Origin of the sequence: Parabacteroides sp. PF5-9 (genome assembly GCF_029893105.1) — a bacterium.
In the GTDB taxonomy this organism is placed as follows: domain Bacteria; phylum Bacteroidota; class Bacteroidia; order Bacteroidales; family Tannerellaceae; genus JARXWG01.
Genome location: NZ_JARXWG010000021.1, coordinates 1 through 57,671, shown reverse-complemented (window position 1 = coordinate 57,671; position 57,671 = coordinate 1). Strand labels below are relative to the sequence as shown.

The window sequence follows — 57,671 nt, the reverse complement described above, 5'->3', positions numbered from 1 at the left end:
AAAACAATCCCTACGGAAATATTCAATTTACGATCGACCTCGATACCCATCGCCCACCCAACGGACAGTTTTCCGGAAATATCCGTGGAGACATTGAAGAGGTTGATTTCAGAGATTATAAATACAAAAACATCCTATTATCCGGCAATTTCAAACACAATGGATTTGACGGATTTATCCACATCAACGATCCCAATGGAGAATTATCTGCCGAAGGAATGTTTCAACACCAAGGACAACACTCGGTTTTTAATTTTACAGCAAATGCCCAAAACATCCGCTTAGACAGCCTGAATCTTTCCAGTCAATACGAAAATCCATTACTGTCATTCTCAATAAATGCCGATTTCACCGGAAATAACATCGACAATATTGCCGGAAGTTTACAAGTAGACAGCTTTTCATTCAAAACCACTCCTCATGATTTTTTTCTAAAAAAACTGGAAATAGCAGCAAAAGGCCATCTGGAAGATCGTCAGCTAACAATTAAATCCGATCTATTCAATGGAGAAGTAACCGGCACTTATTCCTTTACAACGATAATCCCCAGTCTGATGAATACATTCCGGGAATACGTTCCTGCCGTTATCAATACCTCTTACCAAGAACAAGCAGCTAAAGAAAATAACTTTTCACTACTCCTTACCTTTGAGAATACAGAAAATCTCTCAAACACATTTAAACTCCCCTTCTCTATTATCAACCAGGGAAGAATTACCGGACATTATAACAATCGATACAACAAATTCAGATTAGAGGCCTGGTTTCCTAAGTTCAATATAGGAAACGCTATGTTTGAATCCGGCCATCTGGTTTCTGACAACCCCAATGAAGAGGTCGCTTTACAATTAAATGCCACCAATTATAATCCGAAAGGGTTGCGCAACTATCTGAAATTGAAATTCGACGCAAAAAACAACCGGATGAATAGCCGAATAGAATGGGCCAATAATAAAGAACAGTTATTCAAAGCCGATCTGATTACTTCAACCTATTTTGCCGAAGAAAAAGATGAAAAAGGAAATAGTTTCCTACGTACTGAAATCTCTATCGATCAAAGTCCGCTCATTATCAAAGACTCTTTATGGAATATGGGACCTGCCGCTATTACGGTTCAAAACAACCGGATCGACATTGATAATTTCACGATAGGTAACGAAAGGCAATACGCCCATTTTGATGGAGTTATATCCAAAAATCCGTTAGATACACTTCAACTGGATTTAAACAAAATCGAACTCAGTTATATTTTCGAGACACTCAATATTCCGGTATTGCAATTTGGAGGTGAAGCGACTGGAACATTCTATATCAACGACCTATACAGCAGCCGGATGCTGAACACCGATCTTGAAGTTCAAAACTTCTCCTTCAACCAAGTCCATCTGGGACGCCTGAATCTTTTCAGCGAGTGGGATGACGCACAACGAGGAATTTTAATGTTGGGATCCATCTATAAGAACGACAGTACATGGACCGATGTCAGCGGATACATCTTCCCTGTCAAGCCAAATGAAGGACTGTCACTACATTTCGATGCCAATGATGTCGACATTGCCTTTCTGCATCCTTTTTTAGAGAAAGTTGCCACAAACATTCAAGGACATGGCTTCGGACAAGTTCATCTATATGGTCCTTTTAAAGAATTAACGGTAGAAGGCAACGCCTATGTCAAAGAAGGTGGACTGGGCATCGATTTTCTCAACACCTACTATACCTTTTCAGATTCTGTTTTTATGGACAGCAAAGCGATCCATGTTCAAAATGCGACCGTATATGACAAATTCAATAATAGCGCCAAAGTCAATTTGACTTTCAATCACCAATATTTCAAAGATTATAATTTCACAGCAAACGTTCAAGCGAATAATTTCCTGGTCTACGACAAAGCGGAGAAAGATAATCCGATGATATACGGAACAGTATTCGGCAGTGGCGCTGTCGATATCAACGGAAATAAAGACCTTGTCAATTTTGACATCAATATGCAAAGCGCTCCCCGTACTTCCGTGAATTTTAATTTTATGACCAATTCGGCTTCCGACGAATACAATTTCATCACTTTCATCGATAAAAAAACGATTCCCAACCTACATACTATAGACACAGATTCTATACCTATTTCGACTATTACTCCGGAAGAAGGGACAGAAATGCGCATGAACTTTCTCCTTGACATTACCCCCGAAGCCAACGTTGAACTGATCATGGATCCAACAGCTGGCGATCGCATTAAAGGAAACGGAAGCGGAAGCGTGCAAGTACAATATGGTACAAAATCGGATCTGAGAATCTTTGGTGGTGTTCAAATTGTCGATGGAAACTACAATTTTAGTCTTCAACAACTCATCCATAAGAATTTCAAAATCAGAGAAGGCAGCACCATCGATTTCCAAGGAGATCCGTACAATGCCAATATGAATATCAATGCGACGTATAATTTGACAGCAAACCTTGGCGATTTAGACGAGGCACTTCTTTTGGAAACCGCACGTGCCAGCGTGCCGGTCAACTGCGTACTTATGCTTGACGGCAGATTAAGAAGCCCCGATATCAGCTTTGACATCGAATTTCCAGGTTCAACCGATGAACTTCAACGGCAAGTAAGAAGTCTTATCGATACTGATGAAATGATGATGCGACAGATTGTCTATTTATTAGTCTTAAATAAGTTCTACACACCGGATTATACCAAAGGATACGGCTCAAATGAATTCAACGCGGTAGCCTCTTCGGCTATATCTTCCCAACTCTCCAGTATCCTGAACAGTTTTACGGATAAAGTACAGATCGGCACCAATATCAGAGCCGGACAAGAAGGTTTTAATGAAAATACGGAAGTCGAAATGCTTCTTTCCAGTCAACTATTAGACAACCGGTTGATCATCAACGGCAATTTAGGATACAAAAACAGTACGATTGAGAATAACAACGTATTCATCGGAGAATTCGACCTTGAATACAAACTAACTCCATCCGGCGAAATCCGATTAAAGGCCTACAATCATGCCAATGACATGAATCGTTACCTGAAACAGTCCCTCACAACTCAGGGAGTAGGTATTATGTTTAAAAAGGAGTTTACCCACCCCTCGGAACTATTCCGCAGAAAAAAGAGAAACTTCTCCCCTATCCTTGAACAGCCGACTCTTATTATGCCTACTGATTCGACAACATCTACAGGTATTACAAAAGAATTGTAGTTGTTTTTTTAAAACCTCAAGGTCTTTTTTTTGTTACACCTACATCCATTTTCTGTTAGAGGTACCTCTAAATTATTTTAGAGGTAGGTGTAAATCGATTTAGAGGTACGTCTAAATTCGTTTAGAGGTACCTCTAACAGAAAAACGTTCTACAGTTTGAGAAAAAACGATCAGAAAGTAATATAAAAATCAGCCAGTAACGGTAAATGATCACTATATCCCTTTTCATATTTAAATCCATAATAGGTTCGCTTGGGACGGAGTCCATGCCAGGTTTTGTCTTTTACCAATAAAAAATCAGGAGCAAACAACCTTACCGTTTCAGCATCTAAACACATCGCAGAAGAGTGATCCAACAACTCCTTATTGACAATTATATGATCGAGTTGATTCCATTCTCCCTGGTATTTATGACTTCCCGGAAATCGGAATTGATCAGAATCTGCAAAAAGATTATATAATTGAAGTTGATCTTTGGGGGATAAATTTTCTTTTTCTTGTTTGGAGAAGGAGGAATAAGGTAATGCTGTCAAGATATTTCGTAGGCTTTTATCACCAGGCGTATCATTAAAATCACCCATGATCAAAAATTGTGGTTTTTTACGAACGTTGTATAAAGAATCACATAACAATCTCAAGGTTCTTGCGGCTTCAAGACGTCTATTCTCACTCTCCTTCTCTCCTCCGTAGCGGGAAGGAAAATGACACACAAAAACATCCAAGGTATCTCCGGAAATAATTTCGCCATATACATGAAGAATATCACGTGTTGAACGTATTGTGCCGGAGGCAAACCGCACCGGATGTGAATGGTGTGCGATATATCCGAATTTATCCCGCTGATACAACAATGCGACGTTTATTCCCCGCTGATCGGAGGTTGATGTCAAACAATACCGATACTGCTGCAAACGTAATGAGGTCTGATTCACCAACCGGTCAAGTACCGAATCATTCTCTATTTCACACAGACCGACAATAGCAGGAGTATCCCATTCGCCGGCAGCAGAAATAACTTTTGCTATTTGTTGCAATTTATGGATATACCTCCCATTTGTCCAATAACGACTTCCTTTGGGTAAAAACTCATCATCTATTGTCTTTGGGTTATCTTTTGTATCCAGCAAATTTTCAACATTATAACTCATCACCCGAAAGTGTTGTTGTGAATTTGCATAAAACAGATTCATACACAGCAATACGCAGAAAGGCCAAAAAGATTTTTTCATAGTCGGGTTCTTATTTTTGGGTTTGGAGTATCGTATCTCCCCTACTCCTCTTCTTCCTCAGCTGCCACAAACTCATATGCGCCAATCGTGGGGCCATCCGGGCTATCTATCCGGCTCACGCCATAGCGATCTTCAGGGTATTGTCGGGATATGAGCAAGTCGGCTTTTCCCACACCCACTGTTGTTGCCGAATCCAGACGAAAATCAAACTGATACTTATTTTTCTCTCCACCCAGCATGCGATACGCAGGACTCTTCGAGACAAATAATACATTTGAAAAAGCCGCACCGGGATTCTCCTCGCTTTTTGTTTTAATCACACAATGATTAAATTGATATTCAAAAGCGATATTTTCTTCTGGAGACAATAGTATTTCACCAGTCAAAGGTTTGCTGCCCGCATCTCTGTTGCCATCAATAATACAATTATCAAATGTGACATTTAATGGTGCTGTTTGTTTTTCCGGCAATGCATTCGACAGAACCAACACCTGTGGTAAGGAGTCATTACGGCTCTTATAGGTCATATAATTTGCCAGTGTACAATGGATAAAATGGTACTTTCCACCCATCAATGCAGAGATCGTTCCTGTCGCATTACTCAGTTCGCTATTGATGAGTTCGATCTGACAGTTAATGGCAGTCAACAGATTTCCATCCATATTGGTAATCTGCGAATTCGTGATCTTCAACTTAGGGCGATCGGGCGATGATGGTAAAAAAGTCATACCGCTTTGCCCGTTTCGGATATATACATAATCCATTGTATTATTATAACTCTCCGACGCAAAGAAGATACCTCCCCATTGCCCCGGGGCACGATCATACGGCAGTATGTCATTTAAAATAAAATCTAAACGATCACCCCTGAAAGTCACCGGTTTATCTTGACTACCATTAACTTTTAGCGTTCCATGAACCACCAGATTTGCTCGATCATGCATATAAAAAGTGGCTCCTTCTTCGATATTTACTGTGACTCCGGGATTAACCACCAGGCTATCATAAACCAGATACGGTCGATCGGCGGTAAGGGTCGTATCTTTTGTAATCGTTTTACCCCCTTTATATAAATATACATCCTGTCCAAAAGCCTCCAATACTACGCGTTGCCGATTTCCATTCAAAGTGAACATCACTGAATCGATCACCTGCAGTGGCTGGTATTTTTCATTCGGATCGACAGTTACTTCAACAAAGACATACATACTGTCTTTAGCCAATATGCCTACGTCACTGAAGCTATCCCCTCTTCTTCCATCGACGTTGATACGAAATCCCGATGATCCGGCACCAGCCAGCATAATCGACTCAACATTAACCGGTTCGCTATTGGGGTTATAAATCATAAATTGCCGTGTGGCAGAACCGATCGTCGTAAAGACCGTATCAAATGTGAGTGTATCAACAGAAAAAGCCAAACGATGGCTTGGATTTGTAGAGTAGTTGTCATCCAGTTCATTACATGCTGAAAAAAAAGCTGTAACAAATAAGAAAGCGACCAATAAGCGTATGGTTAATTTATTCATTTCTCCAGCGATTATATGAAAATAAAAAAAGAGGAGAAGTTTATACCATCAACTATCTCCTCTTTTATAACGTATTAAAATGTATTTTATTTTGCCGGAATGCTTTTCAATGTTTCAATCAAATGTCTCCACCATAAATCAACCGTATCTATCTGAATACGTTCACTGGGTGAGTGCACATCCCGAAGTGTCGGACCAAAAGAGATCATATCTAAATGAGGATGTTTTTCAAGGAATAATCCACATTCAAGACCGGCATGTATCGCCATGATCTTCGGTTCTTTATTGAACAAACGTTTGTAAGCGTCGGCTGCCACTTTCAGTATTTTAGAATCCGGATTCGGACTCCATCCCGGATATCCGTCGCCATGAGATACGTCTGCTCCTGCAAGCAAAAACACAGAAGCGACCGTATTTGCTATCGCGATTTTACTCGATTCGATAGAACTTCGCTGGCTCGTTCCGACGACAATCGCATTGCCCTCTTTCATCTTTACCGAAGCCAGATTAGTCGATGTTTCCACCAAACCTTCCAGGTCATGACTCATTGCAATAACACCATGCAGACAAGCATGCATGGCATAAATAAGCTTTTCTGTCGTTATTTCATCAACCTGTTGTGCCGGTTTATCTGCCGATTCCATAGTTATACGCACATTCGGATCAGCATGTTTCAGCTCATTTTCGACATCTGCAGTAAATGTATTTAATAACACACGTACCGCCTCTTTATCCGATGATTTAATTCCTATCACCGCATAAGCTTCACGGGCTATTGCGTTGCGAAGATTTCCTCCGTCAATTTCACAAAGCGCAAACGCATAGTTCTTTTTCAATAAGAAAAGGAAACGAACCAGAATCTTATTCGCATTTCCCAGTCCTTTATGAATTTCACCGCCGGAATGTCCTCCATTCAAGCCTTTAATATCAATCCGGAAATAGAGCATATCCGATGGAACAGCTTCTGGTTTATAATGAAATACCGCCTGAGTGTCTTTCCCTCCGGCACAGCCGATAAACAACTCTCCCTCATCCTCACTATCCAGATTCAATAAGATATCGCCTGTCATAAACCCTTCCTGCAAAGCTTTTGCTCCTGTCAGACCGGTCTCTTCATCAACTGTAAACAGACATTCGATCGGCCCGTGTTCTATATCATTGGATGCCAATAAAGCTAATTCCGCAGCCATTCCAATTCCATTATCTGCGCCAAGGGTGGTGCCATTTGCACGCAACCAATCGCCATCGACGACTGTTTCTATCGGATCGTTATCAAAATCAAATTTCTTATCACTATTTTTTTCGCAAACCATATCCATATGCGATTGCAAGATGACAGTCGGGCGATCTTCCATACCGGGAGTAGCCGGTTTTGTCATTAAAATATTGCCTACTTCATCCTTTTTGATTGCAATATGGTGCTTTTGGGCAAATGCCTCCAGATACTGAATAATTTTACCTTCCTTCTTTGAAGGGCGAGGCACTTGTGTTACTTCATGGAAATAATTCCATACCATTTTAGGTTTTAAGTCTGTTATCTTCATCATGTTATACTATATTATATGTAAGATCTATTCACTTTCTATTTTTAGAAATACGCTCAAATAATCAAAAAAATGTAGAATTAAATACTCAAAAGGTATTTTATAATCACTTAAACTCTTATATTTGCGTCCACAAATATAGAGAAAATGCTTACAACGTTATTGATAACAGTCATAATTCTTGTTATTTGTATTGCACTATTGTCTGTAAAAATTCTTTTTAAGAAGGGAGGAGAATTTCCGAACACGCATGTAGGAGGGAACAAAACGCTTAGAAAAAAAGGGATACATTGTGCTAAAACACAAGACAAGGAAGCGGCAAAGCAGAGAAATCTATATGATAGAATGAAAGAAACAAAAAAATAATACAAAGATTTAATTTAAACTTTATGAAGAACATTAACTACGTGATTAATGGAGTACTTGCCATAGCTATCTTGGTACTGTTTATTATGCAATTTTCAGGAAAAAAGGAGTCGAACGTCACACGCACATTTGCCTCTGACGGGGAGACATCCAGTCTGCCGATCGCATATGTTAATGTCGATTCTTTATTACTCAATTACAATTATTCGAAAGATCTGTATGAGATCCAGTTGAAAAAACAGGAAAATGCCAGAGCTAACATCGGACAACAAGCGCGTTCTCTGCAAACCGAGATGCAAGATTTTCAACGCAAACTGGAGAATAATGCATTCCTTACCCGCGAACGTGCCGAACAGGAACAGCAACGCTTATTGAAAAAACAGCAGGAGTTGCAGGATCTTGACGAACGTACAGCAGCCGAACTATTAGCCGAATCTCAGAAAATGGACGAACAACTGCGTGATAGTGTCGTTTCGCTGTTGAAAGTCTATAATAAAGATAAAGGATACAAAGTCATTTTCAGTAACAGTGGTGTTGATAATATTCTCCTTGCCGACGAAGTATACGACATTACTGCTGAAATTATAGAATACTTTAACAAAAACTATTCGCCATCGCGATAAAACGGATTTTTTTAGAAATCTCAACAAAATAGACCTTGAATCATTCTGATTCAGGGTCTATTTGTTTACCTTTCTCCCAACACAGCAAACGCTATAGATCGTTCATTTAGACCCTTTAAACTGTAGTTGTAAACATCAAATTTGACAAAGAGAAGTACTACAGCTTTTTTTTTACTATTTTAAAGCAGTTAATCCCCTTATTTTTTGTATGTTGATTTTTTTTAAATATATTTGCATGATATTTTATGTAAAAAGTCAAATAAAAACAGCTATAATTGTAGGGATTTGACGTTTTTTAGGAAACTCTATTAACTTATATTCTATTTTAAGAGAAGCATAATCGTTTTAATATAGACAATAAAGATTTATTTAGTAAAACAAAATGAAGAAATTACTCCTTTTATGTATCGCTTTGGGATTTGTATTCTCCTTATCCGCTCAGCGCGTAGCAGTAAAGAATAATGTTCTTTACGACTTAACCTTGACTCCAAACCTTGGTCTCGAATTTGGAGTAGGTTCAAAAAGCACTTTAAGCTTAGCCGCAGGTTACAACCCGTTTGAATTCGGAGATTACAAAAGATTCAAGCATTGGATGGTTCAACCAGAGTATCGTTACTGGTTCTGTGAAGCTTTTAACGGGACATACTTGGGTCTTCATGCCCACGGAGGTGAATTCAATGTGGCAGATTTAAAACTCCCCTTTGGATTTTTATCCCAATTAGAAGATCAGAGATACCAAGGATATTTTATCGGTGCGGGTATAAGTATTGGTCGTCAATGGATTATTAATGATCGGTGGAATTTTGAAGCGTCATTAGGTCTGGGATATGCTCACTTGGAATACGACAAGTACCCTTGCGCCGAGTGTGGAGAGAAAACACCGGGATCTTATGATTATTTCGGTCCGACCAAAACATCGATTTCATTTATCTACTTTTTCCGTTAACAAATTAACTCACAATGGTTATGAAAAAGATCAATATATATATTATAGCCCTACTGTCAATGTTGGCTTTCGGAACATTGTCAGCTCAAAATGCATATGAGGGGGACTTGCTTTTCGAAAACATAAAAGCTGCACGCCAAGACAACCAACTATTAATGGATGTTACGATCAATATCAGTGGCATCGAGTTGGGCAAACAACATATGATCGAACTAACACCAATGCTTCGGTCAAGTAATCAAACACGCAATCTGATATTCGAACCGATAATGATTGTAGGAACCACCCGCCATAAAGCGATACAACGTTCGATCAATTTAGGCAACTACAGATTCCCTGTAGAGCCTCAGCAATACATCATTAAATTTAAAGATGAGACCCAGCGCGCCTCCGTTAAATTACGTGTACCTTATGAAGAATGGATGCGTGACTCGGAGTTGATTTTTGCAGAAGTAGTGAGCGGTTGTGCTGATTGTGACTTAGGAAAAGCGGAACACATAGCAGCAGCTATTGCATTTGGCGTTCCTGCTCCGGTTAAAGCCGAATACGAACTATTATATGTAACTCCGGATGTTGAGCCGGTCAAAAATCGTGACGAAACACATTCTGCTCACCTCAATTACATGGTTGCCAAATACGACTTGATTCGTAATTTCCAAAATAATGCAGCTGTACTGGAAGAGGTTGACCGGATTATCCGCGATGTCAGAAACAATTCAGACTTGAATGTACAATCATTTACTGTAACAGGATATGCTTCACCTGAAGGAAATTACAACAGCAATATGATGTTGTCACAAAACAGAGCATACTCCTTTGTAAACTACTTATCAAGAACACATGGCATCAGTCAAAACATGATTCGCGTAGACTGGCGTGGTGAAGACTGGGAAGGTCTACGTAGAGCAGTAGAAAACTCATATATTCAAGACAGGGATGCCATTTTACGTATTATCGATTACACCGGGAACCCGGAAACACGTAAACGTCAGTTAAAAGCATTATCCGGAGGAACAACTTATCGTTATCTGTTGAATTCATTATATCCTCCTTTGAGACGTAATGATTATACGATTGCGTATACTGTACGATCATTTGATCTTGAAGAAGCAAAGAAAATGATCCGGACAAGACCTCATTATTTGAGTCTGAACGAGATGTTCCTGGTAGCCAACACATATCCGAAAGGCAGTCGTGAATTTAAAGAAATATTCGATATTGCAGTGAAAGTATTCCCGGATGACCCGGTTGCTAATATCAACGCAGCGGCTCAGGATATAGAGTACGAAGCATACGACTCGGCTATCAACCGCTTGCAGGGTATTAATCAGCCTGAAGCATGGAATAACCTGGGAGTTGCTTATGCACGCAAAGGTGATTATGCTCGCGCACAAGAGTACTTGCAATTGGCAGCCGATAGCGGTAACCGTATAGCGATGGCCAACTTGAATCAACTCAAAGCCTCACAACCAAGAAGATAACAAGTAAAACGCAACGTTATATACACAACAACAAAAAGAGACGTTTCTTTGTAGAAACGTCTCTTTTTTATATCCTGTTCTAAGCTTTTTATCCACAATGGAAATACCTGTTGACCAAATTCATCATCTCCTCCGGGTTTGATTGCAGATCATTTCTCAAGGACTCATCCTGATAACTACTCAATTGCCGGATGATATCATCTATCATTTTAACTCCAAACACATCATACTGTTCATAGACCGATCGTTGCTGTTCCAGACTGGCAGCTGATTTCACACAACAATCTGGCAATTGCGCCAGCGACTTCAGCTGTTCACTATTTTCCGAACGATGAATATTCACATTCACATACGTTTTCTGAGCCATTCCAAGCGCATCATCCATCTCAAAACCATGACGACAAGCGACAGCCAAACCAGCTATTAGTTGATAAATATTGGCAGAACCATCCGGCGAACGCATCTCAACGGTTTGTTTCTGCTGGGTGTCATAACTACTTTTTTGCTCTAACGGATTGGCCAATGCGCTCATATCTTGCTGACTCGTCCAACCCAACGGCACTCTGACCAATACCGAACGGTTTCGATCCCCCCAACAAACATTCGTCGGAGCCTCCTGATGCGGAACTAAACGGAAATACGATGTCGGATTCGTATTCCCAAACGCGGTAATAGAAGGAGCCAACAACATCATGCCGGCAATTGCTTTTCGTGCCACATCAGACAATTGTCCATTCGTCAGCATCTGGTTTTTACCATCCTTCATAATCCGCATATGGATATGCATACCCGACCCCGCCTTTCCGGCTGTTATTTTAGGAGCAAAAGTAATCGTATACCCATATTGACAGGCCAGATTACGGATCACCCATTTAGCCACCATCAATTGATCTGCTGCATCAATCGCATCTGTTGGTAAAAATTCTATTTCATTCTGTTCATAAATCAGTCCGTTTAATGTAAAATTCCCCACCTCAGAGTGGCCATATTTGATCAAACCACCTGCCTGAGCAATATATTTCATGCACTGTGTACGAAACTGATTGAATTTGGCAAAAGGACTTGATTCATGGTAGCCACGCTGATCCGTCGCAGGAAATAAACTATCGTCAGGCGCAATCACATAATATTCCAATTCCCCCATCGCTTCAAACCTCATGCCGGTCACATCCGTAAATGCCTTACAAGCCTTATATAAGGTATACTCTGGCGCACTCTCCAATGGCTCACCATCTTTATTAAAAAAAGAACACAACATAGTCAATGTCGGTATTTCTGCAAACGGATCTCTGAAAGCTGTACGAAAACGAGGAACAACATACAGATCACTACTTCCAGCCTCAACAAATGAAAACAAACTCGATCCATCCACCCGTTCTCCACAGGTCAGTATCTCTTCAAGATAAGCACCATTATTTATGACAAAATTCAATGTCTTCAACCGACCATCTCCGGCCGGATACATGAAGTTGACCATTTGAATCTGTTCTTCGTTGATATAACGAATAATATCTTCTTTCGTAAACTGATTAGCGGGCTTTTGCAGATACTTCACTAATAGATTTGCACTCAGCCTTAAGTTTAGATCCTTCATACTGTTTCCTGTGTTTGTGTTTGTTATTGATTCTTTATGCTTTCGAATCAAAGATAAAAAGAATTCCGGAAGATAGATTCATTCGACAATTGTCAAACGATCGTTCTATAACTATCAAATGATCATTCGACAGTTGTAAAAAATTCATTTGATAATTGTCAAACGAATTTCCCTCTTCAATGTCGCATATAACCGATAATGATCGATTTCACCGAAGATAATGCAAAAAAATGGTTCGTAAATAAAGGTTTGTCACCGGCTCTTATTCCGCCACGAAGGAGATAATGCCGAAAAATATTTTTTCCCTTTCAAATAAAAAAGAAAAATAATCCCATCATCAAGGGTTTCTGGGATAACGTGAAGAGTTGTTTTTGATAAATTTTCGTCACGGACAGCCTTATACGCACTTTTCAAACGACAGTAATCGCGACGCGCCAAGTAGACCGCTTTGGCATTAGCAAGATGTCCGGTCAATAAAAATTTGATCGCAGCTAAATAATCCAAACAAAAACGCATACGCATAACCGACCGAAGGGTTTTCTCCTGATGGTTTTTATAGATCATCAACAGATTATTTCTGAAATTCAAATACGTTTTCCGGGGACTCTCCACCTTTAAAGTCGCGCCACCGACATGATAGACAACCGAATTCGGTGTACAAACCAGACGATATCCTCTACTACGCAGTCTCCAACACATATCGACCTCTTCCTGATGAGCAAAAAACGTCGCGTCTAATCCTCCTTCTTTTAAATAGATCGCTGTTCGGATAAACAAACAGGCACCCGATGCCCACAAAATATCTATCGAGGCATCATACTGTCCACAATCTTTTTCCACCTCATGCAAAATTCTTCCCCGACAGAACGGATACCCGTACTTATCAATAAACCCTCCGGCTGCTCCGGCATATTCAAAATAGGCTCGATTGCGTTCGGCTAATATCTTGGGTTGCACACAAGCGATTGAATGATCTGCGTCCATGGCTTGTAATGGTGCTTCCAGCCACCCTTCTGTGACTTCAATATCACTATTTAATAAAACAGTATATCTTGTATCGACCTGTTTGATCGCTAAATTATATCCTTCGGCAAAACCATAATTTTTATCCAGTTGTATAATTTTTACTGTAGGGAAAAATTCCTTCAACATAGCAACAGAATCATCCGTTGATCCATTATCTGCTACAATTATATCCGCTAAATCTTCCGGTGAATACTGGATCACCGAAGGTAAAAAACGCTTCATCAATTCAGCACCATTCCAATTCAAAATAACGATGGATAGGCGCTTTTTTGAAAATTCATCGTTCGATAATTTTGTCATTTTTCTGTTCGCTGTTCGTTGTTTAGTGTTGTTCTGCTGCGTGCTTCCAACGCTTATGCGTCCATAGCCAATAAGCCGGATCTCGTAAGATAGAACGTTCCATCCGCCGTGCATATTGTTCGGTGATCCAAAATTCCGGAGTATCCTTGGCATTTGCTGTGATCAATTCCAGATCTACGGTATAATGTCCTCGTTTCACTTTCTGCACATCCAAAAAGAAAACAGGAAGATTCATTTTTTTTGCTATCCGCTCCGGACCAGTAAGCATGGGAGTCTCTTGATTTAAAAAGGTAGTCCAATAATGCAGATTCGCTTTACTGGGTGTTTGATCTGCAATAAAAACAACGATACTTCCTATTTTTTCCCGGACTAAATGAACAATATCGCGAAAAGTGTCATTTTTTTTGATTCCATAAGAGCCAAAACGTGTACGGAGAAAAATAAACAATTTATCAAAGGCTTTATTCGTAAGAGGACGGTATATTTGATACAAACGGAGTTTATTAAACCATTCGGATGAGGCCGTGAACCATTCCCAGTTGCCATAATGCCCCATCATAAAAAGGAAACAGGTATGTCCCTCTTTTTTCAACTCCTCAGTCAGTTCTGCATTTCTGAGAATCGCTCGCTCCAACAGATCTTCCTTGGAGATATTAGCCAGCTTGATCGTTTCAACAATATAATCTGAAAAATGGTGATAAAAATCCCGCTCCAGTTGCCGCAACTCTTTTTTTGTTTTTTCAGGAAAAGAGGCTTTCATGTTCCGGCGAACGACTCGCAAACGGTATCCAACGATCTTATAAACAAACAGATATAAAATATCCGAAAACACATATAACACCCGCATCGGCAAAAGCGCATGTAATTTCACCCACATGTACAGAAATGCATATAACAACTTATTCAACATAACTCATCCTATATTTGATCAACCTTTAATGCCGTATGATCCTCATTCCAGTTTCCTAAACGGATTTGTCGCACGACATTATTTAAATTCGAATCGTAAGGTATTTCCACCTTGATGTAATTTTCAGAGAAACCATGCATCTGCTGGTCTTTACGCGTATGTTCAAAAAGGACTTTGACCGTTTTGCCGATATGAGCCGTATAAAAAGAGTTTAATTTTTGTTCCGACAGATCCAACAACAGCTGGCTCCGTTTTTGTTTGGTCTTTGAATCGACAATATGATCGATTTTCAAAGCTTGTGTGCCTGCCCTTTCAGAATAGCTGAAAACATGAAGCTGGCTGATATCAAGACTTTGAATAAACGCGTATGTTTCATCAAACAATTCATCCGTCTCTCCACGCGTTCCGACAATCACATCTATCCCAATAAACGCATGAGGAATCGTTTGTTTAATCTTTTCGATCTTATAACGGAATAATTCCGTATCATAACGTCTCTTCATCAACCTTAAAACCGCATCACTACCACTCTGAAGCGGTATATGAAAATGAGGAGCAAACTTTTGGCTTGTTGACACAAAATCAATCACCTCATCGGTAATCAGATTGGGTTCGATGGACGAAATACGATAACGCGCAATTCCTTCAACTCGATCCAAAGCACGAATCAGATCGATAAACTGTTCATCCGTACTTTTCCCAAAATCCCCGATATTTACCCCGGTCAATACAATCTCTTTGCCCCCTTTTTCGGCGACTTCTTCGGCCTGTTTGACCAGGTCTGCAACACACCCATTACGGCTCCTGCCACGGGCAAAAGGTATCGTGCAATAGGAACAATAATAATCACATCCATCTTGTACCTTCAGAAAATGACGCGTGCGATCGTCTGCCGAACAGGACGGTGCAAATGCCTTTATCTCTTTTGATACTGAGGTAATTACAGCCCCTTTTCCTATTTCTCTCTTTTCCAGATTATCCAGATAGTGAAGTATATCTAATTTCTGCTCGGCACCCAATACCAGATCTACGCCCTCTATATCTGCGATCTCTTCCGGTTTTAGTTGCGCATAACAACCTGTAACGACAATAAAAGCACCCGGATGTTGTTTGCTGATCCGTCGGATAGCCTGACGGCATTTTTTGTCGGCCAACTCTGTGACCGAGCAGGTATTTATTACACAAATATCCGCTTTTTCTCCTGAGCGTACTCTGCGAATGCCCCGATTGGCAAGCATTTTTCCGATGGTTGACGTTTCTGCAAAGTTCAATTTACATCCCAACGTAAAATATGCCGCCGTTTTATTTTCAAAAACAGAATGATCAATCATAAATTTCTAATTCGCCACAAAGTTAACTAAAAGCATCCAAGTTCATTTTGTTTTAGTTGTATATCTGCCTGATTGTCTCTATTTTTGCACAATAATCACCATTTTGTGCTATGATTCAAGAAAATTTCATCAAATTATACGAGAACAGTTTCAAGGAAAATTGGGAACTGCCGGCTTTAACAGACTATAGTAAAAGTACAACCTTTTCTTTTGCTGATGTAGCAAAAGAAATTGCCCGTATACATATTATCTTTAGTGAATGCCAGGTACGGCAGGGAGATAAAATCGCTTTAGTAGGCAAAGACTGCTCCCGCTGGTGCATTGTTTATATGGCGGCTGTCACTTACGGTGCGATTATTGTACCGATCTTGCAAGACTTTAATCCGAATGATATCCATCATATTATCAACCATTCCGAATCGGCATTCCTTTTCGTTAGCGATCGCATATGGGATTCGCTTGAAGAAGATAAGATTGAGGATGTACGTGGAGTCTTTTCGCTATCCGATTTTCGTTGTCTGCACCAACGCGACGGAGAGAGTATTCAGAAACTTCTGTTGAAGCTCAACGATAAAATGAGTGAAAAATATCCAAACGGCTTTTCGAAAGAGGATATCAAATACGCCGATTTGGACAACGATAAAGTGGTTTTATTAAACTACACCTCCGGCACCACCGGGTTTAGCAAAGGGGTCATGTTGACCGGAAATAATCTGGCAGGGAATGTCACTTATGCCAGAACGTTAGATGTCTTATTCCGTGGCGAACGCGAATTATGCTTCCTCCCCCTTGCTCATGCCTACAGTTGTGCGTTCAACTTTCTCGTTCCTATGGCTTTCGGTGCTCATGTCTTTTTCCTGGGAAAAACACCTTCTCCCAAAATATTACTGAAAGCCTTTGAAGAGATCAAGCCGAATTTGATTATTACCGTTCCATTGATTCTGGAAAAGATTTATAAAAAAATGATCCTCCCGCAGCTTAACAAGCGAACAATGAAACTGGCTTTGAATATCCCTCTACTGGATCAGCAAATCTATGCTAAAATCAGAAAAACACTGATTGACGCCATGGGAGGACGTTTTCGTGAAGTGATTGTCGGCGGAGCAGCGATGAATCAGGAAGTCACCGACTTTCTCTATAAAATAAAATTCCCCTTTACAATCGGATACGGCATGACCGAATGTGCTCCATTGATCAGCTACGACAATAATAAAGAGTTTATTCCAGGCTCTTGTGGTCAGATTCTAAAAGGTATCATGCAGGTACGCATCGATTCGAAAGACCCCTATAATGAGGTTGGAGAAATTCAGGTCGCCGGCGAAAATGTCATGAAAGGGTATTACAAAAATGAAGAAGCCACAAAGAATGTTTTTACCGAAGACGGTTGGCTTCGTACCGGCGATTTGGGAACGATTGATGAAAACAACCGTATCTATATCAGAGGCCGTAGTAAAACAATGATACTCGGCTCCAGTGGACAAAATATTTATCCCGAAGAGATCGAATCCAAACTCAACAATCTGCCTTTCATCATGGAAAGTTTGATTATTGAAAAGAGCGGCAAACTCGTAGGATTGGTTTATCCCGACTACGAAGCAGTTGATAGTACAGGTGTTTCACATTCAGAACTGGCGGTCATCATGGAACAAAACAGGAAAGAGTTAAACAGTTTACTGGCACCTTATGAAGCTGTCTCTTCCATTCAACTATACCCGAATGAGTTTGAGAAAACACCTAAAAAGAGCATCAAACGATACCTTTACAATAATTATTAAAGGCAATCAGTAGTTAAAATAACTACCTTTGTAAACGAATTCACTCACTAAGCAAATTAAGAACTTATGGCTATCTACTTAAACGATGTATCCCGAACCTTTGGAGAATATCTGCTTATTCCCGGTTTAACCACCAAACAATGTGTCCCCTCGAATGTGTCACTCAAGTCCCCACTCACTAAATTTGCCAAAGGGGAAAAATCGCCCATCGAGTTGAATATCCCCATTGTTTCTGCCATTATGCAATCTGTCTCAGGCCCCGAATTAGCCATTGAATTGGCACGAAACGGCGGCCTTTCGTTTATCTTCGGATCACAGTCGATCAAAAATCAGGTTGAAATGGTTCGTCGTGTGAAAAAGTTCAAAGCAGGATTTGTTGTCAGCGATTCCAACCTCACTCCTGAACATACATTAGCAGATGTCATCGACCTGGTTCGTAACACCGGACATTCGACCATCGGAGTCACCGACGACGGTACGCCAAACGGGAAGTTGCTCGGTATGGTAACCAGTCGCGACTATCGTGCAGAAAAAGACGATCCGAGTACGAGAGTGAAAAACTTCATGACCCCTTTTGACGATTTAATCGTCGGCTATTTGGGAGCATCACTAAAAGAAGCCAATCAAATCATCTGGGATAACAAATTAAACACACTGCCCATTATTGATGAAGAACAAAGACTACAATATTTTGTCTTTCGTAAAGATCACAACAATCACCGCGACAATCCGGATGAGTTGTCAGGCCCCGACAAGAAGCTGTTGGTTGGAGCCGGCATCAACACACGAGACTATCAGGAGCGTGTACCTGCCTTGGTTGAAGCAGGGGTAGATGTCTTGTGTATCGATTCTTCCGATGGATATTCCGAATGGCAATATGAAACGTTGCAATGGATCAAAAAAACATATAACAATAAGGTCTTAGTCGGAGCCGGAAATGTGGTTGACAAGGACGGTTTCAACTATCTGGTAGAAGCCGGAGCCGATTTTATTAAAGTAGGGATCGGAGGAGGTTCGATTTGTATTACAAGGGAACAAAAAGGGATCGGACGCGGACAAGCGACAGCCCTCATCGATGTAGCTAAAGCACGTGATGAGTATTTCAACACGAAGGGTGTTTATATCCCAATCTGTAGTGACGGTGGGTTAGTTCATGATTATCATATGGTATTGGCTTTAGCTATGGGTGCCGATTTCTTGATGATGGGACGCTACTTTGCCCGTTTTGACGAATCACCGACTAAGAAAATGAAAATAGGAAATAATTTTGTCAAAGAATATTGGGGAGAAGGATCCAACCGGGCTAAAAACTGGCAACGTTACGATATGGGTGGCAATGAATCCTTGAAATTTGAAGAAGGGGTGGACAGCTACGTTCCTTATGCCGGTAAAATGAAAGACAACCTGGATATTACGTTGGGAAAAATCAAAGCAACTATGTGTAGCTGCGGCAGTATAACCATAGAAGAGTTACAACAACAAGCTAAAATCACGCTTGTCTCCTCTACAAGTATTGTAGAAGGAGGAGCACACGATGTTATTCTGAAAGAGCAGACTTAATCCATTCTTCTGCTTTTGCCAAAGCTTCCGGCTGGTCGATATCGATCAGCTGAAGTTCTTCTGGCTGATAGGCTTGAATAGTTGTTTTGGCACAAACCGCCAGGTAGAAGTTAATCACAGAGAACTTTCCCGTCCACTCATCCATCCATTCGAAGATCTTTGGGCTCACCACATGAATTCCTCCGAAAGCATACTCTTCATACTGTTTCGGATCAAAATCAGGGTAATGCGATTTGATTTCGCCTGTCTCATGATTCCGCCAGCCGCACAGATGATTCTCTTTATTGAAAAGCAAATGACGGGATGTCTTTCGCTTGCTAACTAATAACGTAGCCAACGGATTAGTCTCTTTATGTTTGGTATAAATATCCTGAAAATTTACATTGGAAAAAATATCCACATTATGGATCAAAAAAGGTTCATCGCCCTGAAAAAAACGTGCAGCGTTTTTTATACCTCCTCCTGTATCCAGCAGATAATCACGTTCGTCAGAGATATCAATTCGAACACCAAAATGATTGTTCGCTTCGAGAAAGCTTATGATCTGTTCACCCAGATGGTGCACATTAATCACAATCCGGTCAAAACCGGCTGTTTTTAATTTGAGAATCACATGCTCCAACATAGGTTTCCCTCCTACCTCAATTAAGGCCGTTGGTTTAATACTACTCATGGATGCTCTGGCTTCTGCTGCCAAAATCAAAGCTTTCATCGTATGTTTCTTCAAAAAAAATTTATACGCTTAATCGTTATATAGAATAATTATGCTCATCCTATTAGCCATTAGTCTTAGTCAGAAGAAGTATGAGATCACAATTAAATAAATCCCATTCCGCTTGTATTTTAACTGTACATCGGCAACTAATCGCGGGGTAAAGTTACGCCTTTTTGACGAAATACCACACATCTTTCATAATCAATCAGAGTAAACCTATGGATTTCACGGTTTTCCTTAAGAAAGAGGAGCCTTTGATTATTAAGACTTGCATCTTATTGGCATATTAGAACAATTTACTACTTTTGAGATGAAAAACATATTGAAATGGAAAAAGTAATTAACATTTTATCCTCTATCCATCTTGACTCTATTGATTGTACCAAATCGATGAGAGAGTTAATCAAGCATAAAAAAGACGAAATATCCATCAAAGAAAAGGTTATTGATCAAAATACTATCGATCGATTACAACCTTTGATTCATGATCATTCGCAAGAAAGTGATCTCAGGTTTGTCATTTTTTATACCATCTTGACCTATCACCGGATAAACGTTTCTCCAACAAAATACAATGAATTTGTTGATATTTATAAAAATTACTTTAATACCGAAGAGTATCCGCTTATGTGGATCGTTTATGCCCATTATTACAATAATATTAATATACATCAAAAAGCCATTGAAAATGCCGAGCAGGCATTACGCGTCATTCCTAATCATCAAGGAGTTAAACAGACTTATGCTGATTTTATTGCAATCGCATTAGAACATGAAGAAGATATTCCCGATTCAATCATAGATAAGGCGCTAAACCAAATCGAAGAAGAAATTAAAGCGAACAATAATTATGCAAAATACTATTGTACAAAAGGGCGCCTGTTATACCATCAGAATCCAACTAAAGAGAGTTTCTGCGAGGCACGTGAATTAATACTGAAAGCTATTGATATTGAAGACCCTAGCCGACCTGATTTCGAAATCAGAAAAACGCAATACTATTACTACCTAATGGAAATAAAAACAAAGGAAAGTTCAAGAGTGCAAATTCAAGAATTTAAAACAACATTAGATAGTGAAATGGCAAAAACAAAAGAGCTTTTAGATAGCGAAATGAAAAAGACAAAAGAACTCTTAGCGAATGAAATATCGAATACAAAAGATCTTTTAGATGCTCAAAGGTCTAAATATCTTGAAATTCTGGCTTTTTTTGCTTCTATGGTAGCGATTGTGATCTCTACGGTTATTAATGCACAACAACCCAACAAAACGTTCAATGAATCTTCTTCGCTATTGTTAATTTTAGCGGGTGTACTGATCATGTCATATGGTGGACTGAGAGTTTTGTTTTCATACAATAAAGAAGAGGGCATTGAATCAAAAACTTATCTCGTACTGTTCCTCTCCATATTATTAATAATAGCCGGTTTTTTCATCGGAAATTTCGTCCAAGCCAAACCGTTGTTTTTTTCATCTTTCTTTTTCGGATAAACCGATTGTATGCAGATCCATTTTCTCCTTTATCTCATAAAAAAAAGAACAACATTCGTGGTGACTTTTTAGACACACCTATGTCTGTTTTCTGTTAGAGGTACGTCTAAAACAATTTAGAGGTACGTCTAAATCCGTTTAGAGGTACGTCTAAAATCATTTAGAGGTACCTCTAACAAAAAAATAGTTTTAATCATTCAGATTTATCATCGAATAGCATAAAATAAGTCGTCACCATCGCTACGTTTTGTAGTGTCTATACGTTCTCTGATTGCATATGTGGCGACTGCGTTAGAGCCATTTCCTAATTCTTCTTTGCATCTCCCAAATTGACAAAACCGCCCATCACTCCCCTATTTTAAGCGGATTTCAACCGGTCGGATTAAAATTCACATAAAATACAGTCAATTACTTGTTTTATTCCTTATTTTTGTGCCACTTAAAAAATATCAACTTAATGTAACGGCAAATTTGGAACATGAGAAAGTGGCGCATTGAAGACTCTGAAGAATTGTATAATATCCCTGGTTGGGGTATCAACTATTTCTCTGTAAGTGAAAAAGGGAATGTGGTGGTCACTCCCAAAAAAGGGTATGCAGGAGTAGATCTGAAAGAATTGATCGACGAATTACAGATCAAAGATATTTCTACGCCTATATTGGTACGTTTCCCGGATATCCTGGATAACCGGATCGAACAGATTTCCAAATGCTTTAAGATTGCAGCCGAAGAGTATGATTACCAGGCACAGAATTTTATCATCTATCCGATCAAAGTCAATCAGATGCGACCGGTGGTAGAAGAGATTATCAGCCATGGAAAAAAATTCAATATCGGACTGGAAGCCGGATCAAAACCGGAACTTCATGCCGTCATCGCCATGTATCCCGATTCGGAATCGTTGATTATCTGCAACGGATATAAGGATGAAGATTATATCGAACTGGCCTTATTGGCTCAGAAAATGGGTAAACGGATCTTTCTGGTGGTTGAAAAACTCAACGAGTTGAAGCTGATTACCAAAATTGCCAAGCGATTGAATGTGCGCCCCAATATCGGTATTCGCATCAAACTATCCAGTTCGGGTAGTGGCAAATGGGAAGATTCGGGAGGAGACGGCAGCAAATTCGGATTGAATTCGAGTGAGTTATTGGAAGCGCTGGAGTTTATCGAAAAAAATAAGATGGAAGATTGCTTCCGTTTGATCCATTTTCATATCGGAAGTCAGGTGACCAAAATTCGCCGTGTCAAAAATGCCCTGAGAGAGGCTTCGCAGTTTTACGTCCAACTGCGAACAATGGGATTCAATGTCGAGTTTGTCGACATTGGTGGTGGACTGGGTGTTGATTATGACGGCACACATTCATCTAACAGTGAAAGCAGTATCAATTATACCATACAGGAATATGTCAATGACTCTATTTCTACATTGGTGGATGCCAGTAATAAAAATGAGATTCCTCATCCCAATATTATTACCGAATCGGGACGTTCGCTGACGGCTCATCATTCGGTCTTGATTTTTGAGGTATTGGAAGCGACCACCTTACCGGAATGGAATCCGGAAGATACGGTTTCAGAAGAAGATCATGAGTTGGTGCGCGACCTTTACCAGATATTACAAACCCTCAACCAGCCTCGTATATTGGAGTCGTGGCACGATGCGCAACAAATTCGTGAAGAGGGATTAGATCTGTTTGGCCTTGGTATGTTGGATCTACGAACCCGTGGCCAGATTGAACGGCTATATTGGACAATTGCCCGTGAGATACATGCCGCAGCCAGTCAGACACGCCATGCGCCCGAAGAATTAAAGCAGTTATCCAAAATATTGCCCGACAAATATTTCTGTAATTTTTCACTGTTTCAGTCACTGCCTGACTCTTGGGCTATTGATCAGGTTTTTCCGATTATGCCGATTCATCGCTTGGATGAACGTCCGTCGCGTACAGCAACCCTTCAGGATGTGACTTGTGATTCGGATGGAAAGATCGTCAATTTTATTTCGACTAAAAATTACTCGTATTATCTCCCTGTTCATCCTTTTAAAACGAAAGAGTCTTATTACATCGGAGTCTTTTTAGTCGGAGCGTATCAGGAGATATTAGGTGATTTGCATAATCTGTTTGGCGACACGAATGCGGTACATGTCAGCGTGGATGAAAAGGGATATACGATCGATCAGATTATCGACGGAGAAACAGTAGCCGAAGTTTTGGATTATGTACAATACAACCCCAAGAAGATGGTACGAACTCTTGAAACATGGGTGACCGCTTCGGTAAAAGCCGGAAAAATTACGGTAGAAGAAGGCAAAGAATTTCTATCGAATTACCGTTCCGGATTATACGGGTATTGTTATCTGGAATAGGGTTTATTTACCTGGTTTTGTTTGGGGTAGTTCGACAAAAAATGTCGAACCTACTCTTTCTTCTGAAACAGCCCAGATTTTTCCTTTCATTGCAGTGACTAACCCTTTGGATATTGCCAATCCCAGTCCGACTCCTTTTTGACCGTTTTTCAATTGAATAAAACGTTCAAAGATATGATCTAACTGATCTTTCGGCATGCCTTCTCCCGTATCTTGAACATGAAAGATGATACGGTCGCCTTTCAATTGATAGCCCACATTAATCTGACCGCTGGAAGTATGTTTAATCGCATTGGATAGTAAATTGATCAAAATCTGTGTCAGACGGTTGCGATCAACATCAATCATGATAGGCTTACACGGATCCATAATGAGTTTAACTTTTTCAGACATCCGCATCAACATCACATTATAAACATCTTTAACCAGATCGGATGCTTCATATTGTCCGTAGATCAGTGACAACGTATTGGATTCGATTTTGGAGAAATCCAATATATCTGAAATTAACCGTTGTAACAGTTCATTATTATTCTGAATGATTTCAGCATATTCTTTCCGCAATTCCCGTTCTTCTTCTTCGATCAAGACCTGTGAAAAACCGACTATCGCATTCAATGGTGTACGAATTTCATGATTCATATTGGCCAGAAATGTCGATTTTAACTGATCAGCTTCTTCCGCTTTCTCTTTGGCCTGCTTCAACGCTTTTTTATGCCTGTTGATCATTTGTATGGCATAGACCAATCCGATGATCACCAACAACAACACTCCCGTACAAACCGCTAATATCACCATATGACCACGGGATTCCATGTATTCTTCTTCCGTTTGCTGTTTATCCCATTCCAGCTTTTCCATCTCATACTCTGTACGTAAGACAGCTAATCTGTTTTGAAAATCCGACTGCGTGACGGAATCGGTTAATTGAAGTATTTCTTTTTGTACTTGTACGGCCTCATCATAACGCTGCTGATTGTAATAGATGTCGACCCGCTTCTCCAAATAATAGATCAGAATAGAGAACATTTTCCTTTGACGGAGAGGCACCTCAACACGATCCATATATTCGAGCGCCTTTTGTGTATCACCCGTCACCTCATAATAATCAAAATACAACTGATCCAATGAGGTTTTCCTATCCTCTTTCATATTGTATTTCACCAGAAGTATTTCCAGATTCTTAATATGTTCTAACGCTTCCGCTGCTTTATCTTCACTTAAAAGAATAGCGGCATAGGTCCACTCTACCGAGAAGTCATGAAGCTGCATCGTTAGATCAAAAATTTCACCTTCTTTCAGTTCCTTTTTATAGCGATCGATTAACGCTTCAGCCTGTTTCAGGTAAACAACTCTTTTTTCGGTATTGTCTACATGATTAAAGAGTTGAACAAATATACCGACACGCTCGACAATAGGTGCATTTCTTGCTTCCCTGCTTTTCAGAACATTCAGATAAAGTTTTTCTCCATCCTCAACCATATTGTTTAAAAGATAGAAATAAGCCATATTCATATCAGCAGCCTCTTCGCCTTTCACACTACCGACCTTACGGCTAAACTGTTTAAAGCCATTAATGCTTGTTTCTATATTCTCATGTATCCCTCCCCAGGCTAAATAGAAATTATAGGTACTCCAAAGACTAATGAGCGGCTCATATTGATGCGAACGTTCCGCCACAATCTCCAACCGCTCTTTATAGTATAACAAGCTATCGGGTTCATCCGGGTAAAAAGATCGCCCTAACGCTTCCAAAGCTTTCCCTAGATGCAGATCATTTTGTTGGTCAATGGCTTCCTTTTCATAGATCCGCAAGTAATCCTGGTAAAATACTTCATGGGAATTACGTTCACACAAATCTTCTAAATAAACCAACCGGTCATTGCCCGATAAGGTATTCAAATGAGACAATAAACGATCGTTTGACAACCGGTTTTCTGCAGTTATCTTTTCTACCCCAAATACTGTCATAACAAAAGAGAACAGCCAGATAGTCAAATATTTGAAAAGAACATTCTTCTTGTTTAATTGGATAGGCTCACACACTTTTTTACTCCCTTTCCTTATTCTATGCATTTCTTCATTATTACAAATGTAATACTTTTACACCAATTTGCGTATTTTTTTAGAAGGAATCGCGTACCTATCCAATATCTATTTGAACTTTATGTATTATTTAATCCCTTTTAGAATTAAGAAACTGTCTAAAAACATTAAATTTGCATCTATAAACTTTATAGCTATAAACGTATTATGTTAGAAGATGTTATCGGAGGAAATACGATTGAGAACTGGGGAATCTCCATTCTGATTGTTTTAGGAACGATTCTTATCAGCAAATTGGTTTCGCTCTTCAATCAAAAAATTATCTATACAATTACCCGTAAAACACAAAGTAAACTGGATGATATCATATACGATTCACTCTCCTCCCCGATCCTCTTCGGTATAATGTTGTTAGGTATATGGATTGCGCTACAACGCCTGGTATATCCTGAACATATAAAAAATGCCATTGACGGAGCTTATCGGATATTGGTCGTACTCAATGTGACTTGGGTCTTTGTCCGTTTATGCAATCATTTGATTGACAATTATTGGACCAATCCTTCTGATCACTCATCCAAAGCCAAAAAACAAACGGCTAAAATGATTCCTGTCCTTAAACGTACAATCGTGGGTATCATATGGGTTATCGGAATTATTACAGCATTGAGCAATGTAGGTGTCAATATCAGCGCTTTATTAGGGACACTCGGTATCGGCAGTATTGCCTTTGCCCTGGCTGCGCAAGACACGATCAAAAGTATTTTCGGCGCGTTTACGATTCTAACCGACAGACCGTTTAATATTGGAGATACTGTCAGGATCGATCAATTTGAAGGCACAATTATAGATGTCGGGATCCGCAGTACCAAAATGCGAGATTACGATAAAAGGATTATCACCTTTCCAAACTATAAAATCATGGATGCTTCCATTGTCAATATCTCAGCCGAACCGATGAGAAGGGTGGTTACAAAATTAGGTCTGACCTATGACACCCCCCCTGAGAAAATGAATAAAGCATTGGAACTATTAAAAGAGATACCCAACCGTGTCGAATTTGTTTCACAGAAAGATCTGGTGGCCAACTTTAGCGAATTTGCCGACTCCGCCTTAATGATCACATTTGTTTACTTCATTGAGAAAAAGGGAAATATCCGGAAAGTGACTTCGAATGTCAATATGGAGATTCTGACCTCTTTCAATCAGGCCGGACTCAACTTCGCTTTTCCTTCACAAACCATCTATTTGGAAAAAGAGAAATGACTCTCAGTTCTTCGTTTGTTGTCGAAAACGCAGATAGAATAAAATCCCGGCCGTAGTCAAACCGAATGGGAAAGCCAGCCAGACTCCGAATGATCCCCAGTTCATGACAAAGCCAAAGAAATAACCCAAAGGCAATGAGACCACGAAGTAGGCCACAAAGGCAATGAACATCATAGGCCTGACATCCGAAATCCCCCGTAAAGCATTGGCATAGGCGATTTGTAATCCGTCACCAAATTGATAGATTATAAAGGGGAGAATCAAACTTGCAACCATGATCGTCACCTCTTCACTATCGGTAAACCATCCACCAATCTGATTCCTTAACAAATAAAGCAACACAGAAACAAAGACCGCCATTACCATAATCAAATGAAAACCGGCAGAAGCCGATCGACGCACATTCTGTATATCCCCTTTCCCCCGGTAATTACTAACCATCACCGCCACAGCAGCACCCATTCCATAATAGATCATAAAGCCGAGTTGTGAAACGGCCATCATTATCTGATGACTGGCTAATGCAATGGTTCCAATCCATCCGATCATAATCGTACTCAGACTGAATGAAGCTGTCTCCATACCCATCTGCAACCCTATCGGCCAACCCAGATTATTCAGTTTTTTAAAATCAGGCTTATTCAAACAACTCTTCTTGAATCCTTCCACATAAACGCTGTAACGTTTGGCCTTGAAAAACACAAGGATAAAAACCAACAACATGAGGATCCGGGAGAAAAGCGTACTCATCCCCGCTCCTATCAATCCCATTTCAGGAAAACCAAGTTTCCCATAGATCAATACATAATTTCCGACAATATTAACCAGGTTACCTCCTAATAAGATCCACATAGGCGTCCGAGTATCGGTAATTCCATCAGCAAATTGCTTAAACCCATTAAACAATAAGATAAAAATCAGCGAGACGAGTAATATAATGAAATAGGGCTTAATCAAAGGGATCAGTTCTACCGGCTGATCCAACCGTTCGATATTGAAATAGAATACCGTCATAATCAGCGTCAACAACAGTCCCACGATGGTATTCGCCAGCAAACTATTCTTCAACAGTCGACCAATCCCCTGTGATTCGCCATGACCGAAAAGGTTTCCCACCACAGGAGTCAATCCATAAGAAAAGCCGGTGCTGAAAATAATCGCCAGATTAAACATATTGTTTACAAAAGAGGCCGCACCAAGTTCGTTGGTACTGTGATGTCCGATCATCAACGTATCGGCAAATGCCAGTATGATCATCCCTACCTGTCCGATTATAATAGGAACACCTAAATAAATCAAGGTCTTATAATGTTCGCGATAGATCTGATAAAAATTCTTCATTCGATTTTGCATTTAGCTTGCAAAAGTAACTGTTTTATACCAGATGGGAACAGTCGACAATTAAATCAATTTGTTTTCAATAGCCATTTTCACCAGGATCATTGAGTTTTTTGCGCCAAGTTTCAGAATCAGATTTTTCCGATATGTCTTGATCGTCTCTATACTTAAATACAGTTTTTCAGCCATCTCCTGATTGGTATGACCATCCACAATCAGTCGCAGCAACTCCTGTTCGCGGGAAGTCAACCAGATTTGCTGTTCGTTTTTTTTACGGATAAGGATATCGATCTCGTCGCAAAGGAATATCTCTCCGTTCATCACCGCCTCTATGCCTGCCGTGACCTCTTCTGAAAGGGCATTTTTCAGGATATAACCCGAAGCGCCATTCTCCATGACACGTTTGGCGATAGAATACTCATTGTGAGAAGTGAGGATCAATACTTTCATCTCCGGATATCGGCGAATAACCTCTTCACAAAAATCGACTCCACTCCCGTCAGGCAGACTAATATCAAGTAACAGTACATCGACCGATGTTGACTGTAAAGCTTTGCGACACTCACTAAGTGTATAGGATACACCTACAACCGTAGCTATACCCGACTCATTAATGGAAGCAGCCAGTCCTTCCACTAACATTTTGTGATCATCTGTGATGTGTACGTTTATCATACAACTTACGTTCCATGTCCATCTCATCCTTTTTCAGAGACGAAACAGACACCCCTTTTTCAGTACCCCAAAAGTAAGGATCTTCCTTGGATTATCACTACCCCACAAATGGGAGTTCTATTTTTCGATAATAAAGAAGTATTCTATTGATCTGAGATGAGCGAGTAATCGACAACTATTTCCTACCTTTACCGGCAGATATAAAACAAAGTGAATATGTCGTACACCGGAGTTGTTTTTGATTTTAACGGAACGCTTTTCTGGGATACTCCTTTGCACAATGAAGCCTGGAATATCTTTCTTAAAAAAAGAGGTTTACACCTCTCTGATCATGATTTTTTTACCACTATTCATGGTAAAAACAACAAAGATATTTTCACCCAACTCTTTCACCGGGATTTCTCTGCACCGGAGTTGAAAAAACTGATCGATGAGAAAGAAGATCTTTATCGCCAATTATGCTTGAAAACAGAGATCAAACTGGCTCCGGGTGTAATCGATTTTCTGAATTTTCTGCAAACAAACAAAACTCCTTTTACGATCGCTACAGCTTCAGATAAAGAAAATCTTGACTTCTATTTTCAACATCTTGGACTTTCCAAATGGTTCGACTACGATAAAGTGGTTTATAATAATGGAAAAATCAAAAGCAAACCCGATCCTGAGATCTACCAGATAGCGATGTCGGTTATCGGCATTGCACCCGAAAAAACAGTGGTATTCGAAGATGCAGTAAATGGTCTACTGGCGGCTCAACATGCACAGGCCGGATGTATCATCGCCGTAAATTCGAACAACGACGATTATTCGCTATTTCCCAACTATCAAGCGATTCATTCCTTTGATGAAGTGGATCGTCATCAATTCCTTCACGATTGAAAAGCTGTAAATCTCATAAATTTTTCAACTAAAAATATAACGCCTCCACCCTTTCTTTCCCGATCTTTGTGGTCTATTTATAACTGTCCGGATTATGGCCTCAATAAATCAAACTAAAAAAACATTTCCAGTATTGGAAATGAGTTGTGCTGCCTGTGCTGCAAGGGTAGAAAAAATACTGAATGACCAAACAGGAGTAGTGCAAGCTGTGGTTAATTTCCCAGCAGCAAATGTTGCCGTCGAATATGATCCGGCAAAAACTTCTCCAGCTATACTTCAAGACGCCGTACAACAAGGCGGCTATGGATTGATCATTGAAGAAAATGAAGATACATCGGACGAAATAGAAGAAGCGCATACACAAAAAATAGAGAAACTGAAACGACAAACTATTCTGGCCGGTACGCTTTCATTACCGATTGTCATTATCGGCATGTTCTTTATGGAGATGCCCTACGCCAATGAAATCATGTGGATATTGTCTACCCCTGTTCTATTCTGGCTCGGTAAAGATTTCTTTATCAACGCATGGAAACAGTTAAAACATCGCTCGGCGACCATGGACACATTGGTCGCACTCAGCACGGGCATAGCCTATCTATTCAGTCTTTTCAATCTCTTCTTTCCCGAGTTTTGGTTAAAACGCGGTATACATCCACATGTTTATTTTGAAGCTGCAAGTGTGATCATCGCATTTATCCTTTTAGGGCGCTTTCTGGAAGAACGAGCCAAAGGCAGTACATCGTCGGCCATCAAAAAATTAATGGGGTTGCAGCCAAAAACTGTCATACGGATAGACCAAAGTGGCAAACAACAAGAAATAACCATCCAACAAGTCGCAATGGGTGATACACTGCTTGTCAAACCGGGAGAGAAAATAGCAGTAGACGGGAGAGTAACAACAGGTCACTCCTATGTAGACGAAAGTATGCTTAGCGGAGAACCCATTCCTGTCCTGAAAGAAAAAGAAAGTCCTGTTTTTGCCGGAACAATCAATCAAAAAGGCAGTTTTCAGTTTAAAGCTGAAAAAATAGGATCGGAGACCGTATTGGCACATATCATCCGGATGGTACAAGAGGCACAAGGGAGTAAAGCTCCTGTCCAAAAGCTTGTCGATAAAATCGCCGCTATATTCGTTCCGGTTATTATGTGCATTGCTGTATGCGCATTTGTGTTGTGGTTGTTATTCGACCCGGTAAACGGATTGACATATGGCTTATTAGCAATGGTAACCGTATTGATTATCGCCTGTCCCTGTGCGCTTGGACTGGCCACCCCTACGGCCATTACGGTTGGTATCGGAAAGGGAGCCGAAAAAGGAATATTGATCAAAGATTCGCAAAGCCTCGAAATAGCCAGAAAACTGCATACGATTGTTTTGGATAAAACCGGAACAATCACGGAAGGAAAACCGATCGTAACTGATATCCATTGGTTGAATGAGACTATTGAACAAGAAGCCATTTTATATAGCCTGGAGAAATTATCAGAACATCCTTTGGCCGATGCCGTTGTACACCATTTTGAACCGATGGACAATAGAGCAATCACTCATTTTGAAAGCATTACCGGCAAAGGCATTAAAGGAAATGTAGAAGGTATCACCTATTATGTTGGAAACCGGACATTATTAATCGAAAACCAGATCACTATCGATCAAACACTTGACACCTTAGCGAAAGCACTTGGCGAAGCATCTAAAACCGTTATTTGGTTTTCAAACCAATATGAGGCCTTAGCTGTAATTGGCATTACAGATCAAATCAAAATAAATTCGCCACAAGCGATCCGTCAATTGCAGGAGATGGGAATCGACGTCTTTATGCTGACCGGCGACAATGAGGCTACTGCCCGAGAAATAGCCTCCGCTGCCGGAATTACTCATTACAAAGCAGAAATTCTGCCGCAAGAAAAAGCAACATTTATTAAACAACTGCAAGATGAAGGAAAAACAGTCGGTATGGTTGGAGACGGTATCAACGACAGTGCTGCATTGGCACAAGCCAATCTTAGTTTTGCGATGGGAAAAGGAAGTGATATTGCTATGGATGTGGCTAAGGTGACCATTATCTCCTCCGATCTGATGAAAATACCTGAAGCGATCAACCTATCACGACTCACTGTCCGAACAATCCGTCAGAATCTGTTCTGGGCATTCATCTACAATCTTATCGGAGTACCTATTGCTGCCGGTATACTATATCCTATAACCGGTTTTCTGCTCAATCCGATGATAGCCGGAGCAGCAATGGCATTGAGTAGTGTCAGTGTAGTATCTAACAGTTTGCGCCTTAAAACAAAAAGACTCCATTGACTTTTGAGTATGTCCCCATTGGCTTTTTAGAATACCTTCATTGACTTTTCTGTTAGAGGTACGTCTAAAATAATTTAGAGGTAGGTGTAAATCGATTTAGAGGTACGTCTAAATTCGTTTAGACGTACCTCTAACAAAAAACAGACCTAGGTCTATCACAAAAACGCAGCTAATTATTCAGAAAAAACATTTGCGTATTTTTCAAAAAACAACCTATTGATCGAAAATTTTCACATCACACACCTCTTGCTTTCTCTCATAAAACAGGTTATTTTTTCAACAGATCACGAATCTCTGTCAATAATTTGATATCAGCCGACGGTTCGGCCGGTGCAGCCGGAGCCTCTTCCTTCTTCCGTTTCAAGGAGTTTATTCCTTTAACCATCAGAAAGATAGCAAATGCCACGATAATAAAATCAAACGTTACCTGGAGGAAATTACCATAATTAAGCGCAACTTCCGGAGTGATCACTTCACCCGCTTCAACCGCCGCTTGCTTTAACACAATTTTTAGATCCGTAAAATTAACTCCTCCAACCAACAAGCCGATTCCCGGCATAATAATATCGCCCACCAGCGAAGAGACTATTTTTCCAAAAGCGCCACCGATAATGATACCTACTGCCATGTCGACGACATTTCCACGCATGGCAAACTCTTTAAATTCGTTTAAAAATTTACTCATTTTAATTTTTTCTTGATTAATACATCTTAAGAGATTAAACTGCTAATGCACATTTTTAGTTGCGCGAACATACAGACTTTTTTTGAAATTATAACATTTCAGCTAAACTTTTGTTATTTAACTTATCCGATGCGCGTTACACGAAATACTCCGTTGAGGTGCTTTATTTTTATCAATAATTCTTTCAGAGAAAATAGTCTCATTAAAAAAATATTATTTAATTTGCAATGTAGAAGCAGGATTTCCGAAAAACGAGACCTCCTGCTTGATGTGAAATTCGACAAGAGTATACTAATTTATAAGCTAACGACTGGCGGGTGAGTATTTTAGCCGTAAAAAATGAAGAAATGAAAAGAACCTTATATATTCTTATTGGGTGGTTGTGTATATTACCTTTCGGGGTGGTAGGTCAGAACTATAATCAGGCAGAAAGTTTTGTATTTTCTTTTCACGAAGGAAGTGACTTAATGACCGAAGGTTATGGAGATAATGACAATGAGCTGCAACGGTTGGATGATAAGATTCCCGCTTTTAAAAACAGTATAATTCGCGACCAATTCCATTTCTTGATCATTTCGCATGTCGACCCGTCTGACTATGCCAACCCGCAAGTAACGAATGAAGCGTCTATGCGTGGAGGTCGCCTTCGTGCTTATATCAATCTCTCATTCGACATTCCTTATGAACATTTTGCATTCTATATCGATCGTAGTGGTAATTTCAGAGATCAGGTACATGTCTATTTAGTACGATCTCCGCTTCCATGGTTTGCCAACCTGGATATTTCATACAACGACCCGCGTTATCCCGATGCTGTTGATGAAGCGATCAAACGTTACGGGGTAGTACCTTATGCCGATCTTCACAGTCGAACAAAAGAGGGAGACACGGAACGACAAACGTATACCATTACCGATGCTTTATTTGACAAAAGTGAGTTGGAAGATTATCGGTTGTCATTAGTTGAATTTTCGACAACACAACAACATCAATCCGCCACTACTTCTCAGACAACAGCACAACAGGAACAAACCGCAAAGGGTAAAAATGGTAAGAAAACGACAAGTTCTACCCCAAAAACAACGACAAAATCAACCAAGAGTGCATCTGTAGGCTCTAACCCACAGGCACAGCCATATAATTTAGCTGTAAAAACCAACTTAATACCTTGGTTCACAGTTGCCCCGTCTATTAATTTCGGGGATGATGGTACCCAACTTTATACCGGCGCCATTATGCCTAACATCGAATTGGAGTACTATTTTATGAACCGCTACTCTGTGGCGCTTTCCGCAATGTATGGTGATTTTTCGTATGGCGGCAATTCATCCAGTAAATGGGCTGTATCCGGTATATCAATAGAACCCCGGTATTGGTTGTTCAGTAACAATGATTTCCGTTCATTATATGTGGGTGCATTCGGTCAATACGGAGATTTTGATATTCGAGGGGATAAAGTCGACTTAACACTCGAAGATGATCCTACATTATTATATGGACGTACCGGGAAAGTTATGACCGCAGGGGCTTCCGTTGGTTATATCTACCCGATCTGGAAAGGTTTTTATGTGGAAGGTTCGCTTCAAGCCGGCTTCCGATCGATTAGTAATGGTATATTCTATAGACGTGACTGGAGTGAAGAGTTCAATCAATACCTGAACTATCAGGAAAGAACATTTAAATCGACCGGATTTATGGTTGGATTGAAATTGAACCTTGTCTATCGTTTTGGATTCCAATAATTGTCATTTATAAAAAAACAGAAAAGACAGTACGCTCTATTCAGAGGATACTGTCTTTTTTTTATGATCTTTCCACGCCAAAAAAGACAAAATGTAAATTATTTAGGGTTAAATCTCCTATTTTTAGGACAAATAAACTATATTTGCCTCCATACACAAATCTAAGCAAGACAAAATGATATGATCAATCAAGAATTAGTAAATCCGCAAAGTATAGTTGTTGTTGGAGGATCTAACAATGTACACAAACCGGGAGGCCGACTCATACGCAATCTCTTAGACGGTAAATATACCGGTAGTTTGTACGCCGTAAACGCTAAAGAAACAGATGTTCAAGGTGTAAAATCATATCATTCGGTTAAAGATATCCCGGAAACAGAACTGGCTATCATCGCTATACCGGCTCCGGCCTGCCCTGAAGTTATTGAGATACTGGCAAAAGAGAAAAACGTAAAAGCTTTTATCGTCGTTTCTGCCGGATTCGGCGAAGAGACCAAAGAAGGTGGTATATTGGAAGATCAGATACTTAAAACAGTCAATGAAGCCGGAGCCTCTTTGATCGGACCGAACTGTATTGGTATCATGAATATGAATTACCATGGGGTGTTTACTCGTCCTATTCCCGATTTCCATCCCGACGGGGTTGATTTTATCTCCAGTTCGGGTGGTACCGCTTTATTTATTATGGAATCGGGATTAACCAAGGGGTTACGTTTCGCTTCCGTTTGGACAGTAGGTAATTCAAAGCAGATTGGCGTAGAAGATGTGATCGAATATATGGATAAAAATTTTGATCCGGTACTGGATTCCAAAATCAAAATGCTCTACATAGAACAGATCAAACAACCTGACAAACTGCTTTATCATGCGTCGTCCCTCATCCGTAAAGGATGTCGTATCGCAGCGATCAAAGCGGGAAGTACTGATTCTGGTAAACGGGCAGCTTCTTCACATACAGGAGCTATTGCTAATTCGGATTCGGCTGTTGAAGCTTTATTCCGCAAAGCCGGAATTGTCAGATGTTTCAGCCGGGAAGAATTAACAACTGTCGCCAGTATATTCACCCTCAAGGAGGTCAAAGGCAGAAACTGTGCAATCATCACTCATGCAGGAGGACCGGCTGTGATGTTGGCCGATGCACTCTCCAAAGGACTTTTAAACGTTCCTTCATTGGACGGTCCGTTGGCGCGTGAATTAAAATCCAAACTATATCCCGGAGCAGCTGTCGGGAATCCGATCGACATTGTCGGAACAGGAACACCTGAGCATCTGGCTACGGCTATCGACTTTTGCGAACATCAATTTGAAGAAATAGACCTGATGATGGTTATTTTCGGAAATCCCGGATTGGTGAAAGTGTATGACGCCTATGAAGTACTTCATAAAAAAATGGAAGAGTGTAAAAAACCGATCTTCCCTGTTTTACCCTCGATCGTCACAGCTGGACCGGAAGTGAAAAGCTTTGTTAAAAAAGGACATGTAAACTTCTCGGATGAGGTGACTTTAGGTACTGCTCTATCCAGAATTATCAATACACCCAAACCGGCTAGTACAGATATTCAACTCTACGGAGTAGACGTTCCGGAAGTACGACGCATTATAGACGGATTGCCCAATAATGGGTATTTAAACCCAGAAGATGTACGTTTGCTTCTTAGTGCTGCCAATATACCTTTAGTCGATGAGTTGTCCTCTTCTGACAAAGACGAACTAATCGCTTTTGCAAAAAAAGTAGGTTATCCGGTTGTAGCTAAAGTAGTAGGCCCTGTGCATAAAAGTGATATAGGAGGCGTTGCTTTAAATATCCGTGGAGAAGAACATTTATTGTTTGAAATCGACCGCATGATGAAATTACCGGATGTGACCGGTATACTAGTGCAACCGATGTTAAAAGGACAGGAATTATTCCTTGGTGCAACCTATGAAGAACGATTTGGGCATGTCGTACTTTGTGGTTTAGGAGGTATATTCGTAGAAGTATTACAAGACGTTTCATATGGTCTGGCTCCTCTTTCATACGACGAAACGTTCTCTATGATCCGCTCATTGCGGGGGTATGCGCTTATTAAAGGGACGCGTGGACAAAAAGGGATCGACGAACAGCAATATGCCGATATTATAGTCAGGCTATCAACTCTTTTGCGTTTTGCCAACGAAATTAAAGAGATGGATATCAACCCTTTATTGGCAACCGAAAAAGGGCTGTTTGCAGTAGATGCACGTATCCGTATTGAAAAATAAATTATTACAATTCATCTACAAAAGAGCGTTGTTTGTCAAAAAACTGAATCCGGTCTTTTTCGCCTACGCCTGAAATAAGTGTAGACAATCGCTTTAGTGAATTCAACCAGTATTTTATTTTTTCACACGACTCTTTCTCATAGGAACCGACAGCCTGCCTTAAAAAGGTGGTCATCTGGCTCAAAAAATAGTCCTCCGACCAGAGGTAAGAGTAAGTGACACTGAGATTGATACTGCTGATATAGATATCGACTTTATTACCCGTATTCGAATAACGCCCTTTTGCAGCCAACTGTTCCCAATAAGTCAGAAATTCATACAACTCTTTTTTTATCGCCTGAACATTTGATTCGTTCACCAATCGAATACTTTCAAAGTACCTCAGATCATTTATCAGATTTGAAATAATGGCTGAATCGAGAATAAAAAAAGATTCTGTAATATATTTCTGATAATAATTGACCTGTTTCTGCAGATCTATACTTCGATCGGATTGCTCTATTTCATCCATTTTTTTATTACTATGCCCATTCCCATACAAATGATGCCATTTTAATACATAAAACTTAGACAAATTCGGATAAGGGGCATAGATCGACGATGGCAACAGATTCAAAGCCTCACCTCGTTCAGAATAAGGTTGTTCACTAATATCTTTTATCTTATCAAGAAATATACTGATAATTGTATCGTCCAGATCATTCACATCACTGGTTGCCGGCAACATCATTTGGATCATCGCACTTGATTTTGACTTAGTCCCCATAATCATATTGTCCACAGAAAGGCCTAATTGTTTCGAAATGATACCGGCCTCATTCAATGTAAAAGGAACTTCTCCTCGCAATCTACGATAAACAGATTCTTTCTCTATCGCTAAGATATCTGTCAGTAAGTTGACCAAAGCGGATTTTCTCGATTCTTTCTCTTTGACAGCCTCCAAAAAACTATCATTCAAACTTAAATTTTTCATAGTTACTCTTTTTAAATATACTCAAACCAAAAACCAACCGACTTCTTCTTTGTCGTTTTATGTCTATCCATCCCCATTCTTTTGATCCTCCGATCAAAATATGTACTAAAAAACACATCTAATAAAAATCAAAGGCTAAAACGACATTCCGTCATAAAAAAACCACATAAAATGACAGTCACCATTCGCCTACACACAAATATAATAAAAATAAGCTAAAGATTATCAAACGTTTATGTGAAAAATACAAAAAAAAACAAGCACACAAAACCAAGAGACATTTTATGGCACACCTAAACATTTTGAAAATATTTATTTTCAGAATATACTACAAAGACTATTTTTTTAGGAAGAACAAGAAGAGGTGTATAAAAACGAAAGAGGGCATCCATCCCGGATACCCTCTCCCTTGCACAAGTAAAACAAAGTGTGTGCATGTGCGCCTTAGCTCCAATCCACTACAAAAATCATAGTCCAAAATTGGTTAAATCAAATTTGGATAGGCACTGACCATTCTGTAATAAAAGCATCCTTATTTCTATGATTAACAGAAGCCTTACTCTCCATTCATCCTACGATTTCACAACTTCACAATTATAAAAGCATACGATTCAAATCGAGTAAGCATCATTGAAATAAAACTTTTTCTGCCTCAAACACGTTCGTATTTAAGAAAAACAGTTATTAAAGTTTCGGTATCTTCACTTTTCTTGATATCTTCATTTTCCTTTAATAACGAACGCTTCAGACCGATTACCTAATGCTCATGATGTATATATAGTTCAAGTTAGTGTTCAGAAACTCTTTTCTTATCACATGATAAAAGTAGCCCTGCGCCTTTGAATTTCCATGCTGTAGAATGTATATTTTTATTTTTTTTCCGATAAAAAACACAAATCGGACTGCTTTTTTTGTCTAAAAACGAAAATCGAAAAGAAATATCGATTTCATTTTTTCATTTCAAGCAACTCCTTGTTATTCTAATATGAAATTCAGCTTTGCTTATAGATACAAAAAAGCGAGTATATGGCCGAAAAACAAGCAACGTAAAACTCCCTCAAGCATAAATCTTAAATAAAGTTACATCACTCTTTATTTGGGGGTTTATTTTACCTTTGCAATGTTGAATTCTAAATAGAAGCGCTATGAAGAGATATTTGGTTTTAGTAGTCAGCAGTCTGTTCTTTTTAACTTCTTGCGGCAAAGATGATAAAACAGAAGTTCCCCCATTGAAAAAATTGACAAAAGTCACCTGTTATACGAATAACGAAGTTACTCCTTCTTATGCCCTGTCTATCAATTATGAAAACGGTCAAATCCATAATATAACCTCCAATACAGGCGCCAAACAACTATTCAGCTATCCTGATTCACGGATAATAACCGTATCCGATCTCGGCCAAGACCTTACCATAGAGTATAATCTGCAGGGAAATGCGATTTATCAGAAAAAGATCAAACGAAAAAACGAATACGTCAATAATGAGATCTATACCAGCGACGAATATAAATACGCCTACAAAGGGGCATATTTATCCCATGCCGACTGGATTACCCGCTGGCCTGTCGATACCGGCAACGGGTATGAGTCAAGATCTTATATTCAGGCAGACACCTACACCTGGGAAAACGGCAATGTCGTGCGTTACGCACAGGACAAAAAAGAGATGGCTTACGAATACGACACACAATTACAACCGGCCAACTTTCCTTTCCGAGTGATTAATTCGTTTGCTCCAGTCGATTTTGAAACCGTATCACCGGTCAACCTCCTATATAATCTATCAAACAAAAACCTGCCTAAACGAGCCTATTGGTATAACGTCCCGGAAACCAGTACTATTTGTGCGGAATACACCTACAAATTCGAACAAATCGGAGAGTATATCACTAAAATGACCATTGAAGAAAACAACTACGTTGTCAATGAAGGTGGAAGCAACACCTATATCTTCCATTTCGAATACAATTGGCCGAAACAGGAATAGTATTCATATCATCTGATACCTTTTTCTGTTTTTCCTCCATCATTTTCTAAAATTCCCGAACCATTTTTCAGAAGCACCTACATCTGTTTTTTGTTAGAGGTACGTCTAAAATCATTTAGAGGTACGTCTAAATCCGTTTAGAGGTACCTCTAAAACAATTTAGAGGTACGTCTAACAGAAAAGGATGTGTAATGAATCTCAAAAAGCGTCTAAATCGTCACCATATAACTACACAATCGTTTCATTTAACGAAAGGGCGTATGAGAGTTTTCAAGTTGAAGACAATGTAAAAATCCAGGACTAACTCATCTATTATTTAAGCAGATCCGGTCGGAGACGAGTCGTTCTTTCATGAGCTTGTTGCAACCGCCACTCATCAATTTTTCGCTGATGCCCGGAAAGCAAGACATCCGGCACTTTCCATCCGTTATAATCAGCCGGTCGGGTATAGACTGGCGGTGCCAACAGATTATCTTGGAAAGAGTCGGACAAGGCGCTCTGCTCATCTCCTATAGCACCCGGAATCAGGCGAACAACAGCATCCGTAATAATTGCGGCAGCTAATTCGCCACCTGTCAAGACATAGTCGCCGACAGAGATCTCTTTCGTAATAAGATGTTCGCGTATACGATAGTCCACTCCTTTATAATGTCCGCAAAGAATGATGAGATTATCAAGAAGCGACATGGTATTGGCCATTGACTGATTAAACGTCTCACCATCCGGAGATGTATAGATGACTTCATCATACGTTCGTTCAGCTTTTAATGTAGAAATGGCTCGGTCGATTGGCTCAATTTGCATGACCATTCCCGCTTCACCCCCAAAAGGATAGTCATCTACCCGGCGCCATTTATTGGTGGTATAATCCCGTAAATTATGGAGGTGTATTTCTGCCAATCCCTTATCCTGAGCACGTTTGACTATTGAACAGTTGATCATTCCGTCAATCATTTCGGGGAGTACGGTAAGTATATCTATTCGCATGATAGTGAAGTCGTTAGTTTCAACAGCTATTCTCGGGCGACAAAGGTACTGTTTTTGAGGGATTATTATAACCGTTTTAATTATTATTCGTATTTTTGCGAGTCAATTTGCAATATAGATGCAGAATAAACTCTATAGTAATGAATATATCTTATAACTGGCTGAAAGATTACCTCGATTTCGACCTGCAACCCGATGAGGTTGCTGCCGCACTGACATCCATTGGTTTGGAAACCGGTGGTGTGGAAGAAGTTCAAACCATTAAAGGCGGTCTGGAGGGATTGTTTATCGGCGAAGTGCTCACGTGTGAAGAACATCCTAACTCTGACCATCTGCATATTACAACGGTCACTGTCGGAGGAGAAGAACCTTTACAAATCGTATGCGGTGCACCCAATGTGGCTGCAGGGCAAAAAGTAGTAGTAGCCGTAAATGGTACCAAACTTTATAAAGAGGATGAATCTTTTACGATCAAACGTTCAAAAATACGTGGCGTTGAATCCAACGGTATGATCTGTGCAGAAGATGAGATTGGCATTGGATCCGACCATGCCGGTATTATCGTACTTCCTGCAGATGCAACGGTTGGTTTGCCAGCTAAAGAATACTATAACATTAAAAGCGACTATGTACTGGAAGTGGATATTACTCCCAACCGTGTAGACGGTACTTCTCATTTTGGCGTAGCACGTGACTTGGCAGCCTATCTGAAACAGAACGGTCGACCGTCAGCATTGAGACTTCCTTCTGTCGATGCATTTAAAATAGATGATCATACTCCGGCGATCGAAGTCGTAGTCGAAGACAGAGAAGCGTGTCCGCGTTATTCCGGAGTCAGTATCAAAGGCGTTACGGTAAAAGAAAGTCCCGAATGGTTGCAAAACCGTTTAAATATCATCGGTCTGCGTCCGATTAATAATATTGTGGATATAACCAATTTCGTTTTACATGAAATGGGGCAACCACTCCATGCTTTTGACTATAATAAAGTGAAAGGTGGAAAGGTTATTGTTAAAACAATGCCGGAAGGCACTAAATTCGTCACCTTGGATGGAGTCGAACGAACGTTGGCCGCTAGCGATCTGATGATTTGTAACACCGAAGAAGCGATGTGCGTCGGAGGTGTTTTTGGAGGATTAGACTCGGGAGTTACGGAAAAGACGACAGATATTTTCCTTGAATCGGCTAATTTCAATCCGACACGGATTCGTAAGACCGCCCGTCGCTTTGGATTAAATACAGACTCTTCATTCCGCTTTGAACGAGGGTTGGATGCTAATCGCACCATGTATGCGCTCAAACGTGCCGCTTTATTGATCCAGGAAGTTGCCGGAGGAAAAATCACCGGAGATATTCAAGATGTCTATCCAAAAGTTGTCGAGCCTTACACGGTAGAATTAAGTTATCATAAAGTAAATAGTCTGATCGGAAAAACGATTCCGACTGATACGATAAAAAGTATTCTGGAAAGTCTGGAGATGAAGATTGTCTCGGAAACGCCCGAGGGAGTAACACTACATGTTCCGGTATACCGCATCGATGTGCAGCGAGACGTAGACGTCATTGAAGATATCCTCCGTATATATGGCTACAACAATATCAGTTTCAGCGATGAAGTTAAATCCAGTTTGAGTTATCAAACGCCAACCGATCAGAGTTACAAAATGGAAAACTTGATTTCCGAACAACTCTGTGGAGCGGGATTCAACGAAATCATGAACAACTCGTTCACCAAATCGGCTTATTACGACGACCTGTCGATTTACCCGGCCAGTCATTGCGTGAAGCTACTCAATCCGTTGAGCACCGACCTGAATGTCATGCGCCAAACGTTGGTTTTCGGAGGGTTGGAAAGTATTGCTTATAATATCAACCGGAAAAACGGCAATATCCGTTTCTTTGAATACGGCAACTGTTACGACTATGACATCGATAAGAAAAAAGAGGGTGAAACATTAGCTGAATACAAAGAAGATTATCATTTAGGGTTGTGGATCTGCGGAAATAAGGTGGAGAACAACTGGGCGCATCCGAATGAGAATTCATCGATCTATGAACTGAAAGCGCATGTTGAAAACATATTAAACCGATTAGGTCTCGATCGCAAAAAAATCATATTTGGTCATCTTTCCAATGAGATCTATTCGTCGGCATTGAGTATCACAACAGTTTCAGGACGTCAACTGGGTACATTGGGCATCATCCAGAAAAAACTATGTAAATCGCTTGACATCGATACTGATGTATACTACGCAGAATTATCCTGGAAACTGCTTATGAAGGAAGCGGGTAAAAATAAGATTGCTTATTCCGAAATATCCAAGTTCCCAGCAGTTAAACGCGATCTTGCGTTATTGCTTGACAAAAAGGTTCCATTTGCCGAGATTGAAAAAATAGCATTCGAAAGTGAACGTAAATTATTGAAAAACGTTTTATTATTCGATGTATACGAAGGCAAAAATCTACCTGCCGATAAAAAGTCTTACGGTGTAAGTTTCTATTTACAAGACGAGAACAAGACTTTGAACGACAAGCAGATTGACACCATCATGAAAAAGATACAAACCGGCTTAGAACAGAAACTGCAGGCACAGCTTCGTTAATTGACAATTGATCATTAAACATTAATAATTAATCATTAGATAAAAGATGGGAAGAGCGTTTGAATATCGCAAAGCAAAAAAATTTAAACGTTGGGGAAACATGGCTCGCGTGTTTACCAAACTAGGTAAAGAAATCACTATCGCCACAAAAGCAGGCGGACCCGACCCGGATAGCAATCCTCGTTTGCGCGTGTTGATGCAACAGGCCAAAAAGGAAAATATGCCGAAAGAGAATGTAGAACGGGCAATCAAAAAAGCGACCTCGAAGGATTATACCGATTATAAAGAGATGAATTATGAAGGATATGGTCCTTTTGGTATTGCCGTTTTCGTTGAAACAGCAACAGACAATACAACGCGTACTGTAGCCAATGTGCGCAGCTATTTCAACAAACACGGCGGATCATTGGGCACAAGTGGCAGTCTGGAGTTTCTGTTTGATCACAAAGTGGTTTTCCATATCGTTAAAAAAGAGGATGTCTCATTGGAAGATCTTGAATTGGAATTGATCGACTTCGGAGTCGATGAAGTGGAAGCCGATGAGGATGAAATCATTCTATCCGGTGAATTCTCGCAAAATGCTGCGATTCAGAAATACCTCGAAGAAAATGGATTTGAGATCAATAGTGCCGAATTTATACGGATTCCGAACGATCTGAAAGATGTCACAGCCGAGCAACGCGAACAACTCAATAAATTGTTGGAAAAACTAGAAGAAGACGAAGACGTACAAAACGTCTTCCACAATATGCGGGAAGAAGAGGAATAAAAAATCTTAACGCCTATTATTAGAATAAGCAGAAGTTTGAAAGCAGTTGTTTTACTCTTTTAAATTTCTGCTTTTTCTTTTTTATTTGCCTGTAATCAAAGAAATTTCCATAGTTTTGTTGATTGTTAATCTTTAAATACTGAATACCCATGAAACGCGAGTCAGTACTATCCCAACTAACCGATCCGAATAAAATCTTTGACTTTGTTGTAATTGGTGGAGGCGCGACCGGATTAGGCATTGCACTGGATGCTGCTACAAGAGGATATAGTGTGGCACTATTTGAACGTTCTGATTTCACCAAAGCGACTTCGAGCCGAAGCACCAAACTGGTTCATGGAGGGGTCAGATATCTGGCTCAAGGTGATGTAGCACTCGTTCTGGAAGCTTTACGGGAGAGAGGTATTTTAGCAAAAAATGCCCCTCATCTGGTCAAAGACCAGGTGTTTCTCATTCCATGTTACCGTTGGTGGGAAGGACCGTTTTATACCATTGGGCTTGTATTATACGACTTCATGGCGGGTAAACTCCGATTCGGCCGATCCATGTGTATTGGTCCGAAACGCGCACTGAAGACGATTCCGACATTGCAACCTAAAGGGATGAGTGCCGGTATTTTATATCATGACGGACAGTTCGACGATTCACGACTGGCGATTAATCTTACACGCACGGCTATTGATGCCGGAGCCTGTGTACTTAATTATATGAACGTAACCGGTCTATTAAAAGAAGAGGGTCAGATATCCGGTGTCAGCGTTCGTAATGAAGAAAACGGAGATACATATCACATAAAATCACGTGCAGTGATTAATGCGACAGGCGTTTTTGCCGATGAAATACTTCAAATGGACGAACCGGGTAAACGCCAGACAGTACGTCCCAGCCAAGGTGTTCATCTTGTTTTAGATGCTTCGTTCCTAAACAGTGATCATGCCATTATGATCCCCAGTACTCCTGACGGGAGAGTCCTTTTTGCTGTACCATGGCATAACAAAGTGGTTGTCGGTACCACCGACACATTGATTCGCGACGCATCGGAAGAGCCTATCGCCATGCAGGCCGAGATCGATTTTATCCTTGAAACGGCTGGCCGATACCTTACCCGCCAACCACAGCGGTGCGATGTACTCTCGGTCTTTGCCGGACTCCGTCCTTTGGCTGCTCCCCGAGATGAAGGAACCAAAACGAAAGAGATATCCCGTAGCCATAAACTTATTCGTGAACAATCAGGGCTTATCACCATCATTGGTGGAAAATGGACAACATATCGGAAAATGGCCCAAGATACGGTGGATATGGCTATCAAACAGATGGATGTTCCACAACAAAGCTGTGTCACAGAAAATTATCCGATACACGGGGCACGTCCGAATCCCGATTTTACGGATCCGTTATATGTCTACGGCACAGACGCGGATGAGATCAGAAAATTGACAGCGTCTTCAATAGATATGCAGGAAAAACTACATCCGGCCTATTCATACACAATTGGTGAAATCTGCTGGATCATCAGGAACGAGATGGTATTCACTTTAGAAGATATTTTGGCTCGCCGGTTGCGTATTTTATTTATGGACGCACGGGCTGCTATCGAAATGGCTCCTAAAGTCGTCCGGATAATGGCCACCGAAAAGAAAAAAGACCTCGCTTGGGAAACCGATCAGTTGGAGAAGTTTAACAAAGTGGCATCCAACTATTTTTTAGATTAATCACTATTATGCAATATATCTATACCTATGAATCACAAACATAAATATGTATTGGCTATCGATCAGGGAACCACCTCTTCACGAGCCATTTTATTCAATCATCAAGGAAATATCATCACATTAGCACAAAAGGATTTTCATCAATACTTTCCTAAACCGGGTTGGGTAGAACATGATCCGAATGAGATATGGTATACCCAATCATCCGTGATCAAAGAAGTCATGGCCAAAGCAGATGTCACCGATGATCATATTGCCTGTATCGGCATCGCCAATCAACGGGAAACAACCATTATATGGGATCGGGAAACCGGGTTTCCTGTTTATAATGCCATCGTCTGGCAAGACAGGCGCACTTCCGATTATTGTGAGGAATTAAAAGAAAAAGGTTATGCAACCTCTATTCAGGAAAAGACAGGGTTAGTTATTGATGCTTACTTCTCTGCAACAAAAATCAGATGGATCCTGGATAACGTAAAGGGAGTTCGTGAACGAGCCGAACGGGGAGAATTATGCTTCGGTACGGTTGATTGCTGGCTGTTATGGAAATTAACACGGGGAGAGAAATTTATTACAGATATTACCAATGCCTCCCGGACAATGTTATTCAATATTCATTCGCAACAATGGGATCAGGAATTGCTTTCGTTATTTTCAATCCCTCCTTCACTGCTTCCCGAAGTTGTCGGATGCAGCGATATCTATTGTGAAACATCTGCGACACTATTTAAAAAAGGGATTCCGATCTCAGGTATTGCCGGAGATCAACAGGCCGCTTTATTCGGACAATTATGTGTAGAAGAAGGTATGATGAAAACAACCTATGGAACAGGATGTTTCATGATTCTGAATACCGGAAAGAAACCTATTCTTTCGCAAAATCACTTACTCACGACTATTGCCTGGAAATTGGGAGATGAAACGACTTATGCCCTTGAAGGAAGTGTGTTCGTTGGTGGAGCCGCGATCCAATGGCTACGTGATGGGATCGGTCTCATACCGAATGCTGCAATCTCCGAACAGATGGCCAAATCGATCCCAGATAACGGAGGTGTTTATTTTGTTCCGGCCTTAACAGGACTCGGAGCCCCTTATTGGGATCAATATGCCCGTGGTGCCATTGTCGGAATAACACGTGGTACGACTGCTGCACACCTGACTCGGGCTGCACTTGAAGGCATTTCCTATCAGGTGTATGATGTACTGAGGGCCATGGAAAATGATATGAATACCCAATCGAAAGAGATCCGGGTGGACGGTGGAGCGATAGCTAATAATTTTCTAATGCAGTTTCAAGCTGATATTTGTCGTTGCCCGGTAGTACGACCGAAAGTACTTGAGACTACAGCCTTGGGAGCCGCCTATCTGGCCGGATTAGCTGTTGGCTATTGGAAAGACATTGATGAATTAAAAGATCAATGGTCATTAGATAAGGTCTTTAAGCCTAAATTAGATGAAGCTGTAGCACTTCGTCAACTCGACGAGTGGCATAAAGCGGTTGGCCGTGCACAACACTGGAGTAGTAACGAATGATCAATAATTATTTGAATCAGTAGTCAGACAGTTATCAGTTCAATCATTACAACTTAATAGTTAAGTAGTTTTACCCAATCAACAATTCATAATTCATAATTCATAATTAACCATACAATATCATGACTCCATTTATTGCAGAACTATTAGGCACAATGCTCCTTATTCTTATGGGAGCCGGAGTGTGCGCCAATGTATTATTAACAAAAACAAAAGGGCATGGAGCCGGGTGGATCGTCGTCACTACCGCCTGGGCAATGGGTGTATTTATCGGGGTGGTTGTAGCCGGTCCGTATAGCGGAGCGCACTTGAACCCTGCCGTTTCTCTCGGATTAGCGATCGGGGGATCATTCCCATGGTCGGATGTGTGTTCCTATATTATTGCACAAATGTTGGGAGCAGCATTAGGCGCTTTTCTGGTATGGCTGGTGTATAAAGATCACTTTGATGCCACCGAAAATCCAGGATTAAAACTGGGTGTGTTTACAACAAGTGCTGAAATAAAAAATCCGGTCATCAATTTTATGACTGAAGTCATCGGTACATTTGTTTTGATGTTTGTTGTTTTTTATATCACCGACGGAGAAGTCACATATGAGAATAACAGTACTTTGCCTGTAGGACTGGGTTCTGTTGGCGCTATTCCCGTTGCTTTTACGGTGTGGGTAATCGGTTTATCTTTAGGAGGCCCTACCGGTTATGCAATCAATCCGGCGCGTGATCTGGCGCCAAGGATTATGCACGCGATCCTGCCTATTAAGAGTAAAGGAGGAAATGACTGGGGATATGCATGGATCCCGGTATTTGGCCCTATTACCGGAGCGGCCTTAGCGGCTTTATTATATCTTTTATTATAAAATATGTATATTTGCATGTATACGAAACGAAAAACACCTATCAAATGAGAACATCTTTTTTTATTTGTCTTTTCCTGTTGACTGCCTTTATAGGAAATGCTCAAAACGACAATCCGGAAATTGTAAAAATTGGCGATATCATGCCTGAATTTACGATTATTTCTGACGATGGAACAGAATTTAAATCAACGACGTTGAAAGGGAAAGTCATTCTGGTCAATTTCTTTGCCACATGGTGCCCTCCCTGTCAGAAAGAATTGGCTGCCGTTCAGGAAACATTATGGCCGAAATACCAAAACAATCCGGATTTTGCTTTACTGGTCATCGGACGCGAACATAATAACGCCGAGTTGAAAACATATAATGAGAAAAAAGGATTTACATTCCCTTTATACCCGGATAAAAGCCGGGCGATTTATGCTTCGTTTGCCAATAGTCTGATCCCCCGTAGCTATCTGATTGGAAAAGATGGAAAAGTGAAACATATCATTACCGGTTATACCGAAGAAGAATTCAGTAATCTGATGTCACGTATTGAAAATGCACTTAAATAAAACATATGTCCAAACAAACGCTACACCTGATCTATTTTTCTCCTACGCATACCTCAAAAAAGATTACTCATGCCATTGCTGATGGTATGCAAATTCCGATTCAGACAGATTGGGATCTTACTTATAAAAAGAACGACCCTTTACAACTGGAAACTGGCTTAGCGATAGTGGCTGTGCCTGTTTACGGCGGACGAGTTTCCGAAACAGCTTTAGAGCGATTAAAAAAGATTAAAGCAACACAAATTCCGGTAGTTCCGATTGTTGTCTATGGTAACCGGGATTACGAAGATGCATTATTTGAATTATCCGATACATTGAAAGAGCAGGGATTTATTCCTATAGCGGCAGGCGCTTTTGTAGGCGAACATTCTTTCAGCACTAAAGAGATGCCTATTGCGGCAGGAAGACCAGACAACGAAGACCTGGAAAAAGCCCGTCATTTTGGTGAAGAGATAAAGAATATTACAAACCTATCTTCTCCATATTCTCCCACACTCAAGATAAAGGGTAATTTCCCTTATAAAGAAAAAGGGCCGCATACACCGCAAGCGCCGGAGACTGATTCCGAGTTGTGCATATTATGTGAATCGTGTATCGATCTTTGTCCGACAGACGCCATTTCCGTTCAAGACAACACCCTTTTCAGCGATGCCGGACTTTGTATCAAATGCTGTGCCTGTGTCAAGGAATGTCCTGAAAATGCCCGGTCATTCGAGACGCCTTTCAGAGCCTATCTTCATACTAATTTTGCCACCCGGCGGGAGCCGGAACTGTTTCTATAAATCTTATTGACAATCCTTAATTGACTTATTGATCATGAAAACACAAGTTCTCCTATTCTGTTTTTTGTTAAATATCTGTTCGATATCCGCACAAGTCCGCCTGGAAGGATATAATCAAAAAGAGATCCACCCTTCCCTTTACGAAGGAAGATGGAAAGCACGTTGGATCTCCTTACCGGAAGAACCTATCAATGCTTTTGGGATTTATCATTTCCGAAAATCATTTGAGTTGACCGACATCCCTTCCCGGTTTATTGTACACGTATCTGCCGATAACAGATACAAATTGTATATTAATGGTGAATTTGTATCGTTAGGACCCGCTCGCGGAGATATTTACAACTGGAATTTCGAAACCGTTGACCTGGCTCCTTATCTCAAAAAAGGCAAAAATGTGTTGGCTGCTGTTGTCTGGAATTATGCCGAACGCAAACCTGTTGCCCAAATCAGTTTTAATCAAACAGGGTTTATTCTGCAAGGAAATACCGAAACCGAAAGTATCGTCAACACCGACAAGTCCTGGGTATGCATCAAAAATCAAGGCTATGGATTCTGGAACGGAGGACAAGTTTTAGGCTATTATGTTGCCGGTCCGGGTGAATTATTAACTTCAGCATCCTATCCCTGGGGCTGGGAACAGCCGGATTATAATGACTCTACATGGAAAACTGCCGTTGCCGGCATAGACGGTGCCATAAAAGGTGCACGCGATTACCCCGGACGACTACTGGTTCCCTCTCCCATTCCACCGATGGAATTGGAAATCGAGCGATTCACTTCGGTCAAACTCGCAGAGGGCATAAACCCTCCGAACTCATATCCGGCACAACCGACTAAAATAACGGTACCGGCCAACACAAAAGTACATCTATTACTCGACAACAGCCGTCTGACAACAGGCTATTTATCTTTATTTTTCAGCCAGGGGAAAGATGCTGAAATTGTCATTGGATATGCAGAGGCGCTTTATAAAAATGAAGAAAAGGCGACAACCAAATCATATTCGCTGAACGCCAAAGGCCATCGGGATGAAGTTGTTGGCAAACGTTTTATCGGTTATGAAGACAAAATTATTGCTGACGGCGGAAATAACCGTGCATTTACATCGCTCTGGTGGCGTACCTGGCGATATGTCGATCTTCATATAACCACCTCTTCCGAACCCTTAGTGATTGATGATATTTATGGTACATTTTCAGCTTATCCATTTCAAAAAGAAAGTTCTTTCGCCGCTGTTGGCAATGAAACATTAAACAAAATGCTCGACATCGGATGGCATACCGCCCGTTTATGTGCAAATGAAACCTATATGGACTGTCCCTATTATGAGCAATTACAATATTTTGGAGACACCCGTATTCAGGCTATGATCACCCTATTCAATACCAGTGATAAATACATGGTAAAAAATGCGATTGAACAAGGTCGTCAGTCCATTGTAGCTGATGGAATTACCATGAGCCGGTATCCCTCCAGCCTTCATCAGTTTATCTCTTCTTTCTCATTGTGGTGGATCTGTATGGGACATGATTACTGGATGTATAGAGGAGATGAAGCGTATATGCAAACACTTCTTCCGGCTTACCGGGGTATCCTTTCCTGGTATGAACAATGGTTGAAACCGGATTACAGCCTGGACTATGTGCCACATTGGTTTTTTGCAGATTGGGCAGCAGGTTTCCCATCCGGTGAACCTATCCGGGAGAAAAACGGCAATTCAGCCTTTCAGGATTTAATGTATATATTGACACTCGAAGCTGTTGCAGAAATGGAACAGGCGATCGGACTTCCTGCGATGGCACAATATTACAATCAACTGGCTGCTAAGATCCGGGAAACGATATATTCAAAATATTGGGATGCCAACCGGGGATTATTTGCCGACACACATGATCATCGCAATTATTCACAACATGTCAATGCACTCGCAATATTAGCCGGAATTGTCGAAGGAGAAGAAGCTGCGCAAGTAATGGCGAACACATTAACCGATGAGTCGTTGACACAAGCGACCATTTATTTCCGCTATTATGTTCATCAGGCATTGAGTAAAGCGGGAATGGGCAATCAGCTATTGGATAATCTTCAGATCTGGCATGATCAGATGGCTTTAGGCCTGACCACCTGGGCTGAAATGCCCGAGCCATCCCGTTCCGATTGCCACGCATGGGGAGCCAGTCCCAATATTGAATTTTATCGAATTTTATTGGGTATAACAAGTGATGCTCCGGGATTCCATAAAGTGCGAATTGCTCCTGCTTTAGGAAAACTGAAAGAAGTTTCAGGCACAATGCCCCACCCCAACGGGAAGATAAGTGTTGCTTATAAGTTACTGTCCAACGGTAAGCTGGAGGCAAAAATCACATTGCCACAACAGACCTCAGGAACATTTGAATGGAAAGGCAAAACTTATCCGTTAACGGCTGGCGAGCAAATGATAAAAGAATAAACATCTTTTACATCTGCCGATGAAAAAGAGCCATAAACACATTGTAAAACGAATACTGATTGGATGCCGGAATATCATCTTATTACTCTTTGTTTTAAGTTTAGTAGCTGTTCTTGCGACTAAATTCATTCCTGTCTATTATACACCGCTTATGTTTATGCGGTTATACGAACAACATCAGGAAGGAAAAACAAAAAAACTGGAACACAAATGGGTGCCGATATCACAGATTGCACAACCTTTGATTCAGGCTGTAGTAGCCTCCGAAGACAATTTGTTTATGGAACATCACGGGTTCGACTTTCAACAAATCGAAAAAGCACTTGATGAAGCTGAAAAAGGGAAACGGGTACGAGGCGCCAGTACCATCAGTCAACAAACCGCCAAAAATGTGTTTCTGTGGCCCGGCAAAACTTTTATACGCAAAGGACTGGAGGTCTATTTTACGGTATTGATCGAATTGATCTGGGGAAAAACACGGATCATGGAAGTTTATCTTAACTCGGTCGAGATGGGAAATGGAATCTATGGTGCCGAAGCTGTCGCCCAGGCGCACTTCAAAAAACAGGCTTATCAACTAACCCGGCAGGAAGCGGCACTGATCGCTGCCACATTACCCAATCCCCGGATATATAGTTCAGCCCGACCTTCAGCCTATATACAGAAAAGACAGGGACAAATCCTTTCTTTAATGCCCAAACTCCTCCCGATTGAAATGGGATATGGTACAACTAAAAGTAATTCAAAAAAATGACAACAGATAAAACAACTCCATTCATTTATCACGATCTTGGCCGGATAGACTATGCCACGGCACTGGAGATCCAAATGACAGCTTTCGAAAAACTACTTACAGCGAAAAAAGAAGGCAAGCCGGAGGAAAACCATCTGTTTTTTTGTGAACATACGCCGGTTATTACGATGGGTAAAAGCGGTAAAGAAGGCAATTTGCTTATCCCGGAACACCTGCTTTCGGAACGGGATATCTCTTTTTACCAAACCAACAGGGGAGGCGATATTACGTATCATGGGCCTGGTCAGATCACCGGATACCCGATATTCGACCTTGAATACTGGCAATTGGGATTAAAACAATACATCCACCTTCTGGAAGAAGTTATCATCCGTTTTCTCCGGTTATATCATATCCATGGAGAGCGGCTTGACGGCGCCACCGGTGTATGGCTCGATACATCTGCAGGTAGCCAGACACGCAAGATCTGTGCCATTGGAGTAAAAAGCAGCCGTTATGTGACCATGCATGGTTTTGCGTTAAACATCAATACCGACCTCAGTTATTATTCGCTTATGAATCCATGTGGATTTACAGACAAAGGAGTCACCTCTTTAGCACAGGAATTAGGAGAGACACAAGACTTTGAATTAGCCAAGCAGCAAGTACAGACGATCTTTAAAGAGGTTTTCAGCTAAAAGAACGCCATCGAAGACCCGATTCTTTCCATATATTTTGTCGATTCATAAAAACGTACTAAGTTTGTCCAGTCTGATAATATGAATGTTATGCTCACTAAAAACTACAGACGGCTATTTAATTGTTTAATGTTCTATCATTAAACAAAACAACTCTCCTCTCTACGAGATAATCTTATCCCGACTTTTTCTCTTTTATCTGATCTTTATCCGATATACTTTACAGTATATGCTGTAAATATACATATAGAACAATCATGTATGAAAACAAATAAAAATACCTGTGGCATGAACGACCGAATCAAACGGTTGCGCAAACTTTCTTTTGAAACCACACCGTCTCTCTCTATCGAAAGAGCATTAATTGAAACCAGATTTTATAAAGAAAATGAGGGCAAGTATCCGATACCGATCCTACGGGCACTTCATTTCCTGGAGGTCTGTAAACAGAAAACAATCTACATTGGCCAGGATGAATTAATTGTAGGAGAGCGTGGACCCCGTCCGAAAGCGGTCCCTACTTTTCCCGAACTCACCTGCCACAGCGTAGAAGATCTTCATATTCTGAACAGTCGCGAATTACAACGATATACAATCAGTCAGGAAGATATCGACACCTATGCACGTGAAGTTATTCCGTACTGGAAAGGACGTACCCAACGTGAACGAATTTTCAATCATGTTCCACAAACATGGAAAAACGCGTATGAGGCGGGTATTTTCACCGAGTTTATGGAACAGCGAGCACCCGGACATACCTCTCTGGATCATAAAGTCTATAAATACGGACTTTTAGACTTGAAAATACGTATCGCCGAAGAACTCAAAAAACTCGATTTCATGAATGATCCGGAGGCTACGGATAAACAGGAAGAGTTGACTGCCATGTCGATCTCCTGTGACGCAGCAATCCTTTTCGCCCAGCGCCATGCGGATCTTGCCGATGAGATGGCATTGACTGAAAAAGACCCCAAACGCATAAGCGAACTTCACCAAATAGCCGAAATCTGCCGCTGGGTTCCGGCACACGCCCCGCGTACTTATTGGGAAGCGATTCAGATGTACTGGTTTGTGCATTTAGGGACAATCACCGAACTAAACGGTTGGGACGCCATGAATCCCGGACATTTCGATCAACACCTGGCACCATTCTATGACAAAGAATTAAAGGCCGGTACTTTGAATAGAGAAGAAGCCAAAGAGTTAATGTCGTGTTTCTTTATCAAAGTCAATAATCACACCGCACCTCCTAAAGTAGGCATTACAGCCAAAGAGAGTGGTACGTATAACGATTTCACCAACCTCAATATCGGAGGAGTAAAAGCCGACGGAAGCGACGGCGTCAGCGAAGTCTCTTATATTATGCTTGAAGTGGTCGAAGAACTACATCTATTGCAACCGGGAAGTTCGATACATATCAGTAGCCGCACACCCGACCGGTTCCTGCGTGCCGGCTGTAAAGTGATCCGCAAAGGCTATGGATATCCTTCGATCTTCAACCCCGATGTCTATATACAGGAACTGATGCGCCAGGGGAAATCGTTGCAGGACGCCCGTGAAGGCGGTTGTAGCGGATGCATCGAAGTAGGTGCTTTCGGGAAAGAAGCCTATGTATTGACGGGCTACCTGAATGTGCCCAAAATTCTGGAAATCACCTTACACAATGGTATTGATCCATTATCAGAAAAAATGATTGGGCTTTCAACCGGTGATCCGAATACGTTCAAAAGTTACGATGAGTTATACCAGGCATTCCTGAAACAACTACACTATTTTGTCGAGATGAAAATACGTGTCAGTAATTATATCGACCGGATGTTCGCCAAATATGCTCCGGCACCATTTTTATCCCTATTCATCGACGATTGTATTGCCAAAGGAAAAGATTATTATAACGGAGGGCCACGATATAATACCAATTATATCCAATGTACGGGATTAGGAACGATTACCGACAGTCTGAGTGCGATCAAAAAACATCTGTTCGAGGATAAAACGTTTACCATGGCTGAACTGCTTACCGCTATCGATTCCAATTTTGAACAGGCTGAAATGATGCGTCAGACGATTCTTAACCGCACGCCTTTTTTCGGAAACGACGACGATTACGCCGACAGTATAGCCATACAAGTCTATGACGATCTGTATGAAGCCATCGAAGGACGTCCGAATACAAAAGGAGAATGTTTTCATCTGAATATGCTTTCCACTACTTGTCATGTCTATTTCGGAAAAGTCATGGGTGCCTCTCCAAATGGCCGGTTGGCCGGCAAAGCGATCTCCGACGGCACCTCCCCCTCGCATGGAATAGACAGACACGGACCTTCTGCTGTGATTAAATCACTTGGCAAATTGGACCAGATAAAGAGTGGCGGTACGCTGCTCAATCAACGTTTCATGCCGTCCCTATTGAAACGGGAAGAAGATCTCTCCAACCTCTCTACTTTAATCCGCAGCTATTTTGCCTTAGGAGGACACCATATCCAATTTAATATCGTAGATACCGAGACATTACGACACGCACAAAAACACCCGGAAGAATACCGGGATCTATTGGTTCGCGTAGCGGGATATAGCGATTATTTTAATGATATGCATGTGGATTTACAAGAAGACATCATATTTAGAACCGAACAAGTTAGGTTCTAAATAATGGACAATTGAGGATTGAGAATTGACAATGAAATGAAATATAAGATGACAGATCAATGTTCAAACAAAAGAGGATCTTCTAATTGTCCATTGACATCAAAAGCAAATGTGCCATTTGTTTTTGATGTCAAGCGTTATGCCGTAAATGATGGCCCCGGCATACGTGTAACCCTCTTTTTCAAAGGTTGCCCTTTATCCTGTATCTGGTGTCATAATCCGGAAGGGATATCATATAAACAGGAAAAGATGTACACGTTCCACAAGTGTATTGGGTGTCGGACGTGTATAAAAGTGTGTCCGCAAAAAGCATTAACTGCGACTCATCAAGGTATCCATACCGATAAAATGCTTTGTACGCGCTGTGGTATTTGCGTTGAACATTGCCCTTCATTAGCCATGGAGTTATCCGGGAAAGTGTATACCACTGACAACCTGATGAAAGAGATAGAAAAAGAGACACTCTTTATGGATCGATCCGGAGGAGGGGTTACCTTTTGCGGAGGAGAACCCTTTATGCATCCGGATTTCCTCTTCGAACTATTACAAAGATGCGGCGATAAGGGTATTCACCGGGCTATAGACACTTCTTTATACGTGCATCCGGAAATACTGAAAAAGAGTCTTCCACAAACCGATCTTTTTCTCGTTGATCTGAAGCAGATGAATACCGAAAAGCACCTGTTATATTGTGGAGTACCCAATGCTCTTATTTTATCCAACATCCGGTTATTATCAGAAACAGCAACCTCGTATATCATCCGGATTCCATTGATCGAAGGAATTAATGCCGATGAAGAAAACATCAAACAAACAGCTGATTTTTTATCGACACTCCCCCACCCTCCTCAAACGATCAATCTATTGCCCTATCACGATATCGGCAAGGGGAAACACGACAAACTGAATACAGTCTATAATTCGCAACAACTACCAATGGCACCTCCATCGGAAGAAAAAATAAAAAACTGCAGACTTATTTTTGAACAATACAAACTATCGGTGAGTGAAAGCTAAACAAAAAAATCGTTTGACAATTGTAGAACGATCATTCGATAACTATCAAACGATCATTTCACAATTATCAAACGATCGTTTGATAATTATCGTGACTTATCCTAAAATTGGTTGTCACATTTCGTCACTGTTTACTATAAAAGTTGACACAACCAAAACTCATCCCTAACAAGGTTGTCATTTTGAG

41 protein-coding genes (1 of these 41 running past the window's edge) are annotated in these 57,671 nt (G+C 40.7%); 27 read left to right on the top strand and 14 right to left on the bottom strand.

All coding sequences use genetic code 11. The features are described 5' to 3' along the window. On the top strand, positions 1 to 3,203 hold the 3' portion of the coding sequence (locus M2135_RS12340) for a translocation/assembly module TamB domain-containing protein (RefSeq protein WP_280748826.1). Its footprint begins 1,246 nt before the window's first position; 3,203 of the gene's 4,449 nt are visible here — the last part of the coding sequence; the start codon falls outside the window, past its left edge; the stop codon is at positions 3,201 to 3,203. Positions 3,204 to 3,373: 170 nt separating this feature from the next. Here the strand turns inward: M2135_RS12340 and M2135_RS12335 are convergent, their stop codons facing one another. The 3 genes from M2135_RS12335 to M2135_RS12325 all read right to left on the bottom strand — a co-directional run bounded on the left by M2135_RS12335 (position 3,374) and on the right by M2135_RS12325 (position 7,505). Then, positions 3,374 to 4,393 (bottom strand): endonuclease/exonuclease/phosphatase family protein, encoded by a 1,020-nt coding sequence (locus tag M2135_RS12335; protein WP_280748825.1) that lies wholly within the window; start codon positions 4,391 to 4,393, stop codon positions 3,374 to 3,376. Between the two features lie 80 nt (positions 4,394 to 4,473). Next, positions 4,474 to 5,961 carry a hypothetical protein gene (locus M2135_RS12330; RefSeq protein ID WP_280748815.1) on the bottom strand — a complete coding sequence of 496 codons (1,488 nt, stop codon included), beginning with the start codon at positions 5,959 to 5,961 and terminating at the stop codon, positions 4,474 to 4,476. Between the two features lie 86 nt (positions 5,962 to 6,047). After that, positions 6,048 to 7,505, bottom strand: coding sequence for an aminoacyl-histidine dipeptidase (locus M2135_RS12325; protein ID WP_280748824.1), 1,458 nt, complete (start codon positions 7,503 to 7,505; stop codon positions 6,048 to 6,050). A gap of 147 nt (positions 7,506 to 7,652) precedes the next feature. Between M2135_RS12325 and M2135_RS12320 the strand changes: the two genes are divergently transcribed. From M2135_RS12320 to M2135_RS12305, 4 genes are all read left to right on the top strand, one after another. Then, entirely contained in the window at positions 7,653 to 7,871 is a 219-nt protein-coding gene (locus M2135_RS12320; RefSeq protein ID WP_280748814.1) for a hypothetical protein, read from the top strand. 23 nt (positions 7,872 to 7,894) lie between these two features. After that, positions 7,895 to 8,494: an OmpH family outer membrane protein gene (locus M2135_RS12315; RefSeq protein WP_280748813.1), complete on the top strand. Its 600-nt coding sequence runs from the start codon at positions 7,895 to 7,897 to the stop codon at positions 8,492 to 8,494. Between the two features lie 382 nt (positions 8,495 to 8,876). After that, a complete protein-coding gene (locus tag M2135_RS12310) occupies positions 8,877 to 9,440 on the top strand; it encodes a DUF3575 domain-containing protein (RefSeq protein WP_280748812.1) in 564 nt (187 codons plus the stop codon). A gap of 20 nt (positions 9,441 to 9,460) precedes the next feature. After that, entirely contained in the window at positions 9,461 to 10,921 is a 1,461-nt protein-coding gene (locus M2135_RS12305; RefSeq protein ID WP_280748811.1) for a DUF3868 domain-containing protein, read from the top strand. A gap of 88 nt (positions 10,922 to 11,009) precedes the next feature. On the opposite strand, the gene M2135_RS12300 is transcribed toward M2135_RS12305, so the two are convergent. The 4 genes from M2135_RS12300 to mtaB form a co-directional block, all read right to left on the bottom strand. Continuing rightward, positions 11,010 to 12,515 (bottom strand): glutamine synthetase family protein, encoded by a 1,506-nt coding sequence (locus M2135_RS12300; protein ID WP_280748810.1) that lies wholly within the window; start codon positions 12,513 to 12,515, stop codon positions 11,010 to 11,012. A 252-nt stretch (positions 12,516 to 12,767) separates the two neighbouring features. Next, entirely contained in the window at positions 12,768 to 13,841 is a 1,074-nt protein-coding gene (locus M2135_RS12295) for a glycosyltransferase family 2 protein (protein ID WP_280748809.1), read from the bottom strand. A 22-nt stretch (positions 13,842 to 13,863) separates the two neighbouring features. After that, entirely contained in the window at positions 13,864 to 14,751 is an 888-nt protein-coding gene (locus M2135_RS12290) for a lysophospholipid acyltransferase family protein (RefSeq protein WP_280748808.1), read from the bottom strand. Positions 14,752 to 14,759: 8 nt separating this feature from the next. Then, on the bottom strand, positions 14,760 to 16,082 hold the full coding sequence (gene mtaB, locus M2135_RS12285) for a tRNA (N(6)-L-threonylcarbamoyladenosine(37)-C(2))-methylthiotransferase MtaB (protein WP_280748807.1): 1,323 nt from the start codon (positions 16,080 to 16,082) through the stop codon (positions 14,760 to 14,762). A 110-nt stretch (positions 16,083 to 16,192) separates the two neighbouring features. On the opposite strand from mtaB, the gene M2135_RS12280 reads away from it, so the two are divergent. Beyond that, positions 16,193 to 17,857 (top strand): AMP-binding protein, encoded by a 1,665-nt coding sequence (locus M2135_RS12280; RefSeq protein WP_280748806.1) that lies wholly within the window; start codon positions 16,193 to 16,195, stop codon positions 17,855 to 17,857. Between the two features lie 66 nt (positions 17,858 to 17,923). Then, the gene (locus tag M2135_RS12275) at positions 17,924 to 19,417 is read left to right on the top strand and encodes an IMP dehydrogenase (RefSeq protein ID WP_280748805.1); all 1,494 of its coding nucleotides are present in this window, start codon (positions 17,924 to 17,926) and stop codon (positions 19,415 to 19,417) included. Here M2135_RS12275 and M2135_RS12270 read toward each other — a convergent pair. Then, on the bottom strand, positions 19,395 to 20,129 hold the full coding sequence (locus M2135_RS12270) for a sugar phosphate nucleotidyltransferase (protein WP_280748804.1): 735 nt from the start codon (positions 20,127 to 20,129) through the stop codon (positions 19,395 to 19,397). The genes M2135_RS12275 and M2135_RS12270 overlap by 23 nt on opposite strands. Before the next feature lie 330 nt (positions 20,130 to 20,459). Between M2135_RS12270 and M2135_RS12265 the strand changes: the two genes are divergently transcribed. After that, on the top strand, positions 20,460 to 21,623 hold the full coding sequence (locus tag M2135_RS12265; protein WP_280748803.1) for a hypothetical protein: 1,164 nt from the start codon (positions 20,460 to 20,462) through the stop codon (positions 21,621 to 21,623). A 478-nt stretch (positions 21,624 to 22,101) separates the two neighbouring features. After that, positions 22,102 to 23,994 carry a biosynthetic arginine decarboxylase gene (gene speA, locus M2135_RS12260; protein ID WP_280748802.1) on the top strand — a complete coding sequence of 631 codons (1,893 nt, stop codon included), beginning with the start codon at positions 22,102 to 22,104 and terminating at the stop codon, positions 23,992 to 23,994. Between the two features lie 3 nt (positions 23,995 to 23,997). Here speA and M2135_RS12255 read toward each other — a convergent pair whose 3' ends face one another. After that, entirely contained in the window at positions 23,998 to 26,070 is a 2,073-nt protein-coding gene (locus tag M2135_RS12255) for a HAMP domain-containing sensor histidine kinase (protein WP_280748801.1), read from the bottom strand. 177 nt (positions 26,071 to 26,247) lie between these two features. Here M2135_RS12255 and M2135_RS12250 point away from each other — a divergent pair, with 177 nt between their 5' ends. Then, positions 26,248 to 27,306 (top strand): mechanosensitive ion channel family protein, encoded by a 1,059-nt coding sequence (locus tag M2135_RS12250; protein WP_280748800.1) that lies wholly within the window; start codon positions 26,248 to 26,250, stop codon positions 27,304 to 27,306. Between the two features lie 3 nt (positions 27,307 to 27,309). On the opposite strand, the gene M2135_RS12245 is transcribed toward M2135_RS12250, so the two are convergent. After that, positions 27,310 to 28,647: an MATE family efflux transporter gene (locus M2135_RS12245; protein ID WP_280748799.1), complete on the bottom strand. Its 1,338-nt coding sequence runs from the start codon at positions 28,645 to 28,647 to the stop codon at positions 27,310 to 27,312. Between the two features lie 60 nt (positions 28,648 to 28,707). Beyond that, complete coding sequence (locus M2135_RS12240; protein ID WP_280748798.1) at positions 28,708 to 29,346, bottom strand: response regulator transcription factor; 639 nt, start codon at positions 29,344 to 29,346, stop codon at positions 28,708 to 28,710. A gap of 189 nt (positions 29,347 to 29,535) precedes the next feature. Between M2135_RS12240 and M2135_RS12235 the strand changes: the two genes are divergently transcribed. Both M2135_RS12235 and M2135_RS12230 read left to right on the top strand, forming a co-directional pair. Then, entirely contained in the window at positions 29,536 to 30,198 is a 663-nt protein-coding gene (locus tag M2135_RS12235; protein ID WP_280748797.1) for an HAD family phosphatase, read from the top strand. Between the two features lie 94 nt (positions 30,199 to 30,292). Beyond that, positions 30,293 to 32,512 carry a heavy metal translocating P-type ATPase gene (locus M2135_RS12230; RefSeq protein ID WP_280748796.1) on the top strand — a complete coding sequence of 740 codons (2,220 nt, stop codon included), beginning with the start codon at positions 30,293 to 30,295 and terminating at the stop codon, positions 32,510 to 32,512. Between the two features lie 268 nt (positions 32,513 to 32,780). Here M2135_RS12230 and mscL read toward each other — a convergent pair whose 3' ends face one another. Further along, positions 32,781 to 33,197 carry a large-conductance mechanosensitive channel protein MscL gene (gene mscL, locus M2135_RS12225; protein WP_280748795.1) on the bottom strand — a complete coding sequence of 139 codons (417 nt, stop codon included), beginning with the start codon at positions 33,195 to 33,197 and terminating at the stop codon, positions 32,781 to 32,783. A 347-nt stretch (positions 33,198 to 33,544) separates the two neighbouring features. On the opposite strand from mscL, the gene M2135_RS12220 reads away from it, so the two are divergent. Both M2135_RS12220 and M2135_RS12215 read left to right on the top strand, forming a co-directional pair. After that, positions 33,545 to 34,939: a DUF3575 domain-containing protein gene (locus M2135_RS12220; protein WP_280748794.1), complete on the top strand. Its 1,395-nt coding sequence runs from the start codon at positions 33,545 to 33,547 to the stop codon at positions 34,937 to 34,939. A gap of 180 nt (positions 34,940 to 35,119) precedes the next feature. Continuing rightward, the gene (locus tag M2135_RS12215) at positions 35,120 to 37,180 is read left to right on the top strand and encodes an acetate--CoA ligase (protein ID WP_280748793.1); all 2,061 of its coding nucleotides are present in this window, start codon (positions 35,120 to 35,122) and stop codon (positions 37,178 to 37,180) included. A 4-nt stretch (positions 37,181 to 37,184) separates the two neighbouring features. Here the strand turns inward: M2135_RS12215 and M2135_RS12210 are convergent, their stop codons facing one another. Continuing rightward, entirely contained in the window at positions 37,185 to 38,153 is a 969-nt protein-coding gene (locus M2135_RS12210; protein WP_280748792.1) for a hypothetical protein, read from the bottom strand. Between the two features lie 1,145 nt (positions 38,154 to 39,298). On the opposite strand from M2135_RS12210, the gene M2135_RS12205 reads away from it, so the two are divergent. Next, entirely contained in the window at positions 39,299 to 40,141 is an 843-nt protein-coding gene (locus M2135_RS12205; RefSeq protein WP_280748791.1) for a DUF5032 domain-containing protein, read from the top strand. A 312-nt stretch (positions 40,142 to 40,453) separates the two neighbouring features. On the opposite strand, the gene trmD is transcribed toward M2135_RS12205, so the two are convergent. Further along, a complete protein-coding gene (gene trmD / locus M2135_RS12200) occupies positions 40,454 to 41,128 on the bottom strand; it encodes a tRNA (guanosine(37)-N1)-methyltransferase TrmD (protein WP_280748790.1) in 675 nt (224 codons plus the stop codon). A gap of 140 nt (positions 41,129 to 41,268) precedes the next feature. Between trmD and pheT the strand changes: the two genes are divergently transcribed. The 12 genes from pheT (at position 41,269) to M2135_RS12140 (ending at position 57,484) form a co-directional block, all read left to right on the top strand. Beyond that, complete coding sequence (gene pheT / locus M2135_RS12195) at positions 41,269 to 43,731, top strand: phenylalanine--tRNA ligase subunit beta (protein WP_280748789.1); 2,463 nt, start codon at positions 41,269 to 41,271, stop codon at positions 43,729 to 43,731. A gap of 46 nt (positions 43,732 to 43,777) precedes the next feature. After that, on the top strand, positions 43,778 to 44,500 hold the full coding sequence (locus M2135_RS12190) for a YebC/PmpR family DNA-binding transcriptional regulator (RefSeq protein ID WP_280748788.1): 723 nt from the start codon (positions 43,778 to 43,780) through the stop codon (positions 44,498 to 44,500). A 149-nt stretch (positions 44,501 to 44,649) separates the two neighbouring features. Further along, entirely contained in the window at positions 44,650 to 46,212 is a 1,563-nt protein-coding gene (locus tag M2135_RS12185) for a glycerol-3-phosphate dehydrogenase/oxidase (protein ID WP_280748787.1), read from the top strand. 27 nt (positions 46,213 to 46,239) lie between these two features. Beyond that, entirely contained in the window at positions 46,240 to 47,745 is a 1,506-nt protein-coding gene (gene glpK, locus M2135_RS12180; RefSeq protein WP_280748785.1) for a glycerol kinase GlpK, read from the top strand. 122 nt (positions 47,746 to 47,867) lie between these two features. After that, entirely contained in the window at positions 47,868 to 48,602 is a 735-nt protein-coding gene (locus tag M2135_RS12175) for an MIP/aquaporin family protein (RefSeq protein WP_280748784.1), read from the top strand. 44 nt (positions 48,603 to 48,646) lie between these two features. After that, positions 48,647 to 49,156: a TlpA disulfide reductase family protein gene (locus M2135_RS12170; protein WP_280748783.1), complete on the top strand. Its 510-nt coding sequence runs from the start codon at positions 48,647 to 48,649 to the stop codon at positions 49,154 to 49,156. A 5-nt stretch (positions 49,157 to 49,161) separates the two neighbouring features. Beyond that, positions 49,162 to 49,938 (top strand): 4Fe-4S binding protein, encoded by a 777-nt coding sequence (locus M2135_RS12165; protein WP_280748782.1) that lies wholly within the window; start codon positions 49,162 to 49,164, stop codon positions 49,936 to 49,938. Between the two features lie 34 nt (positions 49,939 to 49,972). Next, positions 49,973 to 52,387 carry an alpha-L-rhamnosidase C-terminal domain-containing protein gene (locus M2135_RS12160; protein WP_280748781.1) on the top strand — a complete coding sequence of 805 codons (2,415 nt, stop codon included), beginning with the start codon at positions 49,973 to 49,975 and terminating at the stop codon, positions 52,385 to 52,387. A gap of 19 nt (positions 52,388 to 52,406) precedes the next feature. Beyond that, positions 52,407 to 53,141 carry a monofunctional biosynthetic peptidoglycan transglycosylase gene (mtgA, locus tag M2135_RS12155; RefSeq protein ID WP_280748780.1) on the top strand — a complete coding sequence of 245 codons (735 nt, stop codon included), beginning with the start codon at positions 52,407 to 52,409 and terminating at the stop codon, positions 53,139 to 53,141. Then, a complete protein-coding gene (gene lipB / locus M2135_RS12150; RefSeq protein ID WP_280748779.1) occupies positions 53,138 to 53,818 on the top strand; it encodes a lipoyl(octanoyl) transferase LipB in 681 nt (226 codons plus the stop codon). The genes mtgA and lipB overlap by 4 nt, the downstream gene beginning before the upstream one ends. A gap of 261 nt (positions 53,819 to 54,079) precedes the next feature. Beyond that, the gene (gene hypD, locus M2135_RS12145) at positions 54,080 to 56,467 is read left to right on the top strand and encodes a trans-4-hydroxy-L-proline dehydratase (protein WP_280748778.1); all 2,388 of its coding nucleotides are present in this window, start codon (positions 54,080 to 54,082) and stop codon (positions 56,465 to 56,467) included. Positions 56,468 to 56,578: 111 nt separating this feature from the next. Beyond that, a complete protein-coding gene (locus tag M2135_RS12140; RefSeq protein ID WP_280748823.1) occupies positions 56,579 to 57,484 on the top strand; it encodes a glycyl-radical enzyme activating protein in 906 nt (301 codons plus the stop codon). Positions 57,485 to 57,671: the final 187 nt, after the last annotated feature.

Bases quoted from the DNA above. Each gene is read 5' to 3' on its own strand.
- M2135_RS12335 (WP_280748825.1), bottom strand. From the start codon at position 4,393: ATGAATCTGTTTTATGCAAATTCACAACAACACTTTCGGGTGATGAGT.
- M2135_RS12330 (WP_280748815.1), bottom strand. From the start codon at position 5,961: ATGAATAAATTAACCATACGCTTATTGGTCGCTTTCTTATTTGTTACA.
- M2135_RS12325 (WP_280748824.1), bottom strand. From the start codon at position 7,505: ATGAAGATAACAGACTTAAAACCTAAAATGGTATGGAATTATTTCCAT.
- M2135_RS12320 (WP_280748814.1), top strand. From the start codon at position 7,653: ATGCTTACAACGTTATTGATAACAGTCATAATTCTTGTTATTTGTATT.
- M2135_RS12315 (WP_280748813.1), top strand. From the start codon at position 7,895: ATGAAGAACATTAACTACGTGATTAATGGAGTACTTGCCATAGCTATC.
- M2135_RS12310 (WP_280748812.1), top strand. From the start codon at position 8,877: ATGAAGAAATTACTCCTTTTATGTATCGCTTTGGGATTTGTATTCTCC.
- M2135_RS12305 (WP_280748811.1), top strand. From the start codon at position 9,461: ATGAAAAAGATCAATATATATATTATAGCCCTACTGTCAATGTTGGCT.
- M2135_RS12300 (WP_280748810.1), bottom strand. From the start codon at position 12,515: ATGAAGGATCTAAACTTAAGGCTGAGTGCAAATCTATTAGTGAAGTAT.
- M2135_RS12295 (WP_280748809.1), bottom strand. From the start codon at position 13,841: ATGACAAAATTATCGAACGATGAATTTTCAAAAAAGCGCCTATCCATC.
- M2135_RS12290 (WP_280748808.1), bottom strand. From the start codon at position 14,751: ATGTTGAATAAGTTGTTATATGCATTTCTGTACATGTGGGTGAAATTA.
- mtaB (WP_280748807.1), bottom strand. From the start codon at position 16,082: ATGATTGATCATTCTGTTTTTGAAAATAAAACGGCGGCATATTTTACG.
- M2135_RS12280 (WP_280748806.1), top strand. From the start codon at position 16,193: ATGATTCAAGAAAATTTCATCAAATTATACGAGAACAGTTTCAAGGAA.
- M2135_RS12275 (WP_280748805.1), top strand. From the start codon at position 17,924: ATGGCTATCTACTTAAACGATGTATCCCGAACCTTTGGAGAATATCTG.
- M2135_RS12270 (WP_280748804.1), bottom strand. From the start codon at position 20,129: ATGAAAGCTTTGATTTTGGCAGCAGAAGCCAGAGCATCCATGAGTAGT.
- M2135_RS12265 (WP_280748803.1), top strand. From the start codon at position 20,460: ATGGAAAAAGTAATTAACATTTTATCCTCTATCCATCTTGACTCTATT.
- speA (WP_280748802.1), top strand. From the start codon at position 22,102: ATGAGAAAGTGGCGCATTGAAGACTCTGAAGAATTGTATAATATCCCT.
- M2135_RS12255 (WP_280748801.1), bottom strand. From the start codon at position 26,070: ATGCATAGAATAAGGAAAGGGAGTAAAAAAGTGTGTGAGCCTATCCAA.
- M2135_RS12250 (WP_280748800.1), top strand. From the start codon at position 26,248: ATGTTAGAAGATGTTATCGGAGGAAATACGATTGAGAACTGGGGAATC.
- M2135_RS12245 (WP_280748799.1), bottom strand. From the start codon at position 28,647: ATGAAGAATTTTTATCAGATCTATCGCGAACATTATAAGACCTTGATT.
- M2135_RS12240 (WP_280748798.1), bottom strand. From the start codon at position 29,346: ATGAGATGGACATGGAACGTAAGTTGTATGATAAACGTACACATCACA.
- M2135_RS12235 (WP_280748797.1), top strand. From the start codon at position 29,536: ATGTCGTACACCGGAGTTGTTTTTGATTTTAACGGAACGCTTTTCTGG.
- M2135_RS12230 (WP_280748796.1), top strand. From the start codon at position 30,293: ATGGCCTCAATAAATCAAACTAAAAAAACATTTCCAGTATTGGAAATG.
- mscL (WP_280748795.1), bottom strand. From the start codon at position 33,197: ATGAGTAAATTTTTAAACGAATTTAAAGAGTTTGCCATGCGTGGAAAT.
- M2135_RS12220 (WP_280748794.1), top strand. From the start codon at position 33,545: ATGAAAAGAACCTTATATATTCTTATTGGGTGGTTGTGTATATTACCT.
- M2135_RS12215 (WP_280748793.1), top strand. From the start codon at position 35,120: ATGATCAATCAAGAATTAGTAAATCCGCAAAGTATAGTTGTTGTTGGA.
- M2135_RS12210 (WP_280748792.1), bottom strand. From the start codon at position 38,153: ATGAAAAATTTAAGTTTGAATGATAGTTTTTTGGAGGCTGTCAAAGAG.
- M2135_RS12205 (WP_280748791.1), top strand. From the start codon at position 39,299: ATGAAGAGATATTTGGTTTTAGTAGTCAGCAGTCTGTTCTTTTTAACT.
- trmD (WP_280748790.1), bottom strand. From the start codon at position 41,128: ATGCGAATAGATATACTTACCGTACTCCCCGAAATGATTGACGGAATG.
- pheT (WP_280748789.1), top strand. From the start codon at position 41,269: ATGAATATATCTTATAACTGGCTGAAAGATTACCTCGATTTCGACCTG.
- M2135_RS12190 (WP_280748788.1), top strand. From the start codon at position 43,778: ATGGGAAGAGCGTTTGAATATCGCAAAGCAAAAAAATTTAAACGTTGG.
- M2135_RS12185 (WP_280748787.1), top strand. From the start codon at position 44,650: ATGAAACGCGAGTCAGTACTATCCCAACTAACCGATCCGAATAAAATC.
- glpK (WP_280748785.1), top strand. From the start codon at position 46,240: ATGAATCACAAACATAAATATGTATTGGCTATCGATCAGGGAACCACC.
- M2135_RS12175 (WP_280748784.1), top strand. From the start codon at position 47,868: ATGACTCCATTTATTGCAGAACTATTAGGCACAATGCTCCTTATTCTT.
- M2135_RS12170 (WP_280748783.1), top strand. From the start codon at position 48,647: ATGAGAACATCTTTTTTTATTTGTCTTTTCCTGTTGACTGCCTTTATA.
- M2135_RS12165 (WP_280748782.1), top strand. From the start codon at position 49,162: ATGTCCAAACAAACGCTACACCTGATCTATTTTTCTCCTACGCATACC.
- M2135_RS12160 (WP_280748781.1), top strand. From the start codon at position 49,973: ATGAAAACACAAGTTCTCCTATTCTGTTTTTTGTTAAATATCTGTTCG.
- mtgA (WP_280748780.1), top strand. From the start codon at position 52,407: ATGAAAAAGAGCCATAAACACATTGTAAAACGAATACTGATTGGATGC.
- lipB (WP_280748779.1), top strand. From the start codon at position 53,138: ATGACAACAGATAAAACAACTCCATTCATTTATCACGATCTTGGCCGG.
- hypD (WP_280748778.1), top strand. From the start codon at position 54,080: ATGAAAACAAATAAAAATACCTGTGGCATGAACGACCGAATCAAACGG.